The organism is Deltaproteobacteria bacterium RIFCSPHIGHO2_02_FULL_44_16 (genome assembly GCA_001798185.1).
Taxonomy (GTDB): Bacteria; UBA10199; UBA10199; order 2-02-FULL-44-16; family 2-02-FULL-44-16; genus 2-02-FULL-44-16.
The window spans coordinates 57,219-113,689 of the sequence record MGRM01000028.1 but is presented as its reverse complement, the minus strand read 5'-3'; the positions used below and the strand labels follow the sequence as shown (position 1 = coordinate 113,689).

The following is a 56,471-nucleotide window of genomic DNA, read 5'->3' as shown; positions in this document are numbered from 1 at the left end:
AGAGGGTTACAAAATCATTCATGATGTAAGGTATTGGTTTTTTGTTATGAGTTTTTTATTTCTGTATTGTTTTTATAGATATGAAATGAATCTGGTGGACGTTTTTGCAATTGTATTCTTAATAAAAAACAGGGCCTTTCGGTTTTTTGAATGAGTTCATTATGAGCGAACCGTTCCGACGAAGTCAAGGAGTTTCAAGGAGTAGCGCTTGACAAAGAGGGGGGTGACTGGTAGCGTCTTGAATAATCTTTTTAAAAATCAATTGGTTACAAACATTTTGAGCCACATAGAGGATAAGCATATGACATCGGGATCTTCAAAACTTCTTCCATTTACGAAAATGCATGCCACCGGCAGTGACGCTATCGTCCTGAATTGCCTGAAAAAAATACCTCAAAATCCCCAACATTTGGCGCGCAAGCTCTGTCATCGAAATACGGGGATTGGAGGCAATCAACTCCTTCTTCTGCTCAAATCGAAAAATTGTGATTTTGGAGTCAAAGTTTATAATGCTGATGGGAGCGAAGCTCAAGTGTGCGGCAACGCTCTTCGTTGCATTGCTCGTTATGTTCGAGAAGAAAAACTGACTCCCAAAAAAGAACTTCTTCTTGAAACTGGAGCTGGACCTCGTCAGGTGAAAATTTCAAGCAAACTGATTGAAGTCGATATGGATGAACCTCGGATGAAAGGAAAAGAAATCCCTGTCAATCTTTCAGGAAGAATTGTGAATCGTCCTTTGAAAATTGACACGAAAGATTTTCGCATCACGTGTCTTTCTCTGGGAACACCTCATTGTGTCGTCTTTCAAGAAGCGATTGATACGTTTCCGGTAACTCGCTTCGGACCTCTCTTTGAAAACCATTCTGTCTTTCCCCAACGCGTCAATATCAGTTTCGTCAATGTCATCGGAAAAAAAGAAATCCACACACGGGTATGGGAACGTGGTGTTGGAGAAACTGCGGGATGCAGCTCAGCAGCTTCTGCAGCGCTTGTCGCAAGTGTCTTAAATGGATTTGCAGATCGAAGCGTGACCGTTCATATGCCTGGAGGAAAAATTGAAGTGGACTGGAATGCGAAAGACAATCACATTATTCTGCGTGGTCCTGCTGAAAAAATCTTTACAGGTGAATTTTTGCTCCCCTAATGGAAAAGGCTTACGTTGCCATCGGTTCTAATCTCGGCAATCGAAAAAAAAATTGTGAAGCAGCTCTCGCTGCTTTCTCTTTACACCCGGACATCAAGGTCTTGTCCGTTTCTCCTTGGTATCGATCAAAGGCTTTCACACTGGATCAACAGCCACAACCAGATTATTGCAATGGAGTGATTGAACTCACCACAACTCTTTCTGCACACTCACTTTTACATTATCTTCAAGAGATCGAAAAAAAATTAGGTCGAAAAAAAGAAAACGAAAGATGGCGTCCACGAACACTCGACTTGGACCTTCTCTTCTATGGAGAGCAGATCCTCAAAGAAAAAGAATTGATGGTTCCGCATCCGGAGATGATAAAAAGAATATTTGTCTTGCAACCTCTCTGTGATATAGCCCCTGACATTATTCATCCGTTGCAAAAGCAAGCGGTTCGCAAACTTCTTCTCTTCTTGAAAAAAGCTTCTGCAACCGATGAATTACAACCGTGGGATGAGTCATGATTCGTTGGATCTTACTGGGATGTTTGCTCTATTTTTTCTACCGACTCTGGATCAAAGCGAGCGCAGGGAAAACGACTGCTGATCGAAAAAAGAATCTTCCTGGTGAAATGATTGCCTGTACTCGGTGTGGAACCTATATTTTGAAATCAAGCGCACACGAAAAACAAAATAAACTTTATTGCGGTGCTTCGTGCGCTTCGGAGGAACAATGAAACTTTTTATCGATACAGCGAATATCAACGAAATCAAAGAAGCAAATGCCATGGGGGTTCTTGACGGTGTTACGACCAATCCCACTTTAGTTTCCAAAACAGGGAAAAATTTTCTCACCGTGATGAAAGAAATTTTGCGTGAAATTCCAGATCGCCCGGTGAGCCTTGAAACCACAAGTCTCGATGCTAAAGGGATGGTCGAAGAGGGACGTAAGCTTGCTGAATTTGGAGAAAACGTTGTGGTCAAAATTCCTTCGACGGTCGAGGGGCTCAAAGCATGTAAAGCTTTGACAGAGTTAGGGCTGAAAACAAATTGCACACTCTGCTTCTCTTCAAATCAAGCCATGCTCGTGGCAAAAGCAGGTGCGACGTATGTGAGTCCCTTTGTCGGTCGCCTGGATGACATCAGCGAAGATGGAATGAGCCTTATCGCTGATATCGTTCAAATTTATAACAACTACGATTTTGAAACAAATATCTTAGTGGCAAGCATCCGAAATCCGATTCATATCCAGAAAGCTGCACTTTTGGGAGCTGATGTCTGCACCATTCCTTTCAACGTGGTGCAACAACTTATGCAGCATCCTCTTACCGAGAGTGGTATCGAACGTTTCTTAAAGGATTGGGAAAAAGTTCCAAGGTAGGGACGACTGGAAGTCGCCAGGGCATGCGCCGCACGCCCCTACATCACGTTGATTCTTGTTTCAAATCGAGAAGGACTTGAGATCCAATAGACGTGAGCGCTTCAAACACACCTTTGTTTTGTGTTGCAATCGTTTCAAACTCCGGCGCTTTTTGTTTATTGAGAAGACGTGAAAGTTCTGCAACAGGGACTGCTCGTGGAAGATCTCGTTTGTTGTATTGAAAGACAAAAGGAATTTTTTCAGGGTCATCACCAGCTTGGCTCAACACTTCCTTTAAACTCCGAAGACTTTCGAGATTGGCTTCTGTTTTTTCAAGCGATGAATCAGCGATAAAAACAGCGCCATCAACGCCTTTCGATGTCAGCGAGCGCGCTGCTTGATAGCCAATTTCACCGGGAACAGTGTAGAGATGAAGACGAATGGTATAACCATTCAGCTTTCCCAGATGTAAAGGGACAAAATCGAAATAGAGGGTGCGATCGTTCTCTTGATTGAGTGAAATCAGCTCACCTTTTTTTTGCGTTGTCACCTGTTCATAGATTTTTTTGAGGGTCGTCGATTTGCCACACTGAGGCGGACCATAATAAACAACCTTGCAGTTAATCTCTTTTGTTTTGTCATTGATGAAAGACATTGGAAAATCCTATGGTATGAACTCATCGAAAGTCAAGAAGCCATCTCAAAAACTACCAAACTGGTTCACATTTTCTCTCGGGGGACAGACGCTGCGGTTACGCTCCTCGCGTCTTCTGTTTCCATCGGCGCGATCTTTTAGATTTGCATCGACGCGCCTCAGTCAAAGGCCCCCTGCGAAAAAATCTTCACCAGTTTGGTAGTTAATTTTTGATTACTGAGATCACTTCTTATCATTTTTTAATCTTTGCAAGTTCGTCATACAGATAAACGTTGGTCAGCATTCCTTTATAAAAATGATCGAGACGAAACGATTCATTGGGCGAATGAATCCGATCACTATGCAGACCATATCCCATAAGAATCGACGGAGCTTTTAAAACAGAGGCGAAAACCGCGGTAATCGGAATCGAAGCCCCTTCGCGAACTAAAATCGGTTTTTTTCCGAATCCTTTCTCAAATGCAAGGATCCCTGCGTGAAGGTAAGGGCTGTCAAAGGGGACCATCATCGGTGAACCACCATGAATAAGTTTTACTTCAATTTCCACTCCAGGTGGCGTTATTTTTTGCAGATATTCTTCGTAAAGACGAAAAATTTTATGAGGATCTTGATTCGCCACAAGACGGGAACTCACTTTAAATCCCCCTTCACTGGCAATCACCGTTTTTGCACCAGGTCCCGCATAGCCTCCCCAGATTCCATGAATATCGAGCGAAGGCCGTCCCCAATTGCGCTCTGCAGAGGTATAACCTTGCTCTCCCCAAAGCGCTGTAATTCCCAAATCCTTTTTTAACGCCGCATCATCATCGCCAATGGCTTTGAAAGCTTTTCGTTCTTCATCACTCAAAGGAGCCACATCATCATAAAAACCTGGAATTTGAATCACTCCATGGTCGTCTTGAAGTTTGGCAATGATATTCGCAAGAGCATTGAGAGGATTTTGAATCTTTCCCCCATACACTCCAGAATGAAGATCTCGATTCGGACCTTTTACTTTTACTTCTAAATAGCAAATGCCGCGAAGAGAGTAACAAATTGAAGGAAGGTCTTCCGCATGCCATGCGGTATCAGACAGAGCAACCGCATCGCAGGAAAGAAGCTCTGGATTTTTTCTCACAAAGGCTTCTGTCGCTTCTCCTCCGACCTCTTCTTCTCCTTCCAAAAAAACTTTCACATTCACCGGAAGTATTTTTCTTTTCGCAAGCATGGCTTCAAGAGCAAAAAATTGCGTTAAATATTGTCCCTTATTATCATTGGCGCCTCGAGCATAGATCCTCCCCTCTTTGACCACAGCGTCAAATGGGGGATGATCCCACTTCTCAAGCGGATCTTCGGGTTGCACATCTGTATGGCCATAACAAAGAATCGTCGGTTTTTCAGGACCGGCATGCAACCAATCCCCATACACACAGGGTTGACCTGCCGTGTCGTAGACACGAACATGTTCGAATCCGATTCGTTTTAAATGATCAGCACAAAAGTTCGCTGCCCGATAAACTTCCGGCTTCCGCTTGGGATCGGCCGAAACACTCGGAATTTTTATAAAATCAATAAGTGTTTGAAGATAACGTTGCTTATTGCTTTCCAGATATTGCATGATGTCGTTCATCTTTTTTCCTTCTTCTGTTTTTCCGTCGTCACGCGCGAAAAAAATTCTTGAAACTTATCGACCGCCCATTCCCATTCAGACCATCGTTTAATGTGTTGCATATCGACATCATGTTGAAGACAAATTTTAACGGCTTGTTCGAGCCCCTCTTCATCACCCCAGCGATACCAGATTCCAAGTCTCTGTCGCACACAATCAGTGACATTTAAAAGTTTCACGACTCCCTTTTGACTTCGAACCACCACAGTTTCTTCAATCGTCTCATCTCCCGCTGAAAGAGGCGGAGGAGAAAAATGAATTTCAAATGAAACTTTTGGATTCCAAAAAGAACGGAGTTCGCGAGGTTGAAACCCAAAACCTCGCATAAGCTTTTCCATCTCTTCAATATGATATTCCGTAATAACGAAATCGAGCGTCTTGGGTTGAATGGCAGGAGCATAAATCGCCGCACACGCAGCGCCGACAAGGACTGGATCATGACCCTTTTGGCGGAGAGTTTCAGAAAGATAGGCAGCAGCTTGCCGTACATTAAAAGAATTCCAAGAAACTCGTTTCAGATGTGGTTGAAGAGAAGATTTTTTCTTCGTTGTTTTTTTCTTCGCGGGAGCTGGTGTGGTCTTTTGTGTTGTTTTCTTTTTCTGGCGCTTCGGCATAGGGAGGAAATTTATTCCATAAGCCACCTGAGAACTCAAGGATTCATATCATTCGGCCAGAGCCGCTCCATCAGCGCACGCATACGAGGACTTGTTTCCACATGTGGTCCATTGACATCAATACGCGTTACCTCCCCGCAGTTGGCATTCGCAAGGCGAATTCGATACCACTCTACAGGAGCTTCATCATAAAAAGCATGATCCCCAACCATGTGTGTCAAAAGAGCAGCTCCACGAAGACAAATAGCCACAATTTCTCCTTGCTCATTTGTTCTTACCTGGGCTGGAAACTCTCGAATCCAAAGCTCGTCCCACTGATCAAAAACACGCGCTATATGATAGATTGTTTCCGCAGCAGTATAATCATTGCGTGATACAACGCGAGCGCGATAAATATCAGCATAGGCTTCACTTAAATCTTTGGGGGCATCAACCGTTTCCCCTGTAAAAAAATTTTCGTATCCATAAAACCGCGAAAGAAGTTGATCACGGAGAGGTGGAATCGTGACAGAAAGGTTTAAGCTGAGCCACAGGGGAAGTTCGCAAAGGCCCTCCCCACACGCAGATAGTATTTGAGCTTCTGCTGCGAGGAGTCCAAACATCCAGTTTTTCTTATCATTCAACACTTCTGGTGACATCGGATCATCAAAGGCAACATCAATTGTTGCTCCTGGGTGTTCTCGTTCAAGAAAGAGCGCCATCGTAAGGGCAAGAGGAGCTCCCATAGAATTTCCACCAAGATTAAAATCTAAACTTGTTGCATACATCGCTCGCGCAAGAGGAAGATGGAGAAGAGTAATATTTCGAAGAGTTAATGAAATTTTTTTTGGAATTCGCACCCCTTCGCCAAGGATCGAAACCGTCGCGAAACGTTTTTGAAGACCCAAAGGATAGGAAAGACTGTCAGTATATGCCGAGACGCCAAAAGTATACCCCGGGATGGCAAGAGCCTTATAGGCAGCAACCTTTTCACCTTGACTGGCAACCAGAAGCTGAAACGCCACCCTCTCCCCGTTACTCAATGAAATCTTATACTTTACAGATTGTTTTTCTTCACCACTTGCAAACATAAGAAGCCCCTCTTCAAGTGATAAAGATATCGGTCTGTTTCAAAAAAAGTTGCTATACTTCGTTGCGTTCTTCGAAGGCTCTGGTGAGGGTGGTGGCATCAATATATTCGAGATCGCCGCCAACAGGAACACCGCTGGCAAGACGGGTAAGCTTAATGCCCGTAGGGCGTAAGAGGCGAGTTAAATAAAGAGCTGTGGCTTCTCCTTCAAGATTAATATTGGTCGCGATCACCACCTCTGACATGGTTCTCCTCTCAAGCCGAGCTAAGAGTTCGCGAATACGCAAATCATCAGGACCAATCCCTTCAAGCGGAGAGAGCGCGCCGTGCAGCACATGATATCGTCCACGAAACACGCGCGTTTTTTCAATCGCCAACATGTCAGAAGGATCTTCCACAACACACAGAAGCATTTCATCACGTTTTGGATCATGACAAATGGGACAGGGATCAACATCGGTTAACGCGCAACAAATGGAACAGAGACGCACGCGCTCTTTTACCTCTAAAATAGCGCGCGCGAGATCTTCCGCATATTGCGGTTGTTGGCGCAGAAGATGAAAAGCAAAACGGAGCGCGGTCTTCTCACCAATGCCAGGGAGTTTCGAAAATTCATGAATCAATTTTTGAATGGAGTTCACCATTATCCAAATAATCCCCCAAGTTTTCCAAGCCCACCCATTCCTCCCATCATGCCTGAGAAGAGTTGCTCTGTCTCTTTCTGCGCTTTTCGAAACGCATCGCTGATCGCAGAGCGAATAAGGTCTTCAAGCATTCCTGTATTCTGAGAAGAGACAATGCTCGGATCAATCTTGACGGAGAGAACTTCATGTTCTCCGGTCATGATAATCGTCACCATTCCCCCACCGGCTGAACCTTCAAATTTCATCTTGGCAAGTTCCTTTTGCTTTTTCTTCATCTCTTTTTGCATTGATCGCGCTTGCTGCACTAAATCTTTCATTTCAAACAATCCCATAGAACTCTCCTGTTTCGTTTATCCTTCGACAAGCTCAGGATGACATTTATTCTTTGGAAAGGATTTTGACATCATGCACCCTTCCCCCTAAAATATTTGCCGCTTCGCGAACAGCATTGCTCTCAAGAGCTTCCTTGGTCACAGCCTGAGAACGTATTTTTTCTTCTTTCCCCTTTTTTCCCTGTTCTCCTTTTCGACAATCAATCACCAAGGAAAATTTTTGATGGAAAAAACGTTCCAATAATTGTGCTAAATGTTTTTTTCTCTCTTCTTCCAAAAGCATATCAGCATAGAGTGAGTTCTCAAATGAAAGTTTTACATTCTCTCCTTCTCTCACCACATCGACCGCATGTTGCAGCAATGAAGCCATCCGAGGTTCATTCGCCACAAGCCAACGTTGAAATTCTGGCCAATTGCGGGCAGCCTCTTCAATTTTTTTTGGTGAAGGTGCTGGTTCGCGACTTTCCATAAACTGTTCTATTTTTTCCATTAATTCTCCAATCGGTCGCACCGGCTCAACACGACAGAGACGAAGAAGGAGAATTTCTAAAAGAAGTTTTGGAAAAGAAGAACGCGCGATATCATCACTGGCGCGATAGACATACGTAAAAAGTTGCTGAAGTTCATCAACATCTCTTTTTGAAGCAAGAAAACGGAGACGTTCAATTTCTTCAGAAGGTAAATCTAAAAGCGTTACTTCTCCTCCGCAACTTTTGAGAACAAGGAGATGTCGAAACATTTCCAGAAAATCAAACGTCAGTCGTGAAAGATCGAGTCCTTCGTTAAACATCTCTTCGAGAAAAAGAAGACCTCGCTGAGGCTCTCGATCAATGACCGCTTCAATCATTTCAAAAAGTCGCTTACGATCGAGAAATCCCAACATTGATTGAATACGGGACGTTGAAATATCGCCCTCTGAAAAAGCAATGGCCTGGTCAAACAGAGATTCCGCATCGCGCATACTTCCTGAAGCTTCGCGAGCCAGAAGTTGAAGAGCATCTTCTTGGACGTTTATCTTTTCACGAGAAGCGATCATCTGCAGAGCTTGAACAATTTTACTGACAGAAATGCGGCGAAAATCATAACGCTGACAACGGGAAAGAATCGTTGCCGGAATTTTATGAACTTCAGTCGTTGCAAAAACAAATACGACATGGGCCGGTGGTTCTTCTAATGTTTTCAGAAGCGCATTAAAAGCATTGGTCGAAAGCATGTGCACTTCATCAATAATATAAATTTTATATTTTCCTGAAGAGGGGAGATACTGAACACGATCGCGAATTTCGCGTACATCATCCACACCCGTATTCGAAGCTCCATCAATTTCCTGAACATCAAGAGAAGAACCAGAGGTGATATCTTGGCAGGAACGGCATTGATTGCAGGGTTCAATCGCAGAAGAGACTTCACAATTGAGAGCTTTTGCTAACAGACGAGCTACCGTTGTTTTTCCAATTCCACGCGCGCCTGTGAAAAGATAGGCATGATGAATGCGCTTGGAAGTTAAGGCATTTTGAAGTGTCGAGGTAATATGTTCCTGACCAATCACTTCTGAAAACGTCTGAGGCCGATATTTTCGTGCTAAGACTTGATATGTCATAGATGCTCCTCTAGGTAGATAAGAGACATGGAAAAATCAATAACTCAAATCTTTTTATAAGTTGTTCAAAAAGGACCAGATGCAAGGCAGCCAGACGAAGCCGACTGAGACGTACTGAAAAGTACGTCGCAAGGAGCGCTGAGGAAGGCAACGAAGCAGATAGGACTTTTTCAACAACTTATTTTAAGGAAAAATTTCAGCCCAAGACTGCGTGGAAGGATTCACCCCCGACAAAAAAAGACTTGTCGTCAATGAATTCACCATGTGACCTTGACTATACTCCAGCACTACGCTTCCGGAAAGATTCACGTCATTTGAACTAATAACACCGCCTGCTATCCCCACATTTCCCGTAAGGGTCACGTCGAGACCGACAGCTCCTGTCGTATAAATGAGACCATCATACGTGACATTGCCGGAGACATGCACATCTCCCATGACAATGAAAATAGCCGATCCACTGGTAGTATCTACATTTCCGCTTAAATTGACGTCTGCAGGAGAACCATCAGCATGAGCATCAATAAAGATAACACCATTGAGTGAAGAAGGATTGGCAGAAAAATCACCTTGAAAATAGTTTCCATCGGGACGCGCAGCAAATCCATTTGAGGTATTCGCGCGAGCAGCAGCGATGGCAGCAGCAACGTCCAGAACTGGAATCGCGCTTCCATTTTGTGTTACCGGTCCATACACATGAGCGCTGCCATCCACATTCAATGTCTGCTCTGTATAAACAGCATTGCCAAACGCAGAACTATAGCGACTGACAGTCGCTTGAATATATCGAGTCGCATTCCCCATGCTTCCTTGAACCGTAACGATGACTTTATTATTGCTGTCCAGATTATTATTCCAATCACCATCACTATCATCGGTAACGGTGGCATCAAAAGATCCTCCTGCAAAACTTGTTTGAGGAAATGACGCCGCATTATTCCAAGAGGTCCAACTATTTTTGAGGGTATACTGCGCCATACGAAGTCCGCCTTCCGCAGCATAGAGCGCACGTTCCGACTGAAGAAGCCCACTCGTTTTCTCTGAATCTTTGGAAACAAGTTGAGTTCCAACAGAAGTAAAAAGCGACAAAAGCATCAACATGGTGATAACCACCACGGTCGACATCCCTTTTTGATCGCCGAAAGAAAACACGGTCACTCCCTTCTTATTTCACATTTCGTAACTGCGCTTCTGACATCATGCTCAAATTTTTTCCTTCACGTTGAACGGTCAAATTCATGCGAACTGATCGAACATTGGTGGAAGCAGGATTGATGGTCGGATTCGCAATTTGAGTTCCGTTCTCATCGTAGTAGGTAAAATTCAGAGCATTCATCTGATCGAGTAAAATCTGATTGTTTCGCATTAAATTATTTCCACTGAGCCAATATCGAATCGTCGTTCCCGTTGTATTGATAAAACGAACTTCATTATTTGTCGCTATAAGCAAATCGATATTACTTCTGACCGTGCGACTTTCCTGAGAAAAACGAAAACAAGTCTCAGAAGTATCGCGTCCAAGTTCACGCGCAACGATTTGCAAACGTTTTGATTCGAGCGTTAATGAAGTAATGTGATAGAGAAATAAAAGCGCCGTCGTCGTCATCACCAACAACGCCACCATTTCAATAATCGTAAAACCTTGTTCTCGTCGGTTTTTCATTTAACTCCCCACATTGGTGACCAGCGTTACTAATCGAACATTGAGAGTGGGAATCGTCGTATTCGTGACAATGACCTCCACTCGTTTAAAGTTGGTGACGGTTGGATCAACTGAAACATCTAAATTATTTTGTGCGACATACGAAACATTTGTCTGATATCGATAGGTATCAAAGGGAGCGGCAAACGCAGTCAGGCCTTGGGATGCAACTTGTGCAAAAGTTTTTCGAATCACTGCTTGTTCGAGTTGTTGTTGCGTTAAGTACGTTGCAATTAAAACAGGATTTTGATCCGCTTGTCTTTCTTGAAGGCTCGCAAAGGCAACCAGCATTGGAGGAATACTCACTCCAAGAATGAGAATGATCAAAATCATTTCGATAAGGGTAAACCCTTTGACGCATTTCATAAACCGACAATCCTCCCGACTTCAGGACTTACCGTAATACTGGCGGTCCCTGCACTATTTGAAATCACAATTGTTCCCGTAGTGGTCAGAGCATTTCCATTTCCACTCCGCGGAGTTCCTTGCGCATCAAAAAGAAGAGTGGCGCTTCCACCAAAAGTCGCACTGACTAAATTTAAACCCGAGAAATGGATGTCAGTGGAATAATTCACGACAAGATTTTGCGCACGATTTGCAGGATCGAGAACAGGCGTTGCGATCGATGTTTGAAAAACGGTGTAGCGCTCAAAAGCAGGTTCAAAAAAAATACCAAATCTTCCGCCACGGCTCATGGCAAGAGATTTTGCGTACTGCAGGTCATTGATGAGTCGTTCTTCTGCAAGCTCCAATCGAGTTGGATCGAATTGAAATGAAGTCACCAGCGTGAGAGCCAAAATCGAAAAGAGCGAGAGAACCCCAATCACCTCTAGGAGTGTAAAACCTCGCATGACCGAACCCCCCTCTCTCGGCCTTTATTGTACGCCTCTCAAAGAGTGGAAACAAATCCGAAAATTTTTCTCAGATTGAGAAAAAAGATAAGGACTTTTTGAAAGATGATTATTTTTCTTAAAGGACCCTCTGAAAAAAGCCGGATAATCCTCCGCTCGTCCTGAGCCTGTCGAAGGACGACATGAAAAATCAGGGAGTTCCGTGCTTACGCTCCGACAGGCTCAGCATGAGCGGTTACTTTTTCAGAGGTTCCTTAAGATTGATCTCTTGGTATACATTCCGCTTCAGTGCACAAAATACTTGTTGTTTGCGGCAACGAAAGCTCAAGGGTCCGAACAGTTTTTTTCTGAAGATCAATAACGCGAATAAGATGATTGTTGGTATCCGTCACAAAGAGCTGATCACCAATTTTGATCACATCGTTTGGCTCTTGAAAAAGAGCATACCCCCAACCACCATCAAAAAAACCGGAAACACCTTTCCCGGTGATGTTGACAACTTTCTGTGTTGCTGGATCATAACGTCGAATCGCATGATTATAGCTATCGGCAATATACACTCCACTCTCATCGGCAAAAACTCCGAGAGGATGTTGGAGCTGCCCCTCTTTCCCTTTCCCATCTTTGAAACCAAAATCAAAAAGGCCAGTACCGATAAGAGTCGTAATGCGACCATCTTCCAAAACACGAAGAGAACTCGTTTCAGAATCGACGAAATAGAATTTCTTTCCTAATCTCGAAATGCCGCTCGGTTGAGAGAGAGAATTGTGAGGATAACGACCGTCATCCATCGATTCGATTCCATTTCCAGCAATCACACGGAGCTGCGCTCTTTCTCGGTGATATCCCCAGAGTTGATGTGTGCCAGCCATCGCGATTATTATTTCTTTTTCATCAGGTGAAAGCTCGAGATCCCACGGGGAACTCAGTGGAGTTTTAAGGGCATCATTTCCTTCGACCTCTCGTTCAAATCCCTGTTTTCCAAGACCAGCAATCGTCGTTACTTTTTGTGTATTCAAATTAATTTTTCGAAGCAGATGATTTTCCGTGTCCGCAACATAGAGAATATTCTGCACATACAAAAGTCCTTGAGGTCCATTGAAACGTGCTTCAGAAAAACTCCCCTCTTTCCATCCCGCGCTCTCTTTTTCTCCGATAACCAGTTGAATCTCTCCCTGAAGCGTCATTCCCAAAATTCGATGATGACTTGAGTCAGAAACAAAAAGAAGTTTTCGATCTGGAGCATACGCAAGTTTTCCTGGAAATTTCAGGAACGAGGGAGATTTTTTATTTGCCTCGAGATTCAAAGGCAAAGGTTCGATATTGTAACCTCCGGTATATGCTTTCTGAAGTCGCCCAATATCGTCACGAAGTTCGTTGAGATGTCCCTCGCCAGAATAGATGCGATCGATTCTTCCTTCGGGATTTAAAAGCACAAGCGTTGGCCACGCGCGTACGCCAAAACTTTTCCAAATGCGAAATGGTGCGTCATTCACAACTGGATGTTCGATATGATGTCGAAGCACAGCAGCGCGAATATTGTCTTCATCGCGTTCATTGAAAAATTTTCCAGAGTGAACTCCGATCACGGTGAGATGCTCGCCAAATTCTGCTTCGAGTTTTTTCAGATCGGGAATCACGTGAAGACAGTTGATGCAACAGTAGGTCCAAAAATCGAGAAGAAGAATGCGACCTTTGAAATCCTCGGCTTTGAGCGGTCGAGAGGTATTGAGCCAGCCGTAATCTTGCTCTAACACACGATGCAATGAAGTTTCTGAGAATGACATCACATTTCTCCTCATAAGGGGATATTTCCATACAAAGACTGCTCCAATGCAAACACCAAGTAGATAGATTAAAAATCGTTTCATGGTTTATGAGCCAAAAGGTGTCTGGCAGATTTCTGGCACCTTTTGGTCTGCGGCATTTTCAAACGTGTTCTTAAAAAAAACTGCTTATTTTGGCGCAAATCTTTTCTAAAAATTCTCGATCTTTTGAAGTAAATGCCGAAAGTTGATGGGAGTCAATATCGAGTCCTCACGATAGTTCCATCTTTCATGATGGGAACGACGATTTCTGATTTTACTTTCACACTACAAGAGAGATAGTTCGTCTCTTTTGACACATCTGCCACCACAAAGGTCTTTTTGGTTTGAGCCGCCTGACCGCAGATCCCCTGTCCAAAGCGAATGCACGTATGATCCGTCGGCTCTCCTGCATAAGGACCAAGCACAAGTTCATCTGATTTTTGGGGATCAACCAGATAAAACCCGACCCAATGGTAGTGTGAAATTTTCTCTTTCAAGAGATCACAAATGCTTTGGAGGAGACTGTCTCGTTCACCATCATGCGCAATGAGCCAATCAATTCGCTTGAACAATATATTCAACATTCTGATGCTCTTTAAAGAACTATCCTTTTCTTAGATTTTCGTATTTTTTTCGAAGTTCCGGATTTTTTTCCCAGACCTCAAACATAAAAGCACGAACTTGATCGAGCCAAGTCAATACTTGCTCCGGTGTTAACTTCATCGGCGGGTTCTCACGATTCCATTTTTCCCACGCTTTTTTTCTTTATCTTTGTTCATCATCTTTGCTCTTTTTTAGCATCTTCACATCAAAAAGATCTTTTTAGAATCTATGTCATTCCTGCGAAAGCAGGAATCCAGATGTTTAACCTTTCTGGATCCCCGCCTGCGCGGGGATGACAAAGATGGTATTTTTCAACACTCCCTTATAAAGAATCATGTCGAGAAAAGAGCTGGATTACTGAAAAGATGCAAGTCATTTTGTGTCTTTTTTACCAAATTAACTTTGCGTGAGTATGGTGTCATTCCTGCGAAAGCAGGAATCCAGAAAATATTGAAAACACTGGATCCCCGCCTACGCGAGGATGACATATTTAAAAAGTTAAAGCACTATAGGGCGAGAATGTTTTCTGCTTCTTGCAAGAGTTGATTAATCAGTTTCACCAACGAGTTTTCCATATTCACTTTCAGCCTTCTTCGCCGCAAGCATAAGTTCTGCTGAAATTTGAGCTGGTGTCATTCCTTCTTGATAAGGAATGTAGAAACGAACTTTTTGTGGAGAATCGTCATAATCTCCAAAATTTGCAGCAAAAGTTTGCACACTTCCTGATGGTTCAAAACCTCGAAACACAAAATCGTTCCCGACTTCGCATGCTGTAACCACGGCAGTTTCAAGCGATCTCAGAGCAACCTCTGCTGCTTTTTTCACGTTTGGATCAAAGATTCCTGCGTTTCCATGTTTAATGTTATTCGTTCTTGCATATTTTCCACTCTTCCATACAGCTTCCACGCTTTTCCCAATAAGGTCTTTTCGAATTTCAGATAACTTCGCTCCTTCAACTTTTTCATCTCCTCTTGGCGTGAACATCGCTTCGACATAGCCAGTTTCACCTACTTTTACTTGAACACTGCGACATTGAATAAGAAACTTATCTCCTGCACTGAACATAAAGACCTCCTTAATACATCCCTCACCATGATGGTTTCCGTCATTATCGAAAGAAAACCATTAAAAGTTGCGCTAAAAAAGAAAACGCTTCCAGCCAGTTCCTTCATGTCCGAAAGCGAACATATCGGGATGAAAAATTTCGGCAAGGATCTCGAGCGACTCAACAAGTCGTGGGCCGGGGCGATTGAAATATTGATTGCCATCCGCGATGATGACTTGTCCTACCTGAACAGCGCGCAGCGCTTTCCACTCTTTGCGATCGCGTAAAAGATGCATCTCTTCAAGCGTGCGGGGAATATCAAAACCACACGGAAGCACTATAATGATATCGGGATTTTTTTGAACCAGTTCTTCCCATGTCATCCAGGGAGAATGTTTTCCGGCAATGCCAAAAAGATTCACACCACCAGCAAGCTCTACGAGTTCCGGCATCCAGTTGCCAGCACTCATTAAAGGATCAATCCACTCGATACACGCGACAGTTGGTTTTCGGCTGACATCAGCAACACGGGTTTCAATATTTCGAATGCGCTGCTGAAGGGATTCAATAAGTTTCTCAGCTCTCTCCTCAACATCGAGCGCAGCTCCGACTTTTTTGATATCGCGCCATAAATCGGCGAGACAGTTGGTCTCTAATGAGACAACTTTTAGATCAGCGCCCATGAGTTCACAGGTCGCTGCTTCGACATCTTTGAGACTCACCGCACACACTTCACACTGCGTTTGGGTCACAATCACATCAGGGCGTAAATGTTTCAGCATCTCTCCTTTGACGCGATAAACAGAGAGCCCTTCCTGGACAATCGCTTTGACGCGTTGGTCAATTTCGTAACTTGTTCCATGCGTTCCAAATTTGACTTCGGTACAACACGGAAGAGCTTTGACTGATTCCGGGTAATCGCATTCATGCGATCGACCGACCATCTGATCACGACACCCTAAGGCGCAGATGATTTCAGTACTGCTGGCGATGAGAGAAACAATGCGGTGCATAGAAAGACTAGAACGAAGGAGTCGATGAATGTCAATTTTGAAATAAGTGCCGTGCACTTAATTGAGAGAAAAATGCATTTAAAGAGAGAATTTTTTCATTTAAGTGCACGGCACTTATTTAAGAAAATGGCCAAAACTCTGGAATCAATTTATAAAGAGAAGAAGTTTTATTGATGGTCAATATTTTCTCATCAACCTGTTTCACGGGCATCAGCCCTTTGAGGGAACTCGTAATATAGAGCTGCATGTTTGGAACAAGGGGCCAAGCGATCCTTCCTTCCATTACTTTTCCTTTGTATCGCTCAAGAACTTTCTGTTCCATAATTCCGGGAAGTCGAAAGTCTTTTCGAGAAGGAATCACGATCTGCCCATCGTACAGAGCAATGACATTCGCTTTACTACATTCAAGAACACGTCCCTGAGCATGACACAAACACTCGACACATCCTTTCTGCTCCGCCAATTGCATGGCTTCATTATAGCCCTGCCGATCATACCGTTTCAGATGGGCCGATCCGCTCGGATCTGGGTGAGAAGTTTGGGTAAGCGTAACCCCTTTCACGTAAAGCTCACGGGGAAAGGGAACATACTTTTCGACCAAAACTTCGGCCTTCTCTTTGGTGACCACAAGAAGAATGCGACATAATTCTCGCTCTAAACCCTTCTTTTGAAGTTGATCTCGAATTTCTTTTTCAACATCAGCAGGTTTCGCTTCTATTTCTAATGGTTTTATTCCGCCTTCAAGGCGCTTCATGTGTTCCTTGAAGTATTCGATCTTACCCTCTTTATATCGAAGGGTTTCAAAAAAACCTGGTAAGGAAGTCATATATTTATCCTTTTTAGAATTTCAAACATCGATTTTCCCTTTTGAAGGGTCTCTTCATACTCCTGTTTTGGATCCGAATCAGCAACAATCCCCCCTCCGAGATGAAAAAAGAGCTTTCGCTCTTTCATAATGATTGTACGAATCGCGACGTTAAGATCAAAATCGCCATTGAATGCCACATAACCGAGACTGCCATAGGCAAAGCCTCGTTTTACCGGTTCTATGCCTTCAATCATCTCCATGGCACGTAACTTTGGACAACCTGTAATCGATCCGGCGGGAAAACAGGAGCGAATAACATCAAAAGATGAAATCGAAGGATCGAGTTGAGCTTCAATCGTTGCCACGAGATGAAAGACATTCGTATAAGCTTCAATTCTTTTTGGATCAGTGACCTTCACACTGCCAGGGATCGCCAATTTTCCGAGATCATTGCGCATCAGATCGACAATCATTGCGAGCTCAGCTCCATCCTTACTGCTGTTCCAGAGAACACTTTGTAATTTTTCATCTTCATCATCAGTTTTCCCTCGTGGACGCGTCCCTTTAATTGGAGAGGTTATCACCCGCGTTCCCTCTCGCTTTAAAAACCGTTCCGGCGACGTGCTGATAAGCGTCGCTTCTGGAAACTGCAGATACGCCATCATGGGTGCTGGATTTATTTCTTCAAGAACTCGAAAAAGCAAAAAGGAATCTGCAGAAAAGGGGGCAGCCCCGAAACGTTGAGAGATATTGGCTTGGTAGATGTCCCCTTCGTGAATGTGGTGAATGATTTTTTTTACGGCATGAAGGTACTCAATTTCGGTGAAGTTTGAAGAGAGTTCTTTATGCTCAACTCGACATTCTTTCTCACTTACCCTCTGAGACTCCGTCTCTCTGAAGCTTGAGAGATCCCGGGATGCATTGCGAAAGAATCTCTCGTTTCGCAAAGAATCTGCATCAGTCTTCTTCCATATTTTATGGTTCATGGTGCATGGTTCATGGTCCTTTACAATAACTTCAATCTTCCATGCTTTGCGCTCTACTTCATCAAACAATACATAATTTCGAAAAAAGACGAAGATGAGATCTGGAAGGTTCACATCCTCACGTGCATATGATGGCATCTCTTCGATCATCTCTTTGAGGTCATACGAAAAGGCTCCGATGGCACCGCCACAAAAATGAAGATATTCATCGAGGTCAAAATGAGAAGCATCAAAAATTTTTTGGAGAAATTGAAATGGATCTTCATCACACCATTCAATTCCATGTGCTGTTTCAAGAGAGCAACGTCGACCTTTGGCGCGAGCAATAAGATAAGGATGCATTCCCAAAAGCGAAAAACCATGTCCGGAAATTTTCCCTGATGTTTTCAAAAGCGCAAAGATTTCATCTCGCTGAGGAATACATTCAAAAATCGAGTTCAACGAAAGAGGAGTTATCTGAATATCGTGAATTTGCGGAATCTTCATGATCGATAAAAATTCAGGAGCATCTGGTTTCCATAAGGCGTCAGAAAAGATTCAGGATGAAATTGGACGCCATAAAGATTTTTTGTGTGATGGGACATCGCCATAGGAATGCGATCTGCCGTCCACGCCGTTAAAATAAAAGACGTGGCCAATTGATCGATTTTTAAAGAGTGGTAACGAGCGACTTCGCAGGAAGAAGGAATACCGTGAAAAAGCATGGAGTCATTATGAAAAATGGAACTTGTTTTTCCATGCATGGGTCGATCATCTTTACAAATGGTTCCGCCAAAGAATTCATTCATCGCCTGCATTCCTAAACAAATCCCTAAGATGGGAATGCGATCCGAAAAATATTCCATCACCTGATACATAAAAGGATGATCTGATGGTCGACCAGGACCTGGAGAAAAAATAATTTTTTGAGGTGAAAGTTTTTCAATATCAGCGAGCGAAGTTTCAGAAGCTCGCTTCACCACACATTCATACCCACACTTTCGCGTCTCTTGAGAAATATTGAAGGTAAACGAATCGAGATTATCGAGAATGAGGATCATAGAATAATTAACTTTTAGGATGTCATCCTCGCGAAAGCGGGGATCCAGAAGCTTTCGCAGGAATGACATCGTATGAATGACAAAGAGCCGACAAAATGTCGGCTCTTGAATAAACATCTTTCACATTTGTTAAGCTGAAAAAGATGAACCGCAACCACAGCCACCGCTCGAGTTTGGATTTTCGACCACAAAACCAGCACCCTGCATGGTTTCAAGATAATCAATGGTGCTTCCATTTAAAAGCTTCATGCTCATGGAATCAACAATGACAGAAACATCGCCAGCTGGGAATTCTTGATCCCCTTCGCGTTTCGCATCAAAAACAAAATCATAGGAATAGCCTGAACAGCCACCTGCACGAATCGCAATGCGCAACAATTTTCCCTGGGCTCCTGGCATTTGATCCATGAAGCCTTTCACCTTTTCACCCGCTTTTGCGGTAATCGTAAGCGTTCCGCCCTCAAGAGGTGCTGTCTCTTTTTGCTCTACTTTTGGTGTCTCCTCCGCAGAGTGACAACCACACGAACCACAACCTGAAGCTGCAAACATAATGGACTCCTTTCAGATACAGGGGATGCATAAGAGAGAACAGGGACGATTGTCAATAAACTTGTTATAAGAGTTCTATTTCAAAACATTTTCTGATACGGGTCCTGTCACCTCCGACGTTCCACCTCCCCGCTAACGCGGGGCACCCCTGGGATCCGTCGTCGGTGCCACCCCAATCATTTGTCAGTTTTGAAATAGAACGCTTCATCAAGGTTCGTTAACAAACCATCTTTAATCCAGCCTTGCAATAGTTGCGCAGTGTTGGTCACTCCAACATTCCCAAGAGCGTCATATGCTTTTTCACAGAGTTCCCCAAACGTCACCCCATTGTGAAGGAGCGCGAGGAGTTCATGCTCAAGACCGTCAACCACACGATATTTCACGTCAAACTGAGGACGCCATATGAGATACGTCACTTCTTGTTTTACTGGAGTCATGATTTCTTCTTTTTCTACTGTACTCCCCAGAGAGGGGCGCAGCCCTTCGTAAAGAGGCGCCGTCTCCCATGAAAGAGAAAGAAGACGACATGAAGGAAGAAGAGAAAATTTTATTTTCTCCCACATCTCAGGAGAAATTTCTGCCAAGCGATTTTGCGAAAGAAGTTTTGCATCAGGAGCATCGATCACATCTAAAAGTTGCCATTCAAAACGAGCAAGATCAGAAAGAAAAGGCGATATCTGATGATATTCCGTACTCTTCAAAAAATCGGGAAGTCTTGCACCTGCATAACGAAGCGACCAGTGTTCTGATGGAAAGCTTCCAACATAATTCGCCACCACATGCGCAAAAGATTCAGAGCCAAGAAATGCTCTCACAGCTGGAAAATCTTCTTGAAGGCAATTGAGCAGACGAAAAAAATACATCTGCGCATAAATATCGAGCCGCTCCTCAGCGCTTAAACGGTGATCACCCTGAATGGGAAGCTCGCATAAAGCAAGCTTTCGTATTGCAGCTTGAACGCCATGAGGATCAGAGATGAGCTGCCACACCAGTTTCTGTGTTTGTTCGAGCGTGTGCATAGGCTTCATAAAGTTTTTTTGCTTTATCTGCGGACGATTTCAACTCTTCAAAGGGAGGAATATGATCATCCCACTCAATGAGCGTTGAAATATTTCCAAAACGTTCAAGCGCTTTGGTGTAGAGCTTCCACACTTCAGATTTAATTTCGTGATCATGGGTATCGAGCAAGTGCGTTTCATATTCCGTATGTCCTGCTAAATGAAACTGTTTGACGCGATCTGGTGGAATCGCAGAGATAAACTTCATCGGATCAAAAGAATGATTCACAGAACTCACATAAATATTATTAATATCCAGAAGCGTTTTACAATCTGCTTCTTCCACAATCGCTTTTAAAAATTCCCACTCACTCATCGTGGAATGCTTGTATTCCATATAGCTCGAAACATTTTCGAGAAGCATCTGACACCCCAGATGATCTTGGACTTGTTGAATCCGTTTTGCCACATGCGTAATTGCTTCTTCGGTATAAGGCAGTGGCAAGAGATCATGAGAATTATGCCCGCCAGTGCACGCAAAACAGAGATGATCTGAAATCCATTTTGGTTTCACCACATCTGCCAGTTTTTTGAGACGTTTCAGATAATCTTTATTCAGCGGATCTGTTGAGCCGATCGAAAGTGAAACTCCATGCATGACCAGCGGATAGCGTTCTTGAACTTGTTCGAGGATATAAAGAGGTCGGCCTCCGTCCACCATATAGTTTTCGGAAATGATCTCAAACCAATCGATTTGAGGCCAGTGTTCCAAGATATGACTATAATGCGTGGTCCGGAGGCCGACGCCAAAACCTAAAAAAGGAAATTCCATTTGTTCCTTACTTAACTGTTCCACCCTTTTTTACACAATCTTCTTTTTTCATCATTTCCCAACCCTGCCCTTTGCATCCATTTTGTCCATGACATCCATTTTTTGCGCCTGCGCATTCGCTATGACCTTTACATTCATTGACCCCGAAACATTTTACCTTTGCGGTGGTTTCTGTTTTTGCTGTTGTCGTTGGTTGGGTGTTATCCGCAATTGCTTTTCCCGCGAAGAAAAAACCTGCCACTGCTGCTGCAACTACTGCACCTTTATATGATCGCTTCATGAATCCCCCACAAGCACATCAGTTCTGCTTCCCTGCATCACCATGACACAAACAGAAACGAACTGTTATGAACAACAACTTGTTTTTGTTCCTGAAGAACCGACATCACTCTGGCAACATTTCTTTTTGATCACATAATCGATGGAAAACATTCCCGGCCCAAAAGAGAGAACCAAAAGTGTCGTCAGTAAAAAGAGAAATGGATCCTGCGCAAAAAAAGTTTCAGGATCTTTGAAGATATTTTTCACGGCTTCCAGATGTGCCGTAAAAAATGCGACAATCATCGTCACTGATAAAGGAATTGAAACGAAACGGGCAGCTAAACCGATCAATAAAAAAGCTCCGCCAATCATTTCAATGGCAGCAACGACGTAGACCATAATGTGAGGAAAAGGAATGGCGAGATTGGTAAAAAATCCCGTCACTTGTTCTGTATTCATAAACTTCCCTTTCCCTGCCATCAAGAAATGCCAACCAAAATAGAGACGCAACAACAAAAGAACAAAACTTCCGAGCACGCATGACATTTTGCACCAGCAGTCACACTCGGTAAAAAAACACTTCACACTTGGACATTTGTGCATATTTCCCCCTTTTGATGATGTGGAATAAATAGTGGAGGTATTATCTTCAGGAAAAAGACGAACTCAAGAGCTTTTTTGCACGGGTGACAATATTGCTAACTGTAAATCCAAATTGCTCGAAAAGAATATTGGCGGGAGCGCTTGCTCCAAAGTGATCAAGGCCAATGGAATCACCTCGTTCACCAACAACTTTTTCCCATCCAAAGGTTGTCCCTGCTTCAATGGAGAGACGAAGCGGCACATGATCTGGGAAAATCTCTTGTTGATAAAACTCTGATTGCTGAAAGAAAAGTTCCCACGACGGCATGCTGACGAGACGAACTCCAATGCCATCTTGCTCTAATTGTAAAAAAGCTTCGTGCGCAAGTGATACTTCAGAACCTGTGGCAACAAGAATGAGCGTAAGCTCTTTTCCTTTTGTTTCTGCAACGACATAGGCTCCTTTTTCCACATTCTCTGCTGAAGTCGTTGAAAGATGCTGCACTCCCTGGCGCGTCAGCACAAGCGCCACCGGTCCCTTTCGATACATCGTCATATACTTCCAAGCGCCAAGCGTCTCTGCTGCATCAGCGGGGCGAATAACCGTCATGTTGGGAATCATCCTCAACGACATAAGATGCTCGATTGGCTGATGGGTAGGCCCATCTTCTCCGAGACCAATGGAATCGTGCGTAAAAATATAGCGTGTCGGAATATTCATCAGAGCGGCAAGCCGAATGGAGGGACGCATATAGTCAGTAAAAACAAGAAATGTCGCCGCATACGGAAGAAGTCCACCATGCAGTGCGATTCCATTCACGATAGCTGCCATTCCATGTTCGCGAATGCCAAAATGAAGATTGCGTCCTTCACGTGACTGCGATGAAAAATCTTTTTCCTCTTTGACGAACGTTAAATTAGAAACGGCAAGATCAGCCGAACCTCCAATGAGTTCAGGAAAAATTTTCGCAGCGTGTTGAAGAAGGGAATGCGACACACTTCGTGTCGCTGGATTTTTTGTCGTATCGATTTGAGGCCATTCTTTTTCTGCATTCGCCGGAAGCTTCCCTTGCATCACACGTTCACATTCAGCAGCAAGTTCAGGATATTCATTTCGATACCGATCAAAAAGAGCTTTCCACTTCTCTTCTTTTCTCATTCCTTCAGCAGCAACTTTTTCGTAAAAACTTTTCACTTCTTCTGGAACAACAAACGTCTCATCTGGCCAACCGTACGCTTGCTTTGTGAGTTTTACCTCTTCTTCTCCAAGCGCTGCGCCATGCGCCGCAGATGTATCCTGTTTGTTAGGACTGCCATAGGCAATGTGAGATCGAACAATAATCAGCGAGGGCTTCGCCCCTTCTTCTTTTGCACTCTGAAGAGCTCTCTCTAATTTGCCCAAATCATTCGCATCATCCGCATGTTCCACATGCCATCCGTATGCTTCAAATCGTTTCCCCACATTTTCTCCAAAGGCAAGATCCGTGGAACCATCGATCGTAATTTTATTGTCATCATAAAAGGCAATCAGTCTTCCGAGTTTGAGGAAACCCGCAAGTGAGGCCGCTTCAGAAGCCACTCCCTCCATGAGATCGCCGTCACTGCAGAGAACATAGGTTTCGTGATCAACGATACGAAAATCTTTTCGATTAAACTTTGCAGCCAAATGCGCTTCTGCAATCGCCATCCCGACTGCATTTCCAAACCCTTGTCCAAGAGGTCCGGTGGTTGTTTCTACACCAGGAGTATGGCCATATTCAGGATGGCCTGGAGTTTTACTTTTCCACTGGCGAAAATTTTTGATCTCTTCCAATGGAAGATCAAAACCCGCGAGATGAAGCTGCGCATAGAGCAACATTGATGCATGCCCGCAGGAAAGAACAAAGCGATCGCGATTATACCAATGGGGATTTTCAGGATTAAAACGAAGAAAACGGCTCCAGAGAAGATGCGACAGAGGTGCGAGCGCCATTGGTGTTCCTGGATGGCCCGAGTTCGCCTTTTGGACAGCGTCCATCGAAAGGGTGCGTATTGTATTTATTGCTAATTGATCAACATTCATCGTGAAAGCCCTTCAGTAGAGTTCATTTCAAAACTGATGAGATACGGGTGACGCTGGAGGTTGTTCTGGAGGGTTCCCGTGTTATGCGGGAGACCAGAACACCGCAAGCGGCAGGACCCGTTACAAAGAGTAATGTTTTGAAATGAACTCTACAAAGAGATGTCATAAATCTCACCGTACTTCTTTTTGATGTAATCAACAAAATATTGCGATGACAACGGCTTCCCCGTCACACGCTTCACCAGTTCACTTGCACTATAACGACGCCCGTGCGTGTGAATGTTTTTACGAAGCCATTCGCGCAAAGGTTGAAACTTTCCTTTGCGTATCTGATCTTCAATATCTGGAAGATCCTTCTGAATTTTTGTCCAAAATTGTGCAGCATACAGATTCCCAAGCGTATAGGTTGGGAAATATCCAAAAGCTCCCCAGGACCAGTGCGTATCTTGAAGAACCCCAAGAGCATCATTGTGAGGAATAATACCTAAATATTTTTTCATCTTTTCATTCCAGAGCGCTGGCAAATCTTTCACCTTTATCTTTCCTTCAAATAATCCTCGTTCAAGTTCATAACGAAGCACAATGTGGAGATTGTACGTCACTTCATCGGAATCAACACGAATGAAACTCGGCTGTACTGAATTGACAGCTTTATAATAATCACGCGCCTTCACATATTGAAGTTGCTGCGGGAAAAGTTTTTTCAATTTCGGAAACAGAAACGAAGTGAAAGCCCAACTGCTCCCAACTAAATGTTCCCATGTGCGGGATTGCGATTCGTGAATACCAAGCGAGATAGGATCAGCAAGGGGGGTTCCAAAATGCTGAATATCGAGCTGCTGTTGATAGATCGCATGTCCCCCTTCGTGCATGACCGTCGATATCGACTGTGGGAAGTTTATTTCAGAATACCGTGTCGTCATACGAACATCATCAGGATGTGCTCCGCTGCAAAATGGATGGACAGCTCGATCAAGACGAGTCCCATCTGATGTCAGTCCAATTCGCTCCATAATCATGCGACTGACAGCTTCCTGCTGTGGAATAGGATAACGTTTATGTAGAAATGAAGTCTTCGCTTTTATCGTGGAATGACAAATAGCTTCGAGAAAAGAAAGAGTGTGACGACGAACATCATCCAAAATCGGATCGAGCTCATCCACTGTCATGTATGGTTCGAATCCATCGAGAAGAGCATTATAACGTGAGCCAGTGTATCCAATAGCTTCTGCTCTTTCTGTCGAGAGTTTGATAATTTTAGAGAGCCATGGAGCAAAGAGAGAAAAATCTTTTTTCTGCCGCGCTTCAATCCAAACATCGTGTGCACGAGATGTCGTACGTGAAATTTCAGTGGCTAATGCTTTTGGAATTTTTACTATTTTTTCATAGTCGCGCAACCATTCGCGCACGTTGGCACGCTCTCCACTTGAAAGTGTATTCGTCGCTGCATTTAAAGTCTGAAGCGTTTCTCCAATCTCTGGCGCGGTGGCGCGTTCATGAAGAAGAGCTGTCATGACCGCCATTTGTTCGGCACGATTGGCAGCCCCTTTTTTGGGCATCATGGTTTCACGATCCCAGCCGAGAAGTTGTTGTGTGTCACCAAGGATCGCAATGGTCCGCATCTGCTCATAGCATTGGCGATAAAGTTTTTTGATTTTTGGGTCGTTCATAAGAAGAGTTCTTTAAAGATGTTGTGGGGAATTGCAAGTACTTCTCTTCAAGAAATGAAAAGATTACAGATCGATATGAAAGGCAAAGCCGGTAAGAGCTTGAGTGTTACTCACCATAGTATTTGGACCGTGATTAAAAACTTCGTGACTGAGAGCAATTTCACCAGAAAGAATGTCGTGAAATATATCAAAGCCAACTCGCCCCGCGAAAGAGAGGGCATGTCCTGTATCTCTTTCATTGGCTCCACCGCCAACGCCCAACCAGAAAGCAAGATAGCCAAATGAAAAGGGTTGAATTCGAAGACCCGCAAGAAACTGAACGGCCATTCCACCTTTATCTGCCTCGGTCCATACCGTCCCCTGCGCTCCGAGCTCGACGACTACAGGATCCTTCTGAGACTGAAGCGGACGAAATGTGACTCGGAGCGTTTCTGCAAAAGCTTTGCCCCGAAAACCTGCAAGGAATGCGGTATCAATATTGAGTAATCCCATACATCCTCCATAAGGATTATCGGATGAAGATGAAAAAGGTTGCCTATCATCAAAAATCCTCATTGACATGACGTACGTAATAACGTACGATCTCTTCCGAGAGGAGATTTTATGGGTAGCAGAACAGCCAGCCAAGCGAGAAGTGATCTCTATCGTCTCCTTGACGACGTTGCAGAATCGCACGAGCCCGTACTCATCACGGGAAAGAGAAATAATGGCGTGTTGGTTTCAGAGGAAGATTGGAAATCGATTCAGGAAACGCTTTATCTGACTTCTATGCCTCAAATGCGAGAATCGATCAAAAAGGGGCTCGCAACTCCTCTCAGCAAATGTTCGCGAAAGTTGAAATGGTAGATGTGGAAACTGGTCTATACAAAACAGTCTCAAAAAGACGCTCTCAAAATCAAATACGCCGTGCTTAAATCACAAGCAGAAAAACTTCTTCAACTACTGGAAAAAAATCCATTTCAAACTCCGCCACCGTACGAAAAACTTCTTGGTGATTTAACCGGTGCTTACTCCCGTCGCATCAATATTCAATATCGACTTGTCTATCAGGTTTACAAAGAAGAAAAAATTATCAAAATCATCAGAATGTGGACACATTACGAATAAGCAGAAGAAGACTGGTCAAAGCTGATCAATCTTGGCTGCCAGAATAAAATCGTTTTCAGTTAAACCATCAATTTTATGCGTCCAGATGTGAATTTTCACTTTTCCCCATGACAGAAAAACATCGGGATGATGACCTTGCTCTTCTGCAAGAGCACCAATCTTATTAGTAAAGGCGAGTGCCTCTTTAAAATTCTTGAAAGAAAACTCTTTTTCAAGATGATGATCTTCAACAATGTTCCAGTTATTTCCCAGATCGCACTGAAGTAGCCGAAGGGCTTCGCCCTTGAGAGGAGCCACGCCTCCTTTACAGGAGATACAGTTTTTTTCGGCAAGGGAAACCATAAATGCACCGTATCGTGAGGAAACTTTTCTTTGCAATCTGCAATTTAAAACACTAAAAACCGAGAAACCTTTTTGAGGCCGTGCCGATAGAAGAAGTATGACGAATCCTTCGTCGATCTCGACGGTTCGTGTCCCCTTTGATCTGGCCGACTGGTCTGTGTACCTCTCCTCGTTTGAACTTCTCGGATTACCCTCCTTCTTGATCGATGTTGGAACACTCTTTGGAAGCGGTTGCGAAGGGAAAGACACTCTCTCTCCTGATGATTACATCACTCTTCGAATCCATGGCGATCGTTTTGAATTTGATATTGATGATGATGGCACCTTTGATTATGCGTGGGATGCGCAGCGAGGACTGCGCATGTTAGTATCGTCAAATGCTGCTGCTGCAATGTTCAATTCATTTTTTCCCATTCCGATTCTCATGACAAATGACGCGGAAAATATTTTTCCTCATCGTTATCGTGAAGTCATTCAATGCGCTGAAAAATTGTATGGAATACGTTTACCATCTCAAGCACAGACTTCTTCTGCAGAAGAACAAGGTATTCCTCAAATATAATTTACAGTTTTGGTTTTTTTCTCCGCGCTTTCAGAAAAGCGATGTCTTGAGCATCAAAGGGAGAATTGCGATCTAACTTTGCAATTTCTTTTAATCTCAGGAGATCTTTTTCAGATGCCACATAAAAGATATATGATTGAACTTTTATCTTTTGAGCACGTTTTGCCAGTTCAGACGCAGCCAGAGGAAAATCGAAGAGGAGATCGATGCGAAGTCCTGTCGTGGGATTGAAAAAATAAATACTTGAAGGTTTATCCATACGAAGCCGAAGTACGGCAACTCGACGATTCTCAATCGTTGCTGTAATCTCTCCATTTTTGTCTACTCGAGCCGCTAATTCCAATCCGTTTTGATAAAAAATATCGACCAGTGCTTGAAGACGATCTTCTGGGTTGGAAATCAAAAAATCAAAATCGCGTGTCACACGTCGAGATCCAAGAAGAGCTAGAGCCATTCCGCCAACGAGAATCGGCCTGAATCCCACATCTTCAAGTTTATCGAGAATAATTCCTACATCCTCAAGATAATTTGATGCATCAGACATAAATTCCAGGAAGACGTCCCTTAAAATTTTTGAGACGTTTTATTTTGCGATTACGTGCTCCCAACACCTGTATGGTTTCGAGATAACGAAAGTTTTCCCTCACATGCCTTGCTGCTTGAAGTGACTTAGCCCGAGATTTCCCACCAAGAGAAGCTATTTTCCTTTTCTCCTCTCCAGACAAGCTCTTGGCACGAGCCCTCCCTCCTCGACGACCTAAAATTTTAGCAAGTTGACGTGTATTCATGAACCTATATTACTTAGCGCTAAGCAAAGAAGCAACTTTATTTTTAGAGTCAGCAATCGCTGAATACCAATAACTGACAGTCAGTTATTGGTAAGCTTCCTTGCCTCTTCGAGATCAGTAGTTGGTTTTTTGCAAACATTTCCTTCACAAATATAAAATGCTGTTTTGCCATCGAGCATGGGACGAGCCTTTGTAAGCTCAACTCCTTCTCCTAACGCTACCACTTTGTTCGGAAGAAAATGGGTGCGAAGGTAACGAAGAAAATCTTTGGTGGAAGAGCTCTCTTTCTCTCCCACAATCGCGATTGCTTTGGGTCGAGCCAAGAAAAAATCGAGCGCAATAAAAGCTGATTCAAAACCTCGCAAATGACGGATCATCACCTCACCCAGCGCTTGAAGCATCTGCTCCGCTTTTTCTCGATAGTTTTCTTTGAAGGTCAAAGCATAAAGACGTTGAAGATTGAGAATACTGATCGAATTTGCCGATGGCATTGCACCATCGTGCAGATCTTTTTTACGAACAATTAAATCTGTTGCGCGTGGATCAGCAGAGAAGAAAACTTTTTCTTCTTCATCCCAAAAGGCTTCCGCCTCTTTTTGTAAAAGAAGTGCCCACTCAATCCATTGAGCATTAAAATCAGATTCGTAGAGATCAATGAGTCCGGAAATAAGATACGCATAGTCTTCGAGTGTCGCGCTAAATTTTGCTTCTCCATCACGATAACGACGTCGTAGGGGCGACTGGCAGTCGCCCGGGCGAGCACCGCTCGCCCCTACATATAATGTATTCCTTAGAAACAAAGCGGCCTGCTGCGCTGCTTTCAAATATCGCTCATCTTCCAACACCTGATACCCTTTTGCCATTGCTGAAATCATGAGGCCATTCCAGCTCGTTAGAATTTTATCGTCTTTGGAAGGATGAATACGTTTTTTACGAACGGCAAAAAGTTTTTGATGTGCACTCTGGAGAAAGGGATCCTGTTTGATCGACCAATTGACATCCTTCGACATGCTCAGGATGTTCGTGTGATGTTCAAAATTTCCTTGTTCTGTAATCTCATAAACTTTTTCCACCAAACGAAACTCTTCGGGAGAAAGAATATTTTTGAGTTCTTGTTTTGTCCAGACATAAAACTTCCCCTCTTCTCCCTCACTATCCGCATCTTCTGCAGAAAAGAAGCCTCCCTGCGAAGAGGTCATGTCGCGCAAAATATAATCCAGCGTTTCACGCGCAACAGAAGCGTACATTTCATTTTTCGTGAGTTGATATGCTTCAAGATAGGAAACAACGAGAAGTGCATTGTCATACAGCATTTTTTCAAAATGCGGAACAAGCCACTGATCATCAGTGGAATAACGATGGAATCCTCCACCGAGATGATCGTACATTCCACCATACGCCATTTTTTTGAGTGTCGTCTCTACCATCTGAAGAGGGGCTTCGCCCTTTCCTGGAGAGCGATCAATTCGCAAGAGAAGTGACAACGCCATGCTTTGAGGAAACTTTGGAGCCCTTCCAAAACCGCCATGATTAGCATCAAAAGACTGTTCATATTGTTTGAGAAGATGCGCAAAAATTTTTTCGTTGGGAATATTTCCGTTTTTCGACGTTAATTTTTGTTGAAAATGCGCAAGCATACTTTCTGCTGATGCACGAATACGTGGCTCGTCGCCTTTCCATACTTCATGAAGAGCCTGCAGGAGCTGGAGGAATTGTGTTTTCCAATAAAAGGTCCCGCCATAAAAAGGTTTCAAATCGGGAGTAAGAAAGACTGAAAGCGGCCATCCTCCATGTCCGAGCATTCCGACGACTGCATCCATATAGATCTGATCAACATCAGGACGCTCTTCCCGATCGACTTTGATGCTGACAAAATATCGATTCAAAACATCGGCAACTTCTTTGGTCTCAAACGAATCCTTCTCCATCACATGACACCAGTGACACGTAGAATATCCGATGCTCAAAAAAATCGGTCTGTTTTCGCGTCGTGATGTTTCAAACGCTTCATCGCCCCAAGGATACCAATCGACCGGATTGTCTTTGTGTTGAAGAAGATAGGGACTTTTTTCATGGGCGAGACGATTCATGAGAGCATAAAAAACCGGCATTGATCAGTTGTCAACCAATGCCGGCATTTCATGCGATGATATCCGTAAAAATACTTAATTCGTTGGTGCTGGAGTTTCGGATTGCATGTGTGAACGTGGACAGAAATCGCCAGCGCTCCCTTTTCCACATTGCGAAACGCAACGGTAGGCAAGACAAGCAAGGGAAAGAAACGCAACAATGACGATAAACCAGCCCATAAACTTTCCGCACTTTTTGCACGATGCATTTTCCTGACAATTGGCTTTTGCGCAAACACACATTCCTCCTGCAAGCGCCATCAGCAGTAACGCAACTGCAATATAAGCACCGTATCCAAAACCAAACCCACCACACCCTGCGAGTAATCCGATCATGCTTCCTCCTTTGAAGTTTCATCTCTTTTATCTTATTTGAAGACAGAGGGCAACACTTCAAAATATTTTTAGAAGCGCGCCGTTGTTTGAAGAGAGAAAAAATGGGCAGTCTTCCCAAGGCCGGTATCACTGAAAAACTGTTCGGTTTTAAAAAGAGAGTACCCAACCAAAAAATCGGCATATTCATTCCACGCATATTTCGCTAAAAAATCAATTTCGTGGCCAACAAATCGGGAAGCATTTGCATTTCCGGCCCGAAGCTGCGCGCCGCTTGCCTGATAGAGACCGTCGGCCGGTTCCATCAGGAAAAAAAGATGGTAATCGAGCAAGAGCTGAAGCGACGCAAGTGGTTTGATCCCAAATGAAAGACGAGGATTGTGGATATTACGCCAGCCAACAAGATCCACATAGCCATATTTATTGTGATTCGTCGGAAAAAGATTGTTGAAGGTTTTGACTTTCCCGTTTGCAGGATCGTCATCGCCAGAGGCAATATTGTATTCGACACCAACACGTGGTTTCACTCGAACATCAAAAGTATAACCACCGTGAAGATGGCCGGCATAGGCAAATACTGAACTATTTCCCGATGTCCCCACTTGAAATGCATGTTGTAAGGCATAATCCCACGACGAAACATGCCCAAAAAAATGGGTTCCAAGCGTGTAAAGCGTCAATGCTCCCCCGCCGAGACCTCCATCATTGTCGCGAAGTAAAAGCGCAAACGTTTCCGCTGAAAGCGCGTCGTGCAAATCGATATGACCATAGACTCCACCAAAATATTGATTGCCTCCAGCACGCTGAATCCAGCTTGCAAACGTATCGATCCAGTATTTTTTCCATTGGAGCCGCATCTTGATCGCATCGAAAGAGCGGCCGACATTAGACCAGTCAAAATTTCCGATCAGGCGCTCATCACCATACAAAAGTTCTTGTCGGCCAAGTCGAAACAAAAGAGGAGTCTCTTTGATGTTGAGATCAACGTATGCTTGATGCAAATCAAGATCATCAATGGCGGTCCCATTTGCGACCGTTGACTCTTCCTGAGCAAAAGTTCGTGAAAATTGCGGTTGCAGAAATAATTGCACGGCATCGACCGGCTTTGCGCGGAGACTCATCCGGGCGCGGAGTAACACAAAAGCATCGTCATCGACACTTGCACGACTCGGCACAAAGGAAGCAAAATTGATCTGGTTTTCATTGCGCAAGCGAAGCTCGCCCCCCACAAAGAGTTTTTCTTCTTTCACTTCAACTTCAGCAAAAAGAAATGGTGAGGCAAAAAAAACTGCACAAAAAAGCTGCGCGAAAAAAAATCGTTTTACAAATGACATTGAACACTTTCCTCATCTTCAAACGACAAAAGTTTTAGGGGCAAAGGATGTGGTGAAAGATCATAGAATTTCATTTCGCATTCAAACCATACTTTTAAAAGTTTTGCAGATGTTTGATAAAACATATGCGTGGTCGACGCCAAGAGACGATCAGCAAAAAGAAATCCCCAGCGTCCGAGATGATCCATCAGAAAACGCATCGTTGCAACCTTGGTAATGTCAGCAGCGTCATCATCACGACCCTCAAGAGCGCTTATTCTTTTGAGCGCCATGAAACTCATATACCCAAGCTCCATGCGTATGGAATCGGGAGGTCCCTGCTGCTCTACAGTCTCGAGAGAAAAAGCGCGATAGAATGCGGTGATATCTCCAAGAATTGGTCCTCGTTCCGCGAGATGATAACTCCCTTCGCACGGCGGACAAAGCACCTGATTGACAAAGAGCCGGTTGTATTCAGCTTCTACAGTTGCAGATTCTGCTTTTGCTGCACGTTGAAGGTCCTGTAAACATTGAGCAATGTCTGGCTGATGGACCTCGTGTCCGATATCATCAAGAAGAGTCTCAATCGTCTCGAACTGTTGCTTGGATGGCGCATCAAAGGCAAGCGCAAGGAGTCGATAAAGATCAGATGCAAGATACAAGTGATAGATATCTTTTTGGTGGTTCATTTTTTCCCCTCGAGTGTAAGAGCAATCCATGGAGCATAGTTTTTACGTCCTCCCCGATCATCATGTGATCCATCCCAAACAGCAAACCCGAGTGATGTCGGAATTCCGCTTTTAAGTATCGGATCCTGTTTGTCACCCGTTTTCAATTTGCGAACAAAAACAACATGCCAGGCGCCATCTTTCCACACGCCTCGCCCAAGGGCATTTTGTTTTTTCTGTGTTGTTAATGTTCCAAAACCTTCGGCAAGAAGTTCTTCGACCGGCACTTTTCTCTTCTGCAGCGCAACGGGATTCTTTGCGTCAATAGCAACAGATTTTCCAAATCGATCGGTATCGGTCCATGTGTTGGGGTAGAGATCCTTGACCTCTTGATATCCCTTTTCAATGTCTTCTTGCCAAAGAGCTTTCCAGTGTAAAATTGCCACCTGTTGATTTTTATTTCCCATAAACGGCGAGGTTTTTTCAACACTCTTGAGCGGCAGTTGCACAGCGCAGGCATCAGAAGAAAGATCGGTTTCAAGGTGAACATCGCGCGTCGCATCCTTCCACTCAAGCCTCACCGCAAACCATGTGTCATTGTGCACTGTTTTCACGTGAGCATGCATCACACTTCCTGTCATCATTCCCGGGGTTGCAATATTCTGCGGGAAAAGCATCACCTTTGTTTCGTGGACATCGCTCCAAACCTGCGAAAGAGGATCAGAAGTTTGAAAAAATTGATCATCTTGTTCAACATAAACCGAACGAATTTCTTCCGCATGCGCCGACATGAGAGTAAAAAAAGAGACAACCAGAAACCCCAACCACTTCATACGAACCTCCTATGGCGTGTTATGGCGGTAAACATTATGTTGAGGATCAAAGAGATCGCGCTCAAAAAAAGGTTCCGTCAATGGAACCCGAACCACCTCTTCGCCCTGTTCATTATAACCAATGGCCTCATGATCATTTGCATCGTATTTGGTAATAATTTTTGGCGTGTTCCCAAAAAGAAGAAATGCCGCGAGAAGTTTTTTATCGGTTTTCACATGTCGATAGGTAGCAATCGCATCATCCACAAAGGGACCAAACATCTGGAGAAGAAACTCCCTCGGCACATTGACCGGCGGAATGTAATACACATTTGGTTCCAGTCCATATTGTGGATAAAGAGGGAGTGCCACTTTTTTGATTCTCACGATATAATCGAGCGGGTTGTCTTCACGCTCTTCACCTGGCTTTGAAAGCCATCCTTGAATGCGAATCTTGCCGATGCAGGTTTGCACGCATCGCGGTTGTTCTCCTTTTTCCAGGAGCGGATAACAGCCAATGCATTTTTCCGATGTGCGCGTGATCATATTAAAAAAAGTTTTCTTGTAAGGACACGCTTTCACACATTCTTTATATCCACGACACCTCACCTGATCGATCAGCACGACACCGTCTTCCTCGCGTTTGTAAATCGCCTTGCGTGGACAAGCCGCAAGGCACGCGGGATAGGTACAATGATTGCAAATGCGTGCGAGATAAAACATCCAGGCCTGATGCATGCCTGAAAAAAAAGTCCCTTTGTTCAACGTACCGGAAATTTCATCTTCGCCTAAATTCGGATGCGCATAGTCTTCATGCTCCGGCAAATAACCTTTCACCCGTTCTCCCGGAGGAGCATCTTCAAAAACGGTTTTTCCTTTATAGGTTTTCCCTTCCCACTCCTGACCACCGAGTTCATCCAGAAGTTTCACATCCCATGCGGTGGGATAACCGCCATAAGGTTTTGTTTCGACATTATTCCAAAACATGTTCTCCTGTCCTTTTCCTGATGTCCACGTCGTCTTGCACGCAACCGTACAGGTTTGGCAGGCGATGCATTTGTTCGTGTCAAACACATACGCAAGCTGCCGCTTTGGCCGTGCCTCAGCGTAAGGATAAGCCATACTTCGTCCGAGCTGCCAGTTGTTCACGTCTGCCATAATGGTTATCCTTTCACCTTAATGTTTCTTCCCTTGATATAGTTTTTCATCCGCTTGTCCTCGTATGATGGGCGAATGCCAAGCGTGAGCGGTCGCCACGGCTCTCCATGCATACCCCCGGCTTCAGCTTTGGTGATTTTCACAAAAGCCTCGCGAGGCGCGCCTGTGGGACAATGCACATCGGGCGCAAATCCTTTTCCAATTTTTTGTCCGATGAGATCCTTGCGTACGAGAGAGTCGGTCATCCATGTCGGTTTGATCCAGCCTCGTGTGCAACTTTGTTGCGACCCTGTGCGGAAAAGAGCTTGATACCCGGTATCCGGATTTTTCGCGAGACCATCTTCGCGCGTTTGTGCGCCACGCACACTGCCATAGGTCGCGCCATACATGTTGTGCCACATGCGCGTCACACCGCGGGGTGTCCCCGGATAATATCTGGCGCGGCAGAGCAAGCGCGATATCTCATAGGCCTTATCACTCTTCTTCCACCCGCGATAAGGTCGATCATGTGGATCGGCATCAATATGAACATAATCACCATCTTCAATCCCGAGCATTTTCGCATCGTGAGGGTTGATATCGACATAAGCTTCGCTCACAAAAGGCATGCGTTTGTCTTCGCGATGCATGTCGCCATACGGACCAAACCAGACCGCGATGATATCAGTATCAACTGGAGTGGTGTGCGCGCCGTGTCGATATTTGGGAGTATGAAAGATAAAACTGTAACCATCTTTTTGAAGAGGATGCTGCGTCGTCGCAACTTCACTCCATGGTTTCACCACATGCCGCGCTTGACGAGCATCGGCTTCAAGGCGAGACGAGGAGACACCATAATCTTCGGGGCGTTTTGGACGAATAGCTTCATGTGGTTTTGCCACAATCACATTTGGTTCATAGAACGTTGAGTCAATTGGTTCGCGATGAACTGGAATATTTTCACCTGAATGAATAAATTCTTGTTCGGGTCGATAGAATTCAAGCCGCCCGGTCTTTGTATAATAAGGTTTGTCTTCGTTTGCCTGTTCCCACGCTCCCACTTTCGGATAGGTGCGTGACATGAGGAGTGCGGGAATCCCCTGCTTTGCTTTTTCATGAAGCTCATGAATGTTATACCCTTTTGTCGCATTACTGAAATCGAGAATACGCTGAAGATAGATTTCTGTTTTTCCTTCATGCACAAAACGCCAATAATCACGATAACGTCTGTCATCCATGATATCCGCAAAGGCATTTGCAATGCCGGCGGCCACTTCAATATCTCCGCGTGTATTATAAATGCGTTTCAGCGGCGTTGCAGGATAGACATAAAGAAACGGATTCGTGACCGAAATCGTCATGTCAGGTTGTTTGAATTCCGCCCAACTGTCGACCGGAAAAACAATGTCGGCGTATTCACACGACGCCGTCCACCACCATTCATTCACCCCAACAAATTCGACGCGAGGCAAAATGTTAACGACGGTGTCATAATGACCCTTGGCATTTCCAATGAGCGAGTTGCTGTTTGAGACGAGAATCGATTTTGTCGGAGTCGGCATATGCGACGTTCCCGTCAAAATTTCTTTTCCCATGCGAAGAATCGTATCGCCATGATTAAAGTAATGGACAGACTCATTCGTGAAATAGCCTTTCACTTTCGCCGGATCATTCTGGTTCAACGTGACGTTGAATGGATCTTCCTGAATAAACTGACCAAGACCACTGAAGAACGCTGCACGATAATTCCCCGCATAGCTTCCAATATTGCCACCGGCTTTCCCGATATTTTCGGTAAGCGCTGCCAGAAAAAATGTTGCACGATCTTTGAGGTCGCTATTAAAAAACTGATTCGGCCCCATGCCCAAAGCGAAAAGAGTTTTTCCACGATGTTGCGCCAACTCCTTTGCAAGCGCATACAACGCTTCAACCGGAGCCCAGGTGATTTCAGAAACCGTTTTCGGATCGAAGTTAGCGTCAACATATTCTGTGAGAAGATCAAAGACTGGTCGTACAAAAATATTCTTTCCATCAGCGAGTGTCACCTGATATCGCCCCCGGAGCGTCGCTGTGATCCCCTTGTTTCGATAACGCGAGCCATAATCGTTACGCGAAAGCACAACCGGTTTTTTCGTTCTCTCATCCCACACCACAGCATCACCCCATGTTTCGCGGTCTTCATCGGTAATAAGAGGTTCCTTTTGAAGCGGCGGAAGTGGAGGTTTTTCTCCTTTTTTGAGTGTCGTTGCATAATTATCGAGAGGACTATTCGTGTATTCCTTCCACACCTCGGTTGCCTTGAGCATTTCAAGGGTATCCATACGAACAAGACAGGGAAGATCCGTATGTTCGCGAAGATATTCAGGGTTGTACGCCTTCTGCTTGAGAAGAAGATGACAGAGTCCAAACGCAAGCGCGGGGGTCGTCCCCGGACGAACGACAACGACCATATCGGCTTTTGATGATGTGGCGCTATACTCCGCAGCAATCACAATAACCTTTGCCCCCTTCATCCGCGCTTCCGTCAACCAGTGCGCATCGGGCATCTTTGTGGTAATCCAGTTCATCCCCCAACAAACAATCACATGTGCCTGTTCGGCATTGACCAGGTCCCACTCGACGGTTTGTTGTCCTGTCACCATCGGATGGCCTGGAGGAAGATCGGTGTGCCAACTGTAGTTATCCCAGCCACGTCCACCAACAGCTTCGTCCGGAGAGACCCCGCGAATCTTTGCATCAAGAAGCGCCATCATGTTGGCAAGTCGATACTGGGCAAAAAGTCGTGTGGCGCCAAGCGCTGCCATTCCACCACGAAATTTGAGCACTTGCGTTCCAATGCCTTTCGTCGCCTCCACCATCGCAGGATCATAACCTTGAGCGAGAAGATACTGCTTCCCTTTTTCTCCCTGATACGTTTCAGCAATATTGCGAAGCGTTCGCGCAGAAAGATCAAACGCTTTCTCCCAGGAAACTTTCACCCAATCATCCAATCCACGATTGAGATATTTTTTTGGGACGGCGCCTGTTGCCGGATCGCGTTCAAAATCCGAGGTCACCCAATCGAGAAAACCTTTTCGCACCATCGGTTCTTTACACCGGCGATCTCCATAAAAACGCCGAATAAGAGCAAGCCCCTTTTGACAGCAGCGTGGATCCCATCGATGCGATGACCGATTGCCATAGATATCGGTTGCCTTGCCGTATCCGAAAGATGGGCCAATGCGGGTCGCAACACCGTTTTTCACATAGGTTGTCAGCAAACAGTTGTGCGTATCATTTGGCGCGCAGAGAAAATGAAATGTGGAATCAGAGCGAAAAAGATCCCGATACTGCTCTTCCCAATCGCGATTGGGGTAACCCGAAAGAGGATTGTCGTGATCAAACGGAATCAGAAAGGTGAACATTTCCGAAACAGAAGTTGCGCTTGCAAGTGAAAATCCCGCTCCCGTGGTAAGCGCCAGTTTCAGAAAACTGCGTCGCGAGATATCGCGTAGCATTATTGACCACCTTTCCCGAGAACGCGAAGATAGGCGATGATATTTGCAATATCCTGGTCAGTGAGACCTGCGCCCCAAGGTGGCATCAAAGGCGAGAGATTATTGGCTGCTCCCCCTTCTTTAATCACTTTCGCAAGTTGCGCATCAGTTTTCCCTTTGCTGTCGGAAAAATTGCGCGGTTTAGGAGTGAGCGCCACAGCAGCCGGACCATCTCCTTTGCCCGACGCTCCGTGACAACTGACACAAAGTTGCTGATATTTTATTTTTCCCGCATTGGCATCCGCTGCCGCAAACGCAGACGATGACATCATAATCACGACTGGCATCCACATCAAAAAAAGTTTCTTCCTCATAATGTTCCTCCTTAATATGAAAAGTTTTTTGACATGTTCCTTGAAGAGAAAACCTGACTTCAATCATGTTTGTATCTGATTTTTCGCATGGCTTCCTGCACCAACTCTCTCTACGTTCGTTTTGTTCTCGAGCGCTCTCTTCCTGAAAAAATTTCTGTGAAGAAAACGCCTCTGGGTGAAACTGGAAACGGTTTTACCTCCCGAACCTTCAGGAAGAAACGTGAAGGGGAATTGGAAAGGGAATACAGATGACCCATGCACTGATCGACACTTTTGGGCGAAGGCTCGATTATCTTCGCATCTCGGTGACTGATCGTTGTAATTTTCGATGCATCTACTGTATGCCGCCCGAAGGCATAGAGACGATTCCAAAAGAGGGCATTCTTTCCTTTGAAGAAATCGTCCGCGTCGCGAAAATTTTTATGGAGATGGGAGGAAAACGGATTCGCTTGACCGGCGGCGAACCTCTCCTGCGGAAAAATATTGTCGAACTTGTTCACTCACTCTCCCTTCTCGCACCACGCCCAACGCTTGCCCTGACCACCAATGGTTCGCTTCTTCCCGAACTTGCCGCTCCCCTCAAAGAAGCAGGACTTGATCGCATCAATATCAGCTTTGACAGCATGAACCCGTGTCGCTTTCGCGAACTTACGTTCAGTGACTCCTACGAACAAACATACAAGGGAATCGAAGCGGCATGTGAAGCGAAACTCTTCACAAAACTCAATGTCGTTGTTCTTCAAGGGATGAGTGAACATGAAATGGTCAGCTTTGCCACATTGGCCATCGAACGCTCTCTTGAAGTCCGCTTTATCGAATTTATGCCTCTGTGCGGAACAGGGTGGCATCCGGAATGGATGCTTCCACTTCAGACAGTCAAGGAAGTTATTCGCAAACGCTATCACCTGACGCCGATTGCACGCGGTTCAGAAGTTGCTGAATCCTATGCTCTTGATGGAAGTTCCGGGCGCGTCGGGTTTATCGCCTCCATGACGGAACCCTTTTGTAAACGTTGTTCACGACTGCGACTGACGGCTGATGGAAAACTTCGTCCTTGTCTCTTTTCATACGAAGAAGTCGATCTGCGCCCTCTTCTTCGGTGCGGCGGTTCGGATGAACATCTCAAAAATGCGTTTCGTTGCGCGACACGCAAGAAGCCCGAAGGACATGGAAGTAATCCTGTCACCGTAAGAGGAGTTACGATGCCACGCATTCGAGCTCTCGGAGGATAACCATGTATTCAACATCACATAAAATTTCAACGCTTCGACGAGCAAAAGCTCAGGCTGTGGTGAACATGTCTCCCGCCATGGTGCAACTTCTTCGCAGCAAAAAGACGCCAAAGGGAGATGCTTTGGAAGTTGCTCGCACCGCGGGACTCATCGCCGCAAAACGGACAAGTGAACTCATTCCCCATTGTCATCCGATTCCGATTGATCAGATTACCATTGATTTCGATCTTCATGACTCCGGAGAGGTGACCGTTTTCACAACGGTCACCACACTGTGGAAAACCGGAGTTGAAATGGAAGCTCTCGTTGGCGCGCAGATCGCAGCAGCAACTCTTTTCGATATGCTCAAACCGGTCAGTTCCGAGATGGAAATAACAAACATCAGGGTGCTTGAAAAAGAGGGAGGCAAAACGAGTTTTCATGAAGACCTCCCCGAAAATTTCAAAGCCGCAGTGATCGTCACCTCGGACGGAACGGCAGCCGGGCACCGTCAAGACACTTCAGGACAAATCATCAAAGAACGGTTGGAAACCTATATAGGTGAACGTTGCGAATATATAATCCTTCCCGATGAAAAAAAGCTCATCAAGGAAGCGCTTTGCAAACTTGCAGAGCAAGGTTGTCATCTGGTGATGACAACCGGAGGAACCGGGCTTGGACCGCGCGATGTCACGGTTGAAGCAACCAAAGAGGTGATCGATCGTGAAATTCCCGGCATCATGGAAGCAGCTCGCGCCTTTGGACAGGAACGAACACCCTACGCCATGCTTTCGCGCGGTGTTGCCGGTCTCAAAGGAAAGACGATCATCATCAATCTTCCCGGCTCATCCCGTGGCACAGAAGAATCCATGAGCGCTCTCTTTCCGGCAATTTTGCACAGCTATAAAATGATGGCGGGAGGAGGACATCCGTGACTCTGACGCTTCTCCCTTTTTTCTTTCTCGTCACCGCTCTTCTCTATGCCATTGCAGGGTTCGGAGGAGGATCAACCTATCTTGCTCTTCTTGTCCTTACAGACATTCCCTTTCAGATAATTCCGATCATCGCCCTGATCTGTAATCTTGCCGTCGTCAGCACAAACCTCTGCTATTTCGTGTGGAAGAAGGAGTCCTTCTTCCTCCGAACATTGCCTTTTATTATCACCTCGATTCCATGCGCCTATCTTGGAGGACGTATCGTGGTCGATAAATCTCTTTTTCTCGTTCTCCTCAGTTTTTCTCTTCTTGCCGCTGGAACGCGCCTCTTGTTGACGGGAAGAGAAATTTTCGCGCCTCGAACACTTCTGACAAAACAACTTTGGTTGATCGGTCTTGGGATCGGCGCATGCCTTGGTTTTCTCTCTGGCATTGTCGGTATTGGGGGCGGCATCTTTCTCTCCCCCCTTCTTTACTTTCTTTCCTGGGGAACTCCTCGTAGAATTGCAGCACACGCAAGTTTCTTCATCTTCGTGAATTCCCTGTCCGGGTTATGGGGACAATATTCGAAATTATTTCCCCCGAACATGGAAGAAATCTCGCCAATCTTCATCACCACACTTCTTCTCGCCGTTTCCTTCGGAGGATATCTCGGAAACCATTTTCGTCATATTCATCTTTCACTTCGACATCTTCAACATGTCACCGCAATGCTCATTCTCGTTGCCGCAGGAAAAATCTTGTGGAGATTCATATGATGACACCTGCACAGGCACATGAACTTTTGTCGCGTCATTTTCGACGTGGCCAAATAGTGTCAGCGCCGCTTCAGCAGGCGGCATTTCGAGTCCTTGCCCAGGATCTTGTTTCTCCCTGCGACCTCCCACGCTTCACTTCATCGGCCATGGATGGATACGCCATTCATACCGCTGATATCAGCACGCTTCCCGGAAAACTCAAAGTTGTCGGAACCATTGCGGCAGGAGAAGCATCGAGTCTTTCGTTTTGTCCGGGAGAGACGATCCGCATCATGACAGGAGCAATGCTTCCGGAGAGTGCCGCAGCTGTCATTCCACAAGAAGAAGTCAGGCGTCTTGATCTCCGAACCATCGCTATCGAACAAACGGTGTGCAAGGGTGAAAATCTTCGGTTTCAGGGGGAAGAAGTCAAAACGGGAACAGTTGTGATGCAACAAGGAAAGCAGCTTCTTCCAGGCGTTCTTGCACATCTTGCATCGTTGGGGATTTTTACCGTTCCCGTTTACACTCCTCCACGCATATTGATTATTCCGACCGGAAATGAACTGGTGCAAGAAAAGAAATCCTTACCACCAGGGAAAATTTTTGAAAGCAGTTCATTCGCGCTTTGTGCGGCGCTTCAGGAGTTCAACGTCAATGTGCAGGTGTTAGCGCCTGCCGCTGATGATCGGGAGAAAATGCGCAACATTTTGGAAGAGGCGCTTCCTCGCCATGATATTCTTCTCATCACCGGTGGCGTTTCTGACGGCGCTTATGATGTGGTGAAAGAAGCGGCGCAAGCCTGCGGTGTTGAAACCGTTTTTTGGAAAGTAGCGCAAAAACCGGGGAAACCGCTCTACGTTGGAAAAAAAAACCGGACGATCCTCTTTGGTTTTCCTGGAAATCCGGCTGCAAGTCTTCTTTGCCTCTATGAATACGTTCGTCCTTATATTCGATATTTTCTCGGGTTCAAAAATCTTTTTCTTCACGAAGAAAAAGCATGGCTTACTCGTTCACTGCAAAATACATCTGACCGTACTCTTTTCTTGAGAGCTCATGCACAAAAAAAATCAGAAACATTATGGGTCACTCCTCTCCCTTCGCAAGCATCTCACATGATGCATTCATTCATCGACGCCAATTGTCTGATCACGCTTCCACCAGGGACTTCTCTCTTCAAGGCAGAGGAAGAAATTCCCATTCGCTGGCTCCCCCTGACATCACGAGGAGAAATCTATGCAGATTGAAATCAGGACGTTCGCTCATCTCAAGGAACGACTCTCTTTTGAACAGAAAACGGTTGATGTTCCCGAAGGAACGCACGCAGGAGAGCTCTTCTCAAAGCTGACAAACGATCAGCATGTCATCGACTACCTGACGCGCTACACGCGATGCGCCGTCAATTGCCATTTTGTTCCCCTGAATACAATATTGCACGACGGAGATACGGTAGCGCTTATTCCACCGACCGCGGGGGGCTGATATGATACGTATCACAAAAGAGCCAATCTCGCTCGAGGAGACAACAAAGCAACTTGCTCTGGATAAAAGTTGTGGCGCGTTTCTCTGGTTTGCGGGTGTTGTGCGCAATCATCATCTTGGTCGGCAAGTCGCGAATATCGACTACGAATGCTACGAAGAAATGGCGGTTCAGGAACTTCAACGCATTCACATCGAGGCAAAAAAACAGTGGCCCATTCACGAGGTTATTCTCATTCATCGCATTGGAAACGTCGATGCGGGAGAGACAAGTCTCATCGTGGGAGTCAACTCTCCTCATCGTCATGAATGTTTTGAAGCCATGCACTACATCATTGATGAACTTAAAAAAAGAGTTCCCATTTGGAAAAAAGAATACCATGCGTCACACTAAAAAAATTTCTGTCATTCTTGCTGGCGGCGCTAACACACGCTTTGGGAGTCATAAGGCTTTTGCATGTTATCAAGGTCGCCCTCTCATCGACCACCTGATGGAAACATTGCACCAAACAGGTTTTCTTCTTTTTCTTTCAGGACAAAAAAACATTCTGAAAAAATTCAATCTTCCCATCATCGAAGACGATGAAGCCCAGCAAGGGCCATTGCGCGCCATGCGAACGATATGGAAAGCGCTCCCTTACGAGAAAGCCGTCATCGTTGCATGTGACATGCCATTTCTCACACCACCACTCGCAGATCATCTCTGGAATGTGGGCTCTCAACATGACATCGTTCTCCTTAAAGGGGTGAATGGCCCCTCACCTCTTCCAGGTGTTTATGCAAAATCTCTGATACCAGCGATTGAAAAAACTCTTCGCGAGGGAGACGAGAGTCTTCTTGCACTTCTTCGCGCTAGTGACTCGCCATCTCTTATTCCGAGAGATGAATGGTATCGTTATGATCCCCAATATCGCTCACTTCTCAATATCAACACAAGAGAGGATCTTCAACAATGTTCAAAAACCGTCATCACCTAGAAACACTGGCGCCTTATCAAATTTTCTTTCCACTTGGCATGCTGCTCGGACTCATTGGAACAAGCGTCTGGATTGCATTCGCCTTTGGAAAATTTTCTTATCCGGGATCCATTCACGCTGAAATCATGATGCAAGGTTTTTTCTTTGTGATTGCCACTGGTTTCCTGGTAACCGCGGTTCCCAAATTTTCATCCACATCCTCCGCAACGACAAAAGAAAAGATTTTTTTTCTTATCACCACAACCCTGATAATTATCGCCTCGCTTCAGCCCATACGCATTCCATTCCATATCATAAGTTTTCTTCACATTCTCGCCCTCACACTCTTTCTGCTTCGTCGCGTGCAAAAAGCATCCATGAAAATCCCTTCAAGTTTCGTTTTTGTCGGAGGAGGAATGGTTTCTGCACTTCTTGGAACAGCACTTATTCTTTCCAACGATTTCCTCATCATGCCTGCGACATTGCTCCGTTTTGCACAGCTTCTTCTCTGGTATGGAGTTTTTCTAAATTTTGCCTTGGGAATTGGAAGTCGGCTTATTCCCTACATCACCGGTTGCAATTGCATATCACCAAACACGCCACATGCAGGATCTCCCTTTGCACCAACCTCTCAAGATGCGCGAGAAAGAAAAATCTTTTTTCTTTTTTCTCTTGTTCTCTTTCTCAGTTTTGTTCTCGAAGCTTATGGAATTGTTCTCTTTGCAACCACCATCAGAAGCGTCATCATTACTCTCTATCTTCTTTTGTGGTGGCAACTTGGTCGCATCCCTGTTTCAAAAACATATGTGAGCCTTGCACTCTGGATCGCCAGTTGGTGCATGATCGCGGGAACTTGGCTCATGACTTTCTTTCCTTCCTACCGGATACATGCCGCTCATCTTCTTTTTGTTGGCTCGCTTTCCATCATGATCTTTGCCATCGCAACACGTGTCGTCCTGTCTCACGGCAATCATGGTTTAAAACAGGAACGACATTCATATACGCTCGTTTTCACGTTCTTTCTCTTGATAATCGCTCTTGCGACCCGCCTCACAGCGCCGTGGACTCAACATTATTTTCAACATCTTGCATACGCGGCGAGTGTGTGGATTATAGGAGTACTTGTATGGCAAAAAGAATTTTTAAAAAAAATCTTTCAAAAGGGGAATCTATGAAAAAAATTTTCTGCTTTTCCACTGTCTGCTTTCTTCTTGTCACCGGCTGCTCTTCCCAAAAAAATTCAGAGCAAACAACGTCTCAAGGAGAGGAAGCAGTTCTTACCGCACCTCCCATGGTCCCTCCTCCCATCACTCGAAAACAGAGTGCCAAGGTAATGGTCAAACTTGAAGTCAAAGAACAGATTGGGAAAATTGCGGAAGGAGTTGATTATACTTTTTGGACTTTTGGAGGAACTGTTCCCGGAAGTTTCATTCGCGTGCGTGAAGGAGATTTTGTTGAATTCCATCTTCGCAATCATCCTGACAACAAAATGCCTCACAATATCGATTTGCATGCCGTGACAGGACCAGGCGGTGGAGCAACTTCATCATTTACACCTCCTGGCCATGAAACAGTTTTCTCATTTCAAGTTCTTAATCCCGGATTGTACGTCTACCACTGCGCCACAGCGCCAGTTGGAATGCATATCGCAAACGGTATGTATGGCTTGATTCTTGTTGAACCAAAAGAAGGACTCCCCAAGGTCGATCGTGAATACTATGTCATGCAAGGGGATTTTTATACCAAAGGTCGACACGGCGAAGGGGGACTGCAACCTTTTGATATGGCAAAAGCCATTGATGAACATCCGGAATATGTCATTTTTAATGGATCCGTCGGATCTCTTGTCGGAGACAAGGGGCTTACCGCAAACGTTGGTGAAACAGTTCGTCTCTATGTTGGCAATGGTGGACCAAATCTTATCTCATCATTTCACGTCATCGGCGAAATTTTTGACAATGTTTCCATCGAAGGGGGAGACACACTCAACCACAATGTGCAAACAACGCTTATTCCCGCAGGCGGCTCAGCGATTGTCGAATTTAAAGTAGAAGTTCCCGGAAATTTCATTCTTGTCGATCATTCCATTTTTCGCGCCTTCAACAAAGGAGCTATCGGTTGGCTCAAAGTCACAGGCAATGAGAACAAAACCATCTATTCGGGAAAAGAAGAAGAGCAGGTCTATCTTGCTGAAGGGGGGGCGATCCAAACAATTCCTGATGAAAAACCAGCGCCACCACCAGTTGCACTCACCAAAGCAGAACGCATCAAGGCAGGAGAAATTGGGTTTAAACAAAACTGTGCTTCATGCCACCAACCCGAAGGGCAGGGAATTCCAGGAGCCTTTCCACCCCTTGCCGCTTCAAGTTATCTTAACGGAAATGTCGCCCAAGCGATTCGCGCCATTGCCAATGGATTGCAGGGAGAGATTATCGTGAACGGTGTCACCTATAACAGTGTCATGCCCAAACTGAATCTTACAGATGAAGACATTGCGAATATTGTAACGTATGTTCTCAACACCTGGAAAAACAAGGGAGGAGTGGTCACCCCCGATGACGTACGAAAGGCACGAGATAGGAAATAATATAAAAAACGCCTCTCGGAGGCGACCTCTCACTACGCAAAAAATCCTCACACGCCGGATTTTTTGCTGCGCTTCAGCCTGCCGTTTATTGAGGCTTCGTTTCCGGCGTCTGAAGACGCCGCTCAAGGCTCGCCTCCTGCGGCCGTTTTTTATAATGTATTTTATTCCAATTCTCTTCTTATTACCTTCACTATATGCATCTGAGAACGATATGGTTGTCATCAACGGTGGACGCTACATTCCACTGTATACAAAAAATCAAAAACAGGTTACTGTGCGATCGTTCATGATCGATCCCTATCCTGTCACCAATAAACAATTTCTTTTTTTCGTAGAAAAAAATCCAAAGTGGCAACGATCACATCGGAAATCTCTCTTTGCCGACGTCAATTATCTGAAACATTGGAATGGTCATCTCGCACTTGAAGCTGTTATCGAAAATGTTCCGGTGACAAATGTAAGTTGGTTTGCGGCTAAAGCTTATTGTGAGGCGTCGGGAAAACGTCTTCCGACCGTGGATGAATGGGAATTTGTGGCACAAGCAAGTGGAACAGAAAAAGTGGGAACAAAAGATCCAAATTTTTATCAATACATTCTTGAGTGGTATAGCAAACCAACACCACAAACCTTGAGCCCGATTGGTTCTGGTTTTCATAACGTCTATGATGTCCATGATCTCCACGGCCTTATCTGGGAATGGACCCTCGATTTTAATTCAGCGCTCATCACGGGAGAGTCGCGTGGAGATACCGGACTCAACCGGGATTTCTTTTGTGGATCGGGAGCTGTCGGGACCGGAGACCCGAAAAACTACGCAGCATTTATGCGCGCAGCATTCCGGGCAAGTTTAAAAGCAAACTACACGATTTCAAATCTCGGTTTTCGCTGTGCAAAAGACCAAGGAACTCATGAACAACACTGATTTCAAAACAATTCTGGTTTCGGGTCCTGCCGCCTGCGGTGTTCCGGCCCTCCGCTTAACGCGGAGACCTCCCGGAACAACCTCCGACGTCACCCGTATCCCACCTGTTTTGAAATCAGTGTTGTTCACTTTTTTTGTTCTTTCTCTTTCATGTACCACTCATGCTCCAATTTCAACATCCCCTGAAGAAAGTAATCACTCCGTTTACCTTCTGGAATCGACCTGGACCAATCAGCGCGGAGATAAAATAAACTTAAACTCTTTTAGGGGAAAACCGGTCGTGCTTGCGATGGCCTATACCAGTTGCGAATATTCCTGCCCTCGCATTGTAGGAGATATGAAACGCATTGAAGCTGCAGTTCGTGAGAAAAATGTCGCTTTTGTCATTGTCTCGTTTGATCCCAAAAGAGATACCCCTGCAAAACTACAAACATACACAAAAGAGCAAGGCCTTGATGAAAAGAGATGGAATCTCCTTCATGGAAACGAACCTGACATTCGGGAACTTGCAGCAGTGCTTGGTGTTCAATATAAACAGATTGATGAAAAGAATTTCGCTCATTCAAATGTGATTTCTCTTCTGGATGCTCAAGGAGAAATTGTGTATCAACAAAATGGTCTTGGCAACGATCCGACCGAAATCATTCGTGCCATACGTGAACTGAGAAAACCTTAAGGAGTTCCTGATGAAAAAACATATCATACTTATCATTGTCGCATTGTGTTTCACCACAGTCGCTTTTGCGAACCAACATCTTTCCAACATCGATGATGAAGAACACGCAGCGCTCGTAGAACAAATGAATAAAATGGCATCAGAATGGATCACGCTTGAACTTTTAGTTTCGCCCGACGAAAAAATTGATACCAAAGCTGTTCGTGATTCACTGACCTCGATGAAACGCATTGCACAACGCATAAAACGAATAAGCAATAATCCAGCATTTGAAGGACAACTGTCAAAACTGATTGATCAGATGGGCGAGATGAAAAAACATACGCGATCAGAAGATGGAAAACTCCTTAACCGTGATCTCGAGCAGATGACGAATACCTGTTTTCGTTGTCACGATTCCCAGCTTTAAGGATTTAAAAGTTTTTATACCTTAACAGTCTCGCCGTAATGAGGAATGGATGCATTCCACTTGAGTTCATCATATAAAGAACGCCGTAGTGCATCTTGAGACGAAGGTTCGCCGTGTACCAGAAAAATTTGTTGTGGAGAACGCTTGATCGACTGGACCCAATCAATCAATTCTTTGGCATCGGCATGCGCTGAAAGACTCTCGAGATTTTCCACGCGCGCACGCATCGGAACATATTCGCCATGAATTTTAATCGTCGGAACATGGGCAAGCATCGCTTCACCACGTGAACCTGCGGGCTGATAACCGACAAAAAGAACCGTATTTTTTTCATCCGGCGCAAACATTTTTAAATGATGCAGCACCCGTCCACCCCCCGCCATACCACTTGCAGAGATAATCACCATGGGTCCCTTTTTGTGACTGATCATTTTGGATTCCTCTGACGTATGAACGTAGGTCACAGGCTCACACATCGCCTTCACTTCTTCAGCGGAAATTTTATGTTCATCACGATAGGCACAAAAAATCTCTGTGGCAGCGATTGCCATAGGACTATCAAGATAAATCGGAATATCTGGAATCTTCTTCTCTTTTTTCAGTTGAGAGAGGAGATACATAATTGTCTGTGATCTCCCAACCGCAAATGCTGGAATCACAATCACTCCACCTTGTTTGACCGCACGATGGACAATGGCTGCAATACGTTCTTTGGGATCCGACGGATCATGCAATCGTTCACCGTACGTCGATTCTAAAACAAGGACATCGGCTTCTTTGAGGCGTTGAGGAGGTTTCATCAACGGATCATTTGGCCTTCCCACGTCACCGCTAAAAACAAAATGACGACCTTGATGACGAAGGTGAACCGATGTTGCTCCCAAAATATGACCCGCAGGCGTCATGAAAACTTCTACATCATCACTGATTCGAAATGATTTTTCAATTTCAACATTGCGGAAAAGAGAAAGAGAGCGATGCGCAAGCGCTTCTGTAAACAGAGGTTCGGCGGGCTTATGTTTGCTGTATCCTTTTTGATTCGCAAAGCGAGCATCCTCTTCTTGCAAATATCCAGCATCCGGAAGAAGGATCGTACACAGATCATGTGTGGCTCTTGTTGCATAGACCGGTCCTCGAAATCCCTGTTTAAAAAGAACGGGAAGATAACCGGTATGATCAATATGAGCGTGCGTCAAAACCACAGCGTCAAGAGAAGCAGGATCAAAAGGAAGCGCGGTCCAATTTTTGAGACGCAGCTCTTTCAGTCCCTGAAACAAACCGCAGTCGATCAACACCTTCGATTTTTCTGTTTCAAGCAGAAATTTCGAACCAGTCACCGTCTCCGTTGCACCTAAAAAAGTAAGTCGCATAGATTATTTTGGTCGTACCGGATGATGCTTTCTCCCAAGTCGTGTTTGAACGGTGCCGCGATCTTCATGAATGTCTTTCGAAACATGATGTTTGCGACGACGATGACGTTTATCTTTGACCGCTTCATCGTGACTGTCGACACCTCGTTTATGCGCAAATCCTTCTGTTTTGTGAGTTCTTTTTTTTGGCATATCGTCTTCTTCTTTCTTCGCTCTTACCAATAACTGACAGTCAGTTATTGGTAAATGTCTTTTTCAAAGCTGTGTTTTTCAAAGCTGGGATTGTTGCAGTTGCAATCGCTTTCCTGTGGTGCTACGCACGCCCTAGATATCACGCTGAAGCAATCCGCTAACGTTATGGCGTGTCTGCTTACTACAGGAGGCTTTATGAATGCCATTATCGGATTTATCAAACCAGGCATTGGAGAGTTACTCATTATTTTTCTCATTGTGCTTCTTCTTTTTGGAGCAAAACGTCTTCCGCAAATTGGGGCTTCGATTGGGCAAGCGATCAAAGGATTTCGAAAATCGTTGCAGGATAAAGATAAAGACGAAAGCGATCATCAATAAACATGTTCGGTATCAGTTTCGGCGAAATGGTGATTATTGCAGCTATTGGCGTTTTGGTCCTTGGACCAGAACGGTGCATTGATCTCTTTCGTAAAGCCGGAAAGCTCTGGCGCACACTGCGCGCCGAGATGGCATCTGCCAAAGATGCGTTTGATGATATTGATAAACCTTCTTGATGAGCACTCATTTCAAAACATTTTTTGTTACGGGTCCTGCCACCTGCGGTGTTCCGGCCCTCCGCTTGGCGCGGAGACCTCCCGGAAACACCTCCGATGTCACCCGAATAATGGAGTTTTGAAATGAGTACTCAACCAATACCTCTCCTCGGTCATCTTCGGGAATTACGAAAACGTATTTTAAGAATCATTCTCATTCTCATTTCTGGAACGGGTGTCGTCTGTTTTTTTACGAAACCGATTTTCCATTGGCTGCAACAACCACTTCTGAGGCTCCTTCCTGATCATGCAGAATTTGTGACACTCAGTTTAATGGAAGGATGGATCGTCTATTTTCAAGTCGCGCTGATTGCCGGAGCTTTTTTGACCTCTCCTCTCTGGCTCTATCAAATGTGGGTTTTTCTTGCTCCAGGGCTCATCAAACGTGAAAAGAAATTTTTAACTTTCACGGCCCTTGCTTCAGCGCTCTGTTTCATTTTAGGCGGAGCGTTCTGTTATTACGTCGTCATGCCCTACGGATTTCGTTATTTCATCGACGTTCTTCAAGAGACCGATATCCTTTTGATGCTTCAGATGAAGCTCTATCTCTCGTTTGTTCTCTGCTTCATCCTCGCCTTTGGAATTGTCTTTGAACTCCCCATTGGGCTCTTTTTTCTCGTGCACTTTGACATCGTCAGTCTCGAAACCCTCAAAAAAAATCGTCGTTTTATGATCGCTGGCGCCTTTGTCTTTGGTGCTCTTTTGACTCCCCCTGATGTCATCAGCCAAATCTGCATGGCAGTCCCTTTTATTGTTCTTTATGAAGCTGGACTGATCGTAATTGCGTTGACGAAAAAAACTTCCCACTCCTAAGAATTATTTCCTTCAATTTTCCTTCGACAGAATTTATTCAAGGTTAAATATCTCCACTCCAGAGTTGGGCGAGGAAGTCGCGAAAAGGAAGAACATCGATATCTCCAATGCGACGTGGAACGCTATCAAGCGATATGACAATTTTTCTCTTCAATTTTTTCTCTTCAGAAAGTGCCTTTAATCCTGTTAAATGTTTTTCTGAAACCATTGTTGTCCCTTTCACTTCGATCGCCACTTCATCTCCGATAAGAAAATCGACTTCATAACCAGATGCAGATCTCCAGAAGGAGAATTTTCTCGAATCTTGTGTATACGAAAGAAAAGCCTTGAGTTCTGTAAACAGAAAATGCTCAAAAACTTTTCCAAAGAGATCTGTTTGTGGACGAATATTTTTTCTTCCTGCAAGATAATTGGAGACACCGACATCAAAAAAATAAAATTTCGATGTTAAAATTGCTTTCCGTTTTTTGGTTGCTGTAAATGGTTCCAACAAATTCCCAATGAGCGTATCTTGAAGGATCGCAAAATATCCCGAAACAGTCCGTGGTGGGACTTGCGCATCACTTGCAATATTGGAAAAATTAATCAGTTCACCATTGGCAAGTGAAGCAACTTGTAAAAATCGGGAAAAATTTTCAATTTTTCGTGTCAAACCTTCAGCCTGAATCTCTTCCTGAAGATACGTTCCCACATACGCTGCAAGTTCACGCTCGGGATCGGACGAGGTATAAATGAATGGAAGAGATCCATAATTGAGGATTCGAAGAAAATCGTATTCTTTTATCTCAGATGTCGTCAGTGGAAACAGATGATGCGTCCACGCTCTACCCGCAAGCAAATTTCCACCCCCGTGCTTGAGTTTACGAGCGCTACTTCCTGTCACAATAAAACGGTATTTTTTCTCTTCAATCATTGCCTGCACTTCATCAAGTAAAAGAGGAAGTTTTTGAATTTCATCGATAATAACGGGAGATACATTTCCTCGTCGCGTCTGCAGCTCTTCCCGAATCACGTGCGGACGTTGACTCACCTTCAGAAAAACATCAGCAAGAAGCAGGTTATAAAAAGGGGCGCCGGGAAATTGTTCCTTCAACAACGAAGTTTTTCCGGTCTGCCTCGGTCCAAAGAGGAAAAGGCTCTTTTTGTGAATGTCCTGTTTCAAATTGAGCAAACGCTTATAATGCATGATCAGAGCTTGCCCGAAGATGAATAAAATGGCAACATGATTGCTGATTATCATGATAAACAGCATATAAAATGCCGATTTGTATTTACATCTTTTTGCGCGCTTCAATTTTCCCTCGACAGAATTTGCTCCAAACGTTAAAGGAGCGACCTAACTTTTCATGAAGAACCATATCGTTATCAAAGCTGTAGGGTTCATTCTCCTTCTGCTCCTTCTCAGCGGAATCGGATACGCGCTTCATTCGTGGTGGTATGTTGGCAATAATATTGGCTATGCCCCCGAGCAGCCCATTCCCTTTAGCCATAAATTACATGCTGGTGACATGCAGATTCCCTGCGCCTACTGTCATATTGGCGTTGAAGAATCGCCGCATGCTGTTGTCCCGAGCCAAAATATCTGCATGAACTGTCACCAGGTCGTCAAAACCGAAAGTCCACACATTCAAAAACTGACAGAACTGTATAACAAGAAAATTCCGATTGAATGGATTCGTGTGCATGATTTACCAGATCATGTTCGTTTTCATCATGCCAGGCATATTGCCAAAGGCATTGCATGTGCATCGTGCCACGGCGAAGTTGAAAAAATGGAAAAAATCAAGCAAGTGACAACACTGCAAATGGGATTTTGTCTCGACTGTCATCGAAAACCTGAAATCAATGCATCGATTAATTGTCAGACGTGCCACTACTAACGACTATGGAACAGATGAACACCAAAGCATACTGGGGCAGCATCGAAGAGTTACAACAGATTGCTGATTTTCAGACAACCCCTGGAAAAGAATTTGTCGCTCCTCCGATGAAACAAGAAGCGACCTCCATGGAACGACGCACGTTTCTCAAACTCATGGGCGCAAGTGCTCTTGCTGCATCGATCAGCTGTTCGCGTCGTCCGGTCGAAAAAATTATTCCGTATGTTCATAAGCCCGAAGAGATCACCCCCGGCATTGCGAATTGGTATGCGTCCACATGTGGCGAATGCAGCGCAGCGTGTGGAACGCTCATTAAAACGCGTGAAGGTCGACCAATCAAAATCGAAGGAAATAAAAAACATCCTTTAAGTGGGGGTGGACTCTGTGCTCGCGGACAAGCCTCCCTCTTAAATCTGTACGATCCCGATCGACTTCGCGAACCGGCAGCGGTTGATCGACGATCTGGCGAATATACCGCGACCACATGGGAGCTGCTCGATCGCAGCATTCAGGGAGAACTTCAAAAACTGAAAGAGAGCAGTAAAAAAGTGGTGATCTTCACTGATCCCATCGTGAGCCCGAGCACGAAAGCGTTGATCGACGAGTTTTTAATTCCTTATCGCGGATTGCATATAGCGTATAGTCCTCTTTTTCCTGAAGAGCTTCTGGAAGCAAATAGCGTCAGTTTTGGAGAGCGCAAACTCCCGCAGTATCGACTCGATCGAGCGGAGCTACTCGTCTCTTTTGGCGCCGATTTTCTGGGAACGTGGATTTCACCTGTTGAGTTTGCGCGTCAGTTTTCCAAAGCTCGTCGAGTTGATGAAGGCAAGATGCTCCGATTTGTCGCAATTGAAGCAGCGCTTTCTCTTTCAGGGACGAATGCTGATGAATATATCCCTGTTGCTGCTGGCGATGAACTTTTTGTGGCGCTGGCACTGGCACACGAACTGATCGTACGTGGTGGAAAATCTGCTTATGCTGGAAATCCGATCATTACTGAAGTTTTACGCAACTACAGCATCGAACGCGTTGCAAAAACATTGAAACTTGAAACAGCGCAGCTGCAACATCTGGCAACGCAACTGTGGAAATCGCGCGGCAAGTCGCTCCTGCTCGGCGGCCCTGTGCATGGAAAATATGGAAGAGAACTTCAGATTGTCCTCAATCTTCTCAACAGCGCGCTCATGAATGACGGCGCGACGATTGATTGGGACACAGCAACAGCAACAACGTCGAGTTCGTATCGTGACATCGTAAAACTTGTCGAAGAAATGAAACAAGAAAAAGTTGGCGCCGTGATTCTGGCGAGTTTTAATCCGGCATTTGTTTTACCTCAAACACTAGGATTTGCAGACGCCCTCAAACAAGTTCCTCTTGTGATTGACTGCTCAGACAAGAAAACAGAAACCACGCAAGCGGCCACGACGCAGAGCGCTCCGATGACGCATGCGCTTGAAATGTGGAACGATGCAGAGCCGGCAAAAGGGCTCTACAGCATTGCTCAGCCGGTGATTTCACCTCTGTATCAGAATCGCTCTTTTCAGGATTCGCTGATCAGATGGGGCGCGATGAATGCGAAAAATTGGTACAGTTATCTTCAAACGTGGTGGCAAAAAAATGTCCATCGCAGCTCCGAGAGTTTTGCTCGTTTCTGGGAGAAGGCGTTACATGAAGGATTTGTCGATCATGTTAGCAATCGTCATGACGTACGTTCATCTTCGCGAAATTTTTCGTCGTCTGCGCTCAGTGGATTTCCAGAAATGCCAAAGCCTGGAGCAACACTGACACTGGCACTTGTTCCTTCGCTCGCCATCTTTGATGGTCGTTATGTCAATAACAGCTGGCTCCAAGAACTTCCTGATCCCCTTTCAAAAATCACGTGGGAGAACTATCTCTCTCTTTCACCCGCAACAGCAGAGAGAATGGGGATCTCTCAAGGTGAAGTGATTGAAATTGAAGCAGGAGAAATGAAAGCGAAACTTCCTGTCCACATTCAACCTAAACTCTCTCCATCAACGATGATGGTTTCCGTTGGTTATGGACAATCATTTGGCGGAAGTATTGGTGGTGGAACAGGCGTGAATGTCTATCCCTTTCAAAAAGGAGAGAGCTCCGCTCTTCAGTGGAATGGAATCGATGTCAATATTACAACCACCGGAAAAAAAGTCGATCTTGCGGTCACACAAGGACATCACAACATTGAAAATCGTCCGATTGTCTTTGAAGCAACATGGGAAGAATTTCAAAAAGATCCCTCTTCTGGGATCGAACACCCGCATCTGCTCACCATGTGGAAAGAGCGCGAATATCCGAAAGAGCGTTGGGGGATGGCGATCGACATGACTGCGTGTACCGGATGCAATGCCTGTGTCGTTGCATGTCAGGCGGAAAACAATGTGCCGGTCGTCGGCAAAGATCAAGTACTACGAGGGCGTGAAATGCACTGGTTACGCATCGACCGTTATTATAGTGGCGATGCACACAACCCAGAAGTAGTCCATCAACCGATGCTCTGTCAGCAGTGTGAAAATGCTCCGTGTGAAACAGTTTGCCCGGTCCTTGCAACATTCCACAGCGATGATGGTCTGAATATGATGACCTATAATCGTTGCGTGGGAACGAGATATTGTTCCAATAATTGTCCTTACAAAGTCCGTCGATTTAATTTCTTTGAGTACAGTGAAAATTTTGAAGAACCGCAACAGCTTGCGCTCAATCCCGATGTGACAGTTCGTACGCGCGGAGTCATGGAAAAATGTACGTTTTGTATTCAGCGCGTTCAGGAAAAGCGTCACGAGGCAAAGCTTGAA

The 56,471-nt window shown here is 44.9% G+C and carries 63 protein-coding genes, 1 pseudogene and 1 other annotated feature (1 of these 65 only partly in view); of the genes and pseudogenes, 24 read left to right on the top strand and 40 right to left on the bottom strand.

The window, feature by feature from the left end:
* Positions 1–301: 301 nt before the first annotated feature.
* From A3C46_08680 to A3C46_08665, 4 genes are read left to right on the top strand one after another with little or no spacing between them, the layout of a single operon-like run.
* On the top strand, positions 302–1,144 hold the full coding sequence (locus tag A3C46_08680; protein OGQ21450.1) for a diaminopimelate epimerase: 843 nt from the start codon (positions 302–304) through the stop codon (positions 1,142–1,144).
* Positions 1,144–1,653, top strand: coding sequence for a 2-amino-4-hydroxy-6-hydroxymethyldihydropteridine diphosphokinase (locus A3C46_08675; protein ID OGQ21449.1), 510 nt, complete (start codon positions 1,144–1,146; stop codon positions 1,651–1,653). Before A3C46_08680 ends, A3C46_08675 begins: the two co-directional genes overlap by 1 nt.
* Positions 1,650–1,865 carry a hypothetical protein gene (locus A3C46_08670; GenBank protein OGQ21448.1) on the top strand — a complete coding sequence of 72 codons (216 nt, stop codon included), beginning with the start codon at positions 1,650–1,652 and terminating at the stop codon, positions 1,863–1,865. Before A3C46_08675 ends, A3C46_08670 begins: the two co-directional genes overlap by 4 nt.
* On the top strand, positions 1,862–2,509 hold the full coding sequence (locus tag A3C46_08665) for a fructose-6-phosphate aldolase (GenBank protein ID OGQ21447.1): 648 nt from the start codon (positions 1,862–1,864) through the stop codon (positions 2,507–2,509). The genes A3C46_08670 and A3C46_08665 overlap by 4 nt, the downstream gene beginning before the upstream one ends.
* Positions 2,510–2,552: 43 nt before the next feature.
* Here A3C46_08665 and A3C46_08660 read toward each other — a convergent pair whose 3' ends face one another.
* From A3C46_08660 to A3C46_08600, 13 genes and pseudogenes are all read right to left on the bottom strand, one after another.
* Entirely contained in the window at positions 2,553–3,143 is a 591-nt protein-coding gene (locus A3C46_08660; GenBank protein OGQ21446.1) for a gliding-motility protein MglA, read from the bottom strand.
* A 232-nt stretch (positions 3,144–3,375) separates the two neighbouring features.
* Entirely contained in the window at positions 3,376–4,752 is a 1,377-nt protein-coding gene (locus A3C46_08655) for a hypothetical protein (protein OGQ21445.1), read from the bottom strand.
* On the bottom strand, positions 4,749–5,405 hold the full coding sequence (locus tag A3C46_08650; GenBank protein ID OGQ21444.1) for a hypothetical protein: 657 nt from the start codon (positions 5,403–5,405) through the stop codon (positions 4,749–4,751). Before A3C46_08650 ends, A3C46_08655 begins: the two co-directional genes overlap by 4 nt.
* A 35-nt stretch (positions 5,406–5,440) precedes the next feature.
* Complete coding sequence (locus A3C46_08645; protein ID OGQ21443.1) at positions 5,441–6,475, bottom strand: hypothetical protein; 1,035 nt, start codon at positions 6,473–6,475, stop codon at positions 5,441–5,443.
* Positions 6,476–6,527: 52 nt separating this feature from the next.
* Positions 6,528–7,118, bottom strand: coding sequence for a recombination protein RecR (locus A3C46_08640; GenBank protein OGQ21442.1), 591 nt, complete (start codon positions 7,116–7,118; stop codon positions 6,528–6,530).
* Positions 7,118–7,450, bottom strand: coding sequence for a nucleoid-associated protein, YbaB/EbfC family (locus A3C46_08635; protein ID OGQ21441.1), 333 nt, complete (start codon positions 7,448–7,450; stop codon positions 7,118–7,120). The genes A3C46_08640 and A3C46_08635 overlap by 1 nt, the downstream gene beginning before the upstream one ends.
* A gap of 46 nt (positions 7,451–7,496) precedes the next feature.
* Positions 7,497–9,050 carry a DNA polymerase III, subunit gamma and tau gene (locus A3C46_08630; GenBank protein OGQ21440.1) on the bottom strand — a complete coding sequence of 518 codons (1,554 nt, stop codon included), beginning with the start codon at positions 9,048–9,050 and terminating at the stop codon, positions 7,497–7,499.
* Positions 9,051–9,233: 183 nt separating this feature from the next.
* Entirely contained in the window at positions 9,234–10,202 is a 969-nt protein-coding gene (locus A3C46_08625) for a hypothetical protein (protein OGQ21439.1), read from the bottom strand.
* Between the two features lie 13 nt (positions 10,203–10,215).
* A complete protein-coding gene (locus A3C46_08620; protein ID OGQ21438.1) occupies positions 10,216–10,713 on the bottom strand; it encodes a hypothetical protein in 498 nt (165 codons plus the stop codon).
* A complete protein-coding gene (locus A3C46_08615) occupies positions 10,714–11,118 on the bottom strand; it encodes a hypothetical protein (GenBank protein ID OGQ21437.1) in 405 nt (134 codons plus the stop codon).
* Positions 11,115–11,603, bottom strand: coding sequence for a hypothetical protein (locus tag A3C46_08610; GenBank protein OGQ21436.1), 489 nt, complete (start codon positions 11,601–11,603; stop codon positions 11,115–11,117). The genes A3C46_08615 and A3C46_08610 overlap by 4 nt, the downstream gene beginning before the upstream one ends.
* A gap of 254 nt (positions 11,604–11,857) precedes the next feature.
* Entirely contained in the window at positions 11,858–13,390 is a 1,533-nt protein-coding gene (locus A3C46_08605; protein ID OGQ21435.1) for a hypothetical protein, read from the bottom strand.
* 154 nt (positions 13,391–13,544) lie between these two features.
* Positions 13,545–13,995 (bottom strand): annotated as a pseudogene (locus A3C46_08600) (hypothetical protein).
* 247 nt (positions 13,996–14,242) lie between these two features.
* Between A3C46_08600 and A3C46_08595 the strand changes: the two are divergent.
* The gene (locus A3C46_08595) at positions 14,243–14,560 is read left to right on the top strand and encodes a hypothetical protein (protein OGQ21434.1); all 318 of its coding nucleotides are present in this window, start codon (positions 14,243–14,245) and stop codon (positions 14,558–14,560) included.
* Here A3C46_08595 and A3C46_08590 read toward each other — a convergent pair whose 3' ends face one another.
* The 13 genes from A3C46_08590 to A3C46_08530 form a co-directional block, all read right to left on the bottom strand.
* Positions 14,561–15,079, bottom strand: a complete 519-nt coding sequence (locus tag A3C46_08590) for a hypothetical protein (protein ID OGQ21433.1) — start codon at positions 15,077–15,079, stop codon at positions 14,561–14,563. It abuts the gene before it with no gap.
* A 72-nt stretch (positions 15,080–15,151) separates the two neighbouring features.
* On the bottom strand, positions 15,152–16,072 hold the full coding sequence (locus A3C46_08585; GenBank protein OGQ21478.1) for a cobalamin-binding protein: 921 nt from the start codon (positions 16,070–16,072) through the stop codon (positions 15,152–15,154).
* Between the two features lie 118 nt (positions 16,073–16,190).
* Positions 16,191–16,898, bottom strand: coding sequence for a hypothetical protein (locus A3C46_08580; protein OGQ21432.1), 708 nt, complete (start codon positions 16,896–16,898; stop codon positions 16,191–16,193).
* Complete coding sequence (locus A3C46_08575; protein OGQ21431.1) at positions 16,895–18,352, bottom strand: hypothetical protein; 1,458 nt, start codon at positions 18,350–18,352, stop codon at positions 16,895–16,897. Before A3C46_08575 ends, A3C46_08580 begins: the two co-directional genes overlap by 4 nt.
* Entirely contained in the window at positions 18,349–18,906 is a 558-nt protein-coding gene (locus tag A3C46_08570; GenBank protein OGQ21430.1) for a hypothetical protein, read from the bottom strand. The genes A3C46_08575 and A3C46_08570 overlap by 4 nt, the downstream gene beginning before the upstream one ends.
* A gap of 129 nt (positions 18,907–19,035) precedes the next feature.
* Complete coding sequence (locus A3C46_08565) at positions 19,036–19,314, bottom strand: hypothetical protein (protein OGQ21477.1); 279 nt, start codon at positions 19,312–19,314, stop codon at positions 19,036–19,038.
* 317 nt (positions 19,315–19,631) lie between these two features.
* Entirely contained in the window at positions 19,632–20,474 is an 843-nt protein-coding gene (locus A3C46_08560) for a hypothetical protein (protein OGQ21429.1), read from the bottom strand.
* Complete coding sequence (locus A3C46_08555) at positions 20,425–21,285, bottom strand: hypothetical protein (protein ID OGQ21428.1); 861 nt, start codon at positions 21,283–21,285, stop codon at positions 20,425–20,427. The genes A3C46_08560 and A3C46_08555 overlap by 50 nt, the downstream gene beginning before the upstream one ends.
* Positions 21,286–21,292: 7 nt before the next feature.
* Positions 21,293–21,565, bottom strand: a complete 273-nt coding sequence (locus tag A3C46_08550) for a hypothetical protein (protein ID OGQ21427.1) — start codon at positions 21,563–21,565, stop codon at positions 21,293–21,295.
* Between the two features lie 65 nt (positions 21,566–21,630).
* Complete coding sequence (locus tag A3C46_08545) at positions 21,631–22,092, bottom strand: hypothetical protein (protein OGQ21476.1); 462 nt, start codon at positions 22,090–22,092, stop codon at positions 21,631–21,633.
* 103 nt (positions 22,093–22,195) lie between these two features.
* Entirely contained in the window at positions 22,196–24,190 is a 1,995-nt protein-coding gene (locus tag A3C46_08540; protein ID OGQ21426.1) for a transketolase, read from the bottom strand.
* A gap of 149 nt (positions 24,191–24,339) precedes the next feature.
* Positions 24,340–25,860, bottom strand: a complete 1,521-nt coding sequence (locus A3C46_08535; protein OGQ21425.1) for a hypothetical protein — start codon at positions 25,858–25,860, stop codon at positions 24,340–24,342.
* A 63-nt stretch (positions 25,861–25,923) separates the two neighbouring features.
* Positions 25,924–26,415, bottom strand: coding sequence for a hypothetical protein (locus A3C46_08530; GenBank protein OGQ21424.1), 492 nt, complete (start codon positions 26,413–26,415; stop codon positions 25,924–25,926).
* A 48-nt stretch (positions 26,416–26,463) separates the two neighbouring features.
* Between A3C46_08530 and A3C46_08525 the strand changes: the two genes are divergently transcribed.
* Entirely contained in the window at positions 26,464–26,706 is a 243-nt protein-coding gene (locus A3C46_08525) for an antitoxin (GenBank protein OGQ21423.1), read from the top strand.
* Positions 26,707–26,967: a toxin of toxin-antitoxin system gene (locus tag A3C46_08520; protein OGQ21422.1), complete on the top strand. Its 261-nt coding sequence runs from the start codon at positions 26,707–26,709 to the stop codon at positions 26,965–26,967.
* A 15-nt stretch (positions 26,968–26,982) separates the two neighbouring features.
* On the opposite strand, the gene A3C46_08515 is transcribed toward A3C46_08520, so the two are convergent.
* A complete protein-coding gene (locus A3C46_08515; GenBank protein OGQ21421.1) occupies positions 26,983–27,309 on the bottom strand; it encodes a 4a-hydroxytetrahydrobiopterin dehydratase in 327 nt (108 codons plus the stop codon).
* 97 nt (positions 27,310–27,406) lie between these two features.
* Between A3C46_08515 and A3C46_08510 the strand changes: the two genes are divergently transcribed.
* Positions 27,407–27,871 carry a hypothetical protein gene (locus A3C46_08510; protein ID OGQ21420.1) on the top strand — a complete coding sequence of 155 codons (465 nt, stop codon included), beginning with the start codon at positions 27,407–27,409 and terminating at the stop codon, positions 27,869–27,871.
* Between the two features lies 1 nt (position 27,872).
* On the opposite strand, the gene A3C46_08505 is transcribed toward A3C46_08510, so the two are convergent.
* The 10 genes from A3C46_08505 to A3C46_08460 all read right to left on the bottom strand — a co-directional run bounded on the left by A3C46_08505 (position 27,873) and on the right by A3C46_08460 (position 38,901).
* The gene (locus A3C46_08505) at positions 27,873–28,415 is read right to left on the bottom strand and encodes a hypothetical protein (GenBank protein ID OGQ21419.1); all 543 of its coding nucleotides are present in this window, start codon (positions 28,413–28,415) and stop codon (positions 27,873–27,875) included.
* A complete protein-coding gene (locus A3C46_08500) occupies positions 28,408–28,596 on the bottom strand; it encodes a hypothetical protein (GenBank protein OGQ21418.1) in 189 nt (62 codons plus the stop codon). Before A3C46_08500 ends, A3C46_08505 begins: the two co-directional genes overlap by 8 nt.
* A gap of 143 nt (positions 28,597–28,739) precedes the next feature.
* Positions 28,740–30,770 carry a hypothetical protein gene (locus A3C46_08495; protein OGQ21417.1) on the bottom strand — a complete coding sequence of 677 codons (2,031 nt, stop codon included), beginning with the start codon at positions 30,768–30,770 and terminating at the stop codon, positions 28,740–28,742.
* A 54-nt stretch (positions 30,771–30,824) separates the two neighbouring features.
* Positions 30,825–31,124: a hypothetical protein gene (locus A3C46_08490; GenBank protein ID OGQ21416.1), complete on the bottom strand. Its 300-nt coding sequence runs from the start codon at positions 31,122–31,124 to the stop codon at positions 30,825–30,827.
* Positions 31,125–31,192: 68 nt separating this feature from the next.
* Positions 31,193–32,455: a hypothetical protein gene (locus tag A3C46_08485; protein ID OGQ21415.1), complete on the bottom strand. Its 1,263-nt coding sequence runs from the start codon at positions 32,453–32,455 to the stop codon at positions 31,193–31,195.
* The gene (locus tag A3C46_08480) at positions 32,443–33,123 is read right to left on the bottom strand and encodes a hypothetical protein (protein ID OGQ21414.1); all 681 of its coding nucleotides are present in this window, start codon (positions 33,121–33,123) and stop codon (positions 32,443–32,445) included. The genes A3C46_08485 and A3C46_08480 overlap by 13 nt, the downstream gene beginning before the upstream one ends.
* Positions 33,120–33,935 (bottom strand): hypothetical protein, encoded by an 816-nt coding sequence (locus A3C46_08475; GenBank protein ID OGQ21413.1) that lies wholly within the window; start codon positions 33,933–33,935, stop codon positions 33,120–33,122. The genes A3C46_08480 and A3C46_08475 overlap by 4 nt, the downstream gene beginning before the upstream one ends.
* A gap of 9 nt (positions 33,936–33,944) precedes the next feature.
* Positions 33,945–35,072: a dehydrogenase gene (locus A3C46_08470; protein ID OGQ21412.1), complete on the bottom strand. Its 1,128-nt coding sequence runs from the start codon at positions 35,070–35,072 to the stop codon at positions 33,945–33,947.
* A gap of 5 nt (positions 35,073–35,077) precedes the next feature.
* Positions 35,078–38,548: a molybdopterin oxidoreductase gene (locus A3C46_08465; GenBank protein OGQ21411.1), complete on the bottom strand. Its 3,471-nt coding sequence runs from the start codon at positions 38,546–38,548 to the stop codon at positions 35,078–35,080.
* A complete protein-coding gene (locus A3C46_08460) occupies positions 38,548–38,901 on the bottom strand; it encodes a hypothetical protein (GenBank protein OGQ21410.1) in 354 nt (117 codons plus the stop codon). The genes A3C46_08465 and A3C46_08460 overlap by 1 nt, the downstream gene beginning before the upstream one ends.
* Positions 38,902–39,015: 114 nt before the next feature.
* Positions 39,016–39,159, top strand: a binding site (molybdenum cofactor riboswitch).
* On the opposite strand from A3C46_08460, the gene A3C46_08455 reads away from it, so the two are divergent.
* The 12 genes from A3C46_08455 to A3C46_08400 all read left to right on the top strand — a co-directional run bounded on the left by A3C46_08455 (position 39,150) and on the right by A3C46_08400 (position 48,813).
* On the top strand, positions 39,150–40,133 hold the full coding sequence (locus A3C46_08455; GenBank protein OGQ21409.1) for a cyclic pyranopterin phosphate synthase MoaA: 984 nt from the start codon (positions 39,150–39,152) through the stop codon (positions 40,131–40,133). (Overlaps the previous feature by 10 nt.)
* Positions 40,134–40,135: 2 nt before the next feature.
* Positions 40,136–41,047 carry a bifunctional molybdenum cofactor biosynthesis protein MoaC/MoaB gene (locus A3C46_08450; protein OGQ21408.1) on the top strand — a complete coding sequence of 304 codons (912 nt, stop codon included), beginning with the start codon at positions 40,136–40,138 and terminating at the stop codon, positions 41,045–41,047.
* A gap of 2 nt (positions 41,048–41,049) precedes the next feature.
* Entirely contained in the window at positions 41,050–41,805 is a 756-nt protein-coding gene (locus A3C46_08445) for a hypothetical protein (protein OGQ21475.1), read from the top strand.
* Complete coding sequence (locus tag A3C46_08440; GenBank protein OGQ21407.1) at positions 41,802–43,031, top strand: hypothetical protein; 1,230 nt, start codon at positions 41,802–41,804, stop codon at positions 43,029–43,031. Before A3C46_08445 ends, A3C46_08440 begins: the two co-directional genes overlap by 4 nt.
* Positions 43,021–43,266, top strand: coding sequence for a hypothetical protein (locus A3C46_08435; protein OGQ21406.1), 246 nt, complete (start codon positions 43,021–43,023; stop codon positions 43,264–43,266). Before A3C46_08440 ends, A3C46_08435 begins: the two co-directional genes overlap by 11 nt.
* A 1-nt stretch (position 43,267) precedes the next feature.
* Positions 43,268–43,657 carry a hypothetical protein gene (locus A3C46_08430; protein ID OGQ21405.1) on the top strand — a complete coding sequence of 130 codons (390 nt, stop codon included), beginning with the start codon at positions 43,268–43,270 and terminating at the stop codon, positions 43,655–43,657.
* Positions 43,644–44,240, top strand: coding sequence for a hypothetical protein (locus A3C46_08425; GenBank protein OGQ21404.1), 597 nt, complete (start codon positions 43,644–43,646; stop codon positions 44,238–44,240). Before A3C46_08430 ends, A3C46_08425 begins: the two co-directional genes overlap by 14 nt.
* Complete coding sequence (locus A3C46_08420; protein OGQ21403.1) at positions 44,216–45,394, top strand: hypothetical protein; 1,179 nt, start codon at positions 44,216–44,218, stop codon at positions 45,392–45,394. The genes A3C46_08425 and A3C46_08420 overlap by 25 nt, the downstream gene beginning before the upstream one ends.
* Positions 45,391–46,806, top strand: coding sequence for a nitrite reductase, copper-containing (locus A3C46_08415; protein ID OGQ21474.1), 1,416 nt, complete (start codon positions 45,391–45,393; stop codon positions 46,804–46,806). Before A3C46_08420 ends, A3C46_08415 begins: the two co-directional genes overlap by 4 nt.
* Before the next feature lie 154 nt (positions 46,807–46,960).
* The gene (locus tag A3C46_08410; GenBank protein ID OGQ21402.1) at positions 46,961–47,728 is read left to right on the top strand and encodes a hypothetical protein; all 768 of its coding nucleotides are present in this window, start codon (positions 46,961–46,963) and stop codon (positions 47,726–47,728) included.
* Between the two features lie 109 nt (positions 47,729–47,837).
* Positions 47,838–48,404, top strand: coding sequence for a hypothetical protein (locus A3C46_08405; protein ID OGQ21473.1), 567 nt, complete (start codon positions 47,838–47,840; stop codon positions 48,402–48,404).
* A 10-nt stretch (positions 48,405–48,414) separates the two neighbouring features.
* Positions 48,415–48,813: a hypothetical protein gene (locus A3C46_08400; GenBank protein OGQ21401.1), complete on the top strand. Its 399-nt coding sequence runs from the start codon at positions 48,415–48,417 to the stop codon at positions 48,811–48,813.
* A gap of 14 nt (positions 48,814–48,827) precedes the next feature.
* Here the strand turns inward: A3C46_08400 and A3C46_08395 are convergent, their stop codons facing one another.
* Together A3C46_08395 and A3C46_08390 are read right to left on the bottom strand one after the other, a co-directional pair.
* Positions 48,828–50,183, bottom strand: a complete 1,356-nt coding sequence (locus A3C46_08395; GenBank protein OGQ21400.1) for an mRNA 3'-end processing factor — start codon at positions 50,181–50,183, stop codon at positions 48,828–48,830.
* 3 nt (positions 50,184–50,186) lie between these two features.
* Positions 50,187–50,375, bottom strand: coding sequence for a hypothetical protein (locus A3C46_08390; GenBank protein OGQ21399.1), 189 nt, complete (start codon positions 50,373–50,375; stop codon positions 50,187–50,189).
* A gap of 195 nt (positions 50,376–50,570) precedes the next feature.
* On the opposite strand from A3C46_08390, the gene A3C46_08385 reads away from it, so the two are divergent.
* Both A3C46_08385 and A3C46_08380 read left to right on the top strand, forming a co-directional pair.
* A complete protein-coding gene (locus tag A3C46_08385; protein ID OGQ21398.1) occupies positions 50,571–50,753 on the top strand; it encodes a hypothetical protein in 183 nt (60 codons plus the stop codon).
* 299 nt (positions 50,754–51,052) lie between these two features.
* A complete protein-coding gene (locus A3C46_08380; GenBank protein OGQ21397.1) occupies positions 51,053–51,781 on the top strand; it encodes a twin arginine-targeting protein translocase TatC in 729 nt (242 codons plus the stop codon).
* 43 nt (positions 51,782–51,824) lie between these two features.
* Here A3C46_08380 and A3C46_08375 read toward each other — a convergent pair whose 3' ends face one another.
* The gene (locus A3C46_08375; protein OGQ21472.1) at positions 51,825–52,967 is read right to left on the bottom strand and encodes a hypothetical protein; all 1,143 of its coding nucleotides are present in this window, start codon (positions 52,965–52,967) and stop codon (positions 51,825–51,827) included.
* Between the two features lie 160 nt (positions 52,968–53,127).
* On the opposite strand from A3C46_08375, the gene A3C46_08370 reads away from it, so the two are divergent.
* Together A3C46_08370 and A3C46_08365 are read left to right on the top strand one after the other, a co-directional pair.
* Positions 53,128–53,661 (top strand): cytochrome C, encoded by a 534-nt coding sequence (locus A3C46_08370; protein ID OGQ21396.1) that lies wholly within the window; start codon positions 53,128–53,130, stop codon positions 53,659–53,661.
* A gap of 5 nt (positions 53,662–53,666) precedes the next feature.
* Positions 53,667–56,471, top strand: partial view of a hypothetical protein gene (locus A3C46_08365; protein OGQ21395.1) — the 5' portion only. Its footprint extends 201 nt past the window's final position; 2,805 of the gene's 3,006 nt are visible here — the first part of the coding sequence; it begins with the start codon at positions 53,667–53,669; its stop codon lies off the right edge, out of view.

What these genes read in the sequence shown, in the direction of transcription:
- A3C46_08560 (OGQ21429.1), bottom strand. Translation starts at nt 20,474, where the DNA reads ATGCACACGCTCGAACAAACACAGAAACTGGTGTGGCAGCTCATCTCT.
- A3C46_08620 (OGQ21438.1), bottom strand. Translation starts at nt 10,713, where the DNA reads ATGAAAAACCGACGAGAACAAGGTTTTACGATTATTGAAATGGTGGCG.
- A3C46_08605 (OGQ21435.1), bottom strand. Translation starts at nt 13,390, where the DNA reads ATGTCATTCTCAGAAACTTCATTGCATCGTGTGTTAGAGCAAGATTAC.
- A3C46_08390 (OGQ21399.1), bottom strand. Translation starts at nt 50,375, where the DNA reads ATGCCAAAAAAAAGAACTCACAAAACAGAAGGATTTGCGCATAAACGA.
- A3C46_08545 (OGQ21476.1), bottom strand. Translation starts at nt 22,092, where the DNA reads ATGTCATGCGTGCTCGGAAGTTTTGTTCTTTTGTTGTTGCGTCTCTAT.
- A3C46_08425 (OGQ21404.1), top strand. Translation starts at nt 43,644, where the DNA reads ATGCGTCACACTAAAAAAATTTCTGTCATTCTTGCTGGCGGCGCTAAC.
- A3C46_08630 (OGQ21440.1), bottom strand. Translation starts at nt 9,050, where the DNA reads ATGACATATCAAGTCTTAGCACGAAAATATCGGCCTCAGACGTTTTCA.
- A3C46_08520 (OGQ21422.1), top strand. Translation starts at nt 26,707, where the DNA reads ATGTGGAAACTGGTCTATACAAAACAGTCTCAAAAAGACGCTCTCAAA.
- A3C46_08530 (OGQ21424.1), bottom strand. Translation starts at nt 26,415, where the DNA reads ATGAGGATTTTTGATGATAGGCAACCTTTTTCATCTTCATCCGATAAT.
- A3C46_08650 (OGQ21444.1), bottom strand. Translation starts at nt 5,405, where the DNA reads ATGCCGAAGCGCCAGAAAAAGAAAACAACACAAAAGACCACACCAGCT.
- A3C46_08455 (OGQ21409.1), top strand. Translation starts at nt 39,150, where the DNA reads ATGACCCATGCACTGATCGACACTTTTGGGCGAAGGCTCGATTATCTT.
- A3C46_08380 (OGQ21397.1), top strand. Translation starts at nt 51,053, where the DNA reads ATGAGTACTCAACCAATACCTCTCCTCGGTCATCTTCGGGAATTACGA.
- A3C46_08420 (OGQ21403.1), top strand. Translation starts at nt 44,216, where the DNA reads ATGTTCAAAAACCGTCATCACCTAGAAACACTGGCGCCTTATCAAATT.
- A3C46_08535 (OGQ21425.1), bottom strand. Translation starts at nt 25,860, where the DNA reads ATGAACGACCCAAAAATCAAAAAACTTTATCGCCAATGCTATGAGCAG.
- A3C46_08460 (OGQ21410.1), bottom strand. Translation starts at nt 38,901, where the DNA reads ATGAGGAAGAAACTTTTTTTGATGTGGATGCCAGTCGTGATTATGATG.
- A3C46_08485 (OGQ21415.1), bottom strand. Translation starts at nt 32,455, where the DNA reads ATGTCATTTGTAAAACGATTTTTTTTCGCGCAGCTTTTTTGTGCAGTT.
- A3C46_08510 (OGQ21420.1), top strand. Translation starts at nt 27,407, where the DNA reads ATGACGAATCCTTCGTCGATCTCGACGGTTCGTGTCCCCTTTGATCTG.
- A3C46_08440 (OGQ21407.1), top strand. Translation starts at nt 41,802, where the DNA reads ATGATGACACCTGCACAGGCACATGAACTTTTGTCGCGTCATTTTCGA.
- A3C46_08595 (OGQ21434.1), top strand. Translation starts at nt 14,243, where the DNA reads ATGTCATTCCTGCGAAAGCAGGAATCCAGATGTTTAACCTTTCTGGAT.
- A3C46_08550 (OGQ21427.1), bottom strand. Translation starts at nt 21,565, where the DNA reads ATGAAGCGATCATATAAAGGTGCAGTAGTTGCAGCAGCAGTGGCAGGT.
- A3C46_08580 (OGQ21432.1), bottom strand. Translation starts at nt 16,898, where the DNA reads ATGACTTCCTTACCAGGTTTTTTTGAAACCCTTCGATATAAAGAGGGT.
- A3C46_08665 (OGQ21447.1), top strand. Translation starts at nt 1,862, where the DNA reads ATGAAACTTTTTATCGATACAGCGAATATCAACGAAATCAAAGAAGCA.
- A3C46_08635 (OGQ21441.1), bottom strand. Translation starts at nt 7,450, where the DNA reads ATGGGATTGTTTGAAATGAAAGATTTAGTGCAGCAAGCGCGATCAATG.
- A3C46_08395 (OGQ21400.1), bottom strand. Translation starts at nt 50,183, where the DNA reads ATGCGACTTACTTTTTTAGGTGCAACGGAGACGGTGACTGGTTCGAAA.
- A3C46_08675 (OGQ21449.1), top strand. Translation starts at nt 1,144, where the DNA reads ATGGAAAAGGCTTACGTTGCCATCGGTTCTAATCTCGGCAATCGAAAA.
- A3C46_08570 (OGQ21430.1), bottom strand. Translation starts at nt 18,906, where the DNA reads ATGATCCTCATTCTCGATAATCTCGATTCGTTTACCTTCAATATTTCT.
- A3C46_08490 (OGQ21416.1), bottom strand. Translation starts at nt 31,124, where the DNA reads ATGATCGGATTACTCGCAGGGTGTGGTGGGTTTGGTTTTGGATACGGT.
- A3C46_08450 (OGQ21408.1), top strand. Translation starts at nt 40,136, where the DNA reads ATGTATTCAACATCACATAAAATTTCAACGCTTCGACGAGCAAAAGCT.
- A3C46_08610 (OGQ21436.1), bottom strand. Translation starts at nt 11,603, where the DNA reads ATGCGAGGTTTTACACTCCTAGAGGTGATTGGGGTTCTCTCGCTCTTT.
- A3C46_08505 (OGQ21419.1), bottom strand. Translation starts at nt 28,415, where the DNA reads ATGTCTGATGCATCAAATTATCTTGAGGATGTAGGAATTATTCTCGAT.
- A3C46_08540 (OGQ21426.1), bottom strand. Translation starts at nt 24,190, where the DNA reads ATGAATGTTGATCAATTAGCAATAAATACAATACGCACCCTTTCGATG.
- A3C46_08565 (OGQ21477.1), bottom strand. Translation starts at nt 19,314, where the DNA reads ATGGATCAAATGCCAGGAGCCCAGGGAAAATTGTTGCGCATTGCGATT.
- A3C46_08435 (OGQ21406.1), top strand. Translation starts at nt 43,021, where the DNA reads ATGCAGATTGAAATCAGGACGTTCGCTCATCTCAAGGAACGACTCTCT.
- A3C46_08680 (OGQ21450.1), top strand. Translation starts at nt 302, where the DNA reads ATGACATCGGGATCTTCAAAACTTCTTCCATTTACGAAAATGCATGCC.
- A3C46_08415 (OGQ21474.1), top strand. Translation starts at nt 45,391, where the DNA reads ATGAAAAAAATTTTCTGCTTTTCCACTGTCTGCTTTCTTCTTGTCACC.
- A3C46_08410 (OGQ21402.1), top strand. Translation starts at nt 46,961, where the DNA reads ATGTATTTTATTCCAATTCTCTTCTTATTACCTTCACTATATGCATCT.
- A3C46_08470 (OGQ21412.1), bottom strand. Translation starts at nt 35,072, where the DNA reads ATGGCAGACGTGAACAACTGGCAGCTCGGACGAAGTATGGCTTATCCT.
- A3C46_08585 (OGQ21478.1), bottom strand. Translation starts at nt 16,072, where the DNA reads ATGCACCGCATTGTTTCTCTCATCGCCAGCAGTACTGAAATCATCTGC.
- A3C46_08590 (OGQ21433.1), bottom strand. Translation starts at nt 15,079, where the DNA reads ATGTTCAGTGCAGGAGATAAGTTTCTTATTCAATGTCGCAGTGTTCAA.
- A3C46_08375 (OGQ21472.1), bottom strand. Translation starts at nt 52,967, where the DNA reads ATGCATTATAAGCGTTTGCTCAATTTGAAACAGGACATTCACAAAAAG.
- A3C46_08645 (OGQ21443.1), bottom strand. Translation starts at nt 6,475, where the DNA reads ATGTTTGCAAGTGGTGAAGAAAAACAATCTGTAAAGTATAAGATTTCA.
- A3C46_08495 (OGQ21417.1), bottom strand. Translation starts at nt 30,770, where the DNA reads ATGCCGGTTTTTTATGCTCTCATGAATCGTCTCGCCCATGAAAAAAGT.
- A3C46_08400 (OGQ21401.1), top strand. Translation starts at nt 48,415, where the DNA reads ATGAAAAAACATATCATACTTATCATTGTCGCATTGTGTTTCACCACA.
- A3C46_08480 (OGQ21414.1), bottom strand. Translation starts at nt 33,123, where the DNA reads ATGAACCACCAAAAAGATATCTATCACTTGTATCTTGCATCTGATCTT.
- A3C46_08515 (OGQ21421.1), bottom strand. Translation starts at nt 27,309, where the DNA reads ATGGTTTCCCTTGCCGAAAAAAACTGTATCTCCTGTAAAGGAGGCGTG.
- A3C46_08660 (OGQ21446.1), bottom strand. Translation starts at nt 3,143, where the DNA reads ATGTCTTTCATCAATGACAAAACAAAAGAGATTAACTGCAAGGTTGTT.
- A3C46_08670 (OGQ21448.1), top strand. Translation starts at nt 1,650, where the DNA reads ATGATTCGTTGGATCTTACTGGGATGTTTGCTCTATTTTTTCTACCGA.
- A3C46_08640 (OGQ21442.1), bottom strand. Translation starts at nt 7,118, where the DNA reads ATGGTGAACTCCATTCAAAAATTGATTCATGAATTTTCGAAACTCCCT.
- A3C46_08655 (OGQ21445.1), bottom strand. Translation starts at nt 4,752, where the DNA reads ATGAACGACATCATGCAATATCTGGAAAGCAATAAGCAACGTTATCTT.
- A3C46_08555 (OGQ21428.1), bottom strand. Translation starts at nt 21,285, where the DNA reads ATGGAATTTCCTTTTTTAGGTTTTGGCGTCGGCCTCCGGACCACGCAT.
- A3C46_08385 (OGQ21398.1), top strand. Translation starts at nt 50,571, where the DNA reads ATGAATGCCATTATCGGATTTATCAAACCAGGCATTGGAGAGTTACTC.
- A3C46_08370 (OGQ21396.1), top strand. Translation starts at nt 53,128, where the DNA reads ATGAAGAACCATATCGTTATCAAAGCTGTAGGGTTCATTCTCCTTCTG.
- A3C46_08465 (OGQ21411.1), bottom strand. Translation starts at nt 38,548, where the DNA reads ATGCTACGCGATATCTCGCGACGCAGTTTTCTGAAACTGGCGCTTACC.
- A3C46_08475 (OGQ21413.1), bottom strand. Translation starts at nt 33,935, where the DNA reads ATGAAGTGGTTGGGGTTTCTGGTTGTCTCTTTTTTTACTCTCATGTCG.
- A3C46_08615 (OGQ21437.1), bottom strand. Translation starts at nt 11,118, where the DNA reads ATGAAATGCGTCAAAGGGTTTACCCTTATCGAAATGATTTTGATCATT.
- A3C46_08430 (OGQ21405.1), top strand. Translation starts at nt 43,268, where the DNA reads ATGATACGTATCACAAAAGAGCCAATCTCGCTCGAGGAGACAACAAAG.
- A3C46_08575 (OGQ21431.1), bottom strand. Translation starts at nt 18,352, where the DNA reads ATGAAGATTCCGCAAATTCACGATATTCAGATAACTCCTCTTTCGTTG.
- A3C46_08525 (OGQ21423.1), top strand. Translation starts at nt 26,464, where the DNA reads ATGGGTAGCAGAACAGCCAGCCAAGCGAGAAGTGATCTCTATCGTCTC.